This is a genomic window from Pseudomonas sp. ITEM 17296 (assembly GCF_028895205.1).
GTDB lineage: Bacteria > Pseudomonadota > Gammaproteobacteria > Pseudomonadales > Pseudomonadaceae > Aquipseudomonas > Aquipseudomonas kermanshahensis.
In genome coordinates this window covers 341,234-390,700 of sequence record NZ_WJRS01000002.1, presented here as the reverse complement: position 1 = coordinate 390,700, position 49,467 = coordinate 341,234, and the positions used below count along the sequence as shown (strand labels likewise).

50 protein-coding genes, 1 pseudogene and 1 riboswitch (1 of these 52 running past the window's edge) are annotated in these 49,467 nt (G+C 62.9%); of the genes and pseudogenes, 38 read left to right on the top strand and 13 right to left on the bottom strand.

The features are described 5' to 3' along the window. Window positions 1-250 precede the first annotated feature (250 nt). The 12 genes from GIB19_RS04460 to GIB19_RS04405 all read left to right on the top strand — a co-directional run bounded on the left by GIB19_RS04460 (window position 251) and on the right by GIB19_RS04405 (window position 13,520). Window positions 251-556, top strand: a complete 306-nt coding sequence (locus GIB19_RS04460) for a hypothetical protein (RefSeq protein WP_027594870.1) — start codon at window positions 251-253, stop codon at window positions 554-556. Window positions 557-604: 48 nt separating this feature from the next. Next, entirely contained in the window at window positions 605-1,156 is a 552-nt protein-coding gene (locus tag GIB19_RS04455) for a YbhB/YbcL family Raf kinase inhibitor-like protein (RefSeq protein WP_274883825.1), read from the top strand. A gap of 564 nt (window positions 1,157-1,720) precedes the next feature. Further along, complete coding sequence (locus GIB19_RS04450; protein WP_274883824.1) at window positions 1,721-2,782, top strand: 3-deoxy-7-phosphoheptulonate synthase; 1,062 nt, start codon at window positions 1,721-1,723, stop codon at window positions 2,780-2,782. Between the two features lie 79 nt (window positions 2,783-2,861). Further along, on the top strand, window positions 2,862-3,143 hold the full coding sequence (locus tag GIB19_RS04445) for a peptidylprolyl isomerase (RefSeq protein ID WP_027594867.1): 282 nt from the start codon (window positions 2,862-2,864) through the stop codon (window positions 3,141-3,143). Between the two features lie 127 nt (window positions 3,144-3,270). Then, window positions 3,271-5,106, top strand: coding sequence for an extracellular solute-binding protein (locus tag GIB19_RS04440; protein WP_274883845.1), 1,836 nt, complete (start codon window positions 3,271-3,273; stop codon window positions 5,104-5,106). After that, the gene (locus GIB19_RS04435; protein WP_027594865.1) at window positions 5,103-6,161 is read left to right on the top strand and encodes a microcin C ABC transporter permease YejB; all 1,059 of its coding nucleotides are present in this window, start codon (window positions 5,103-5,105) and stop codon (window positions 6,159-6,161) included. Before GIB19_RS04440 ends, GIB19_RS04435 begins: the two co-directional genes overlap by 4 nt. Next, the gene (locus GIB19_RS04430; protein ID WP_274883821.1) at window positions 6,161-7,177 is read left to right on the top strand and encodes an ABC transporter permease; all 1,017 of its coding nucleotides are present in this window, start codon (window positions 6,161-6,163) and stop codon (window positions 7,175-7,177) included. The genes GIB19_RS04435 and GIB19_RS04430 overlap by 1 nt, the downstream gene beginning before the upstream one ends. A 140-nt stretch (window positions 7,178-7,317) precedes the next feature. Further along, a complete protein-coding gene (gene hbdH, locus GIB19_RS04425) occupies window positions 7,318-8,088 on the top strand; it encodes a 3-hydroxybutyrate dehydrogenase (protein WP_274883819.1) in 771 nt (256 codons plus the stop codon). A 57-nt stretch (window positions 8,089-8,145) separates the two neighbouring features. Beyond that, window positions 8,146-8,625 carry a serine protease inhibitor ecotin gene (gene eco / locus GIB19_RS04420; protein ID WP_274883818.1) on the top strand — a complete coding sequence of 160 codons (480 nt, stop codon included), beginning with the start codon at window positions 8,146-8,148 and terminating at the stop codon, window positions 8,623-8,625. 144 nt (window positions 8,626-8,769) lie between these two features. Next, complete coding sequence (locus GIB19_RS04415) at window positions 8,770-10,728, top strand: acetoacetate--CoA ligase (protein ID WP_274883817.1); 1,959 nt, start codon at window positions 8,770-8,772, stop codon at window positions 10,726-10,728. Between the two features lie 36 nt (window positions 10,729-10,764). Continuing rightward, window positions 10,765-11,040 carry a peptidylprolyl isomerase gene (locus GIB19_RS04410; RefSeq protein WP_009686637.1) on the top strand — a complete coding sequence of 92 codons (276 nt, stop codon included), beginning with the start codon at window positions 10,765-10,767 and terminating at the stop codon, window positions 11,038-11,040. A 146-nt stretch (window positions 11,041-11,186) separates the two neighbouring features. After that, the gene (locus GIB19_RS04405) at window positions 11,187-13,520 is read left to right on the top strand and encodes an autotransporter family protein (protein WP_274883807.1); all 2,334 of its coding nucleotides are present in this window, start codon (window positions 11,187-11,189) and stop codon (window positions 13,518-13,520) included. On the opposite strand, the gene GIB19_RS04400 is transcribed toward GIB19_RS04405, so the two are convergent. After that, the gene (locus tag GIB19_RS04400) at window positions 13,517-14,140 is read right to left on the bottom strand and encodes a LysE family translocator (protein ID WP_027594859.1); all 624 of its coding nucleotides are present in this window, start codon (window positions 14,138-14,140) and stop codon (window positions 13,517-13,519) included. The genes GIB19_RS04405 and GIB19_RS04400 overlap by 4 nt on opposite strands. Window positions 14,141-14,271: 131 nt before the next feature. Here GIB19_RS04400 and GIB19_RS04395 point away from each other — a divergent pair, with 131 nt between their 5' ends. Together GIB19_RS04395 and GIB19_RS04390 are read left to right on the top strand one after the other, a co-directional pair. Further along, entirely contained in the window at window positions 14,272-15,081 is an 810-nt protein-coding gene (locus GIB19_RS04395) for an AraC family transcriptional regulator (RefSeq protein WP_274883804.1), read from the top strand. Window positions 15,082-15,160: 79 nt separating this feature from the next. Beyond that, complete coding sequence (locus GIB19_RS04390) at window positions 15,161-15,775, top strand: LysE family translocator (RefSeq protein ID WP_274883802.1); 615 nt, start codon at window positions 15,161-15,163, stop codon at window positions 15,773-15,775. On the opposite strand, the gene GIB19_RS04385 is transcribed toward GIB19_RS04390, so the two are convergent. Beyond that, window positions 15,723-16,448, bottom strand: a complete 726-nt coding sequence (locus tag GIB19_RS04385; RefSeq protein ID WP_099429480.1) for a metallophosphoesterase — start codon at window positions 16,446-16,448, stop codon at window positions 15,723-15,725. The genes GIB19_RS04390 and GIB19_RS04385 overlap by 53 nt on opposite strands. Window positions 16,449-16,523: 75 nt before the next feature. Here GIB19_RS04385 and GIB19_RS04380 point away from each other — a divergent pair, with 75 nt between their 5' ends. From GIB19_RS04380 to GIB19_RS04370, 3 genes are all read left to right on the top strand, one after another. Then, entirely contained in the window at window positions 16,524-17,039 is a 516-nt protein-coding gene (locus tag GIB19_RS04380) for a DUF3016 domain-containing protein (protein ID WP_274883800.1), read from the top strand. Window positions 17,040-17,115: 76 nt separating this feature from the next. Further along, window positions 17,116-17,859 (top strand): carbon-nitrogen hydrolase family protein, encoded by a 744-nt coding sequence (locus GIB19_RS04375; RefSeq protein ID WP_274883796.1) that lies wholly within the window; start codon window positions 17,116-17,118, stop codon window positions 17,857-17,859. Then, the gene (locus tag GIB19_RS04370) at window positions 17,856-18,098 is read left to right on the top strand and encodes a hypothetical protein (RefSeq protein ID WP_027594853.1); all 243 of its coding nucleotides are present in this window, start codon (window positions 17,856-17,858) and stop codon (window positions 18,096-18,098) included. Before GIB19_RS04375 ends, GIB19_RS04370 begins: the two co-directional genes overlap by 4 nt. Window positions 18,099-18,109: 11 nt before the next feature. Here the strand turns inward: GIB19_RS04370 and GIB19_RS04365 are convergent, their stop codons facing one another. Together GIB19_RS04365 and GIB19_RS04360 are read right to left on the bottom strand one after the other, a co-directional pair. Then, window positions 18,110-18,610, bottom strand: a complete 501-nt coding sequence (locus GIB19_RS04365; RefSeq protein WP_274883794.1) for a methylated-DNA--[protein]-cysteine S-methyltransferase — start codon at window positions 18,608-18,610, stop codon at window positions 18,110-18,112. 75 nt (window positions 18,611-18,685) lie between these two features. Further along, window positions 18,686-19,486, bottom strand: a complete 801-nt coding sequence (locus GIB19_RS04360; RefSeq protein ID WP_099429482.1) for a lipopolysaccharide biosynthesis protein — start codon at window positions 19,484-19,486, stop codon at window positions 18,686-18,688. 353 nt (window positions 19,487-19,839) lie between these two features. Here GIB19_RS04360 and GIB19_RS04355 point away from each other — a divergent pair, with 353 nt between their 5' ends. Continuing rightward, window positions 19,840-20,046 carry a hypothetical protein gene (locus GIB19_RS04355; RefSeq protein ID WP_027594850.1) on the top strand — a complete coding sequence of 69 codons (207 nt, stop codon included), beginning with the start codon at window positions 19,840-19,842 and terminating at the stop codon, window positions 20,044-20,046. A 209-nt stretch (window positions 20,047-20,255) separates the two neighbouring features. Here the strand turns inward: GIB19_RS04355 and GIB19_RS04350 are convergent, their stop codons facing one another. Continuing rightward, complete coding sequence (locus tag GIB19_RS04350; protein WP_099429483.1) at window positions 20,256-20,615, bottom strand: hypothetical protein; 360 nt, start codon at window positions 20,613-20,615, stop codon at window positions 20,256-20,258. Between the two features lie 189 nt (window positions 20,616-20,804). Here GIB19_RS04350 and GIB19_RS04345 point away from each other — a divergent pair, with 189 nt between their 5' ends. The 3 genes from GIB19_RS04345 to GIB19_RS04335 all read left to right on the top strand — a co-directional run bounded on the left by GIB19_RS04345 (window position 20,805) and on the right by GIB19_RS04335 (window position 21,826). Next, window positions 20,805-21,026: a hypothetical protein gene (locus GIB19_RS04345; RefSeq protein ID WP_099429484.1), complete on the top strand. Its 222-nt coding sequence runs from the start codon at window positions 20,805-20,807 to the stop codon at window positions 21,024-21,026. A gap of 78 nt (window positions 21,027-21,104) precedes the next feature. After that, complete coding sequence (locus GIB19_RS04340) at window positions 21,105-21,566, top strand: GNAT family N-acetyltransferase (protein ID WP_274883844.1); 462 nt, start codon at window positions 21,105-21,107, stop codon at window positions 21,564-21,566. A 50-nt stretch (window positions 21,567-21,616) separates the two neighbouring features. Beyond that, the gene (locus GIB19_RS04335; protein WP_027594847.1) at window positions 21,617-21,826 is read left to right on the top strand and encodes a hypothetical protein; all 210 of its coding nucleotides are present in this window, start codon (window positions 21,617-21,619) and stop codon (window positions 21,824-21,826) included. A gap of 34 nt (window positions 21,827-21,860) precedes the next feature. Here GIB19_RS04335 and GIB19_RS04330 read toward each other — a convergent pair whose 3' ends face one another. Next, on the bottom strand, window positions 21,861-22,160 hold the full coding sequence (locus tag GIB19_RS04330; RefSeq protein WP_027594846.1) for a hypothetical protein: 300 nt from the start codon (window positions 22,158-22,160) through the stop codon (window positions 21,861-21,863). Window positions 22,161-22,317: 157 nt separating this feature from the next. Here GIB19_RS04330 and GIB19_RS04325 point away from each other — a divergent pair, with 157 nt between their 5' ends. The 5 genes and pseudogenes from GIB19_RS04325 (at window position 22,318) to GIB19_RS04310 (ending at window position 26,989) form a co-directional block, all read left to right on the top strand. Then, window positions 22,318-23,148 carry a hypothetical protein gene (locus GIB19_RS04325; RefSeq protein ID WP_274883788.1) on the top strand — a complete coding sequence of 277 codons (831 nt, stop codon included), beginning with the start codon at window positions 22,318-22,320 and terminating at the stop codon, window positions 23,146-23,148. Between the two features lie 151 nt (window positions 23,149-23,299). After that, window positions 23,300-23,554: a hypothetical protein gene (locus tag GIB19_RS04320; RefSeq protein WP_027594844.1), complete on the top strand. Its 255-nt coding sequence runs from the start codon at window positions 23,300-23,302 to the stop codon at window positions 23,552-23,554. 107 nt (window positions 23,555-23,661) lie between these two features. Continuing rightward, window positions 23,662-24,026: pseudogene (locus GIB19_RS28250) on the top strand (integrase). 32 nt (window positions 24,027-24,058) lie between these two features. Continuing rightward, window positions 24,059-25,645 (top strand): ABC-F family ATPase, encoded by a 1,587-nt coding sequence (locus tag GIB19_RS04315; RefSeq protein ID WP_027594842.1) that lies wholly within the window; start codon window positions 24,059-24,061, stop codon window positions 25,643-25,645. A gap of 150 nt (window positions 25,646-25,795) precedes the next feature. After that, the gene (locus tag GIB19_RS04310; RefSeq protein ID WP_274883785.1) at window positions 25,796-26,989 is read left to right on the top strand and encodes an MFS transporter; all 1,194 of its coding nucleotides are present in this window, start codon (window positions 25,796-25,798) and stop codon (window positions 26,987-26,989) included. Here GIB19_RS04310 and GIB19_RS04305 read toward each other — a convergent pair. Then, window positions 26,951-27,997: an alpha/beta hydrolase family protein gene (locus GIB19_RS04305; protein ID WP_274883784.1), complete on the bottom strand. Its 1,047-nt coding sequence runs from the start codon at window positions 27,995-27,997 to the stop codon at window positions 26,951-26,953. The two genes, GIB19_RS04310 and GIB19_RS04305, sit on opposite strands and share 39 nt — an antisense overlap. Before the next feature lie 197 nt (window positions 27,998-28,194). Here GIB19_RS04305 and yghU point away from each other — a divergent pair, with 197 nt between their 5' ends. From yghU to GIB19_RS04285, 4 genes are all read left to right on the top strand, one after another. Then, complete coding sequence (yghU, locus tag GIB19_RS04300; protein ID WP_099429495.1) at window positions 28,195-29,034, top strand: glutathione-dependent disulfide-bond oxidoreductase; 840 nt, start codon at window positions 28,195-28,197, stop codon at window positions 29,032-29,034. A 137-nt stretch (window positions 29,035-29,171) separates the two neighbouring features. Continuing rightward, on the top strand, window positions 29,172-30,878 hold the full coding sequence (locus GIB19_RS04295) for an amidase (protein WP_274883783.1): 1,707 nt from the start codon (window positions 29,172-29,174) through the stop codon (window positions 30,876-30,878). A gap of 73 nt (window positions 30,879-30,951) precedes the next feature. Continuing rightward, window positions 30,952-31,644, top strand: a complete 693-nt coding sequence (locus GIB19_RS04290; protein ID WP_274883782.1) for a helix-turn-helix transcriptional regulator — start codon at window positions 30,952-30,954, stop codon at window positions 31,642-31,644. 15 nt (window positions 31,645-31,659) lie between these two features. After that, a complete protein-coding gene (locus tag GIB19_RS04285; RefSeq protein WP_099429498.1) occupies window positions 31,660-32,577 on the top strand; it encodes a pyridoxal-phosphate dependent enzyme in 918 nt (305 codons plus the stop codon). A gap of 95 nt (window positions 32,578-32,672) precedes the next feature. On the opposite strand, the gene GIB19_RS04280 is transcribed toward GIB19_RS04285, so the two are convergent. Beyond that, the gene (locus GIB19_RS04280; RefSeq protein WP_265969595.1) at window positions 32,673-33,131 is read right to left on the bottom strand and encodes a metallophosphoesterase family protein; all 459 of its coding nucleotides are present in this window, start codon (window positions 33,129-33,131) and stop codon (window positions 32,673-32,675) included. A gap of 201 nt (window positions 33,132-33,332) precedes the next feature. On the opposite strand from GIB19_RS04280, the gene GIB19_RS04275 reads away from it, so the two are divergent. From GIB19_RS04275 to GIB19_RS04260, 4 genes are all read left to right on the top strand, one after another. Beyond that, entirely contained in the window at window positions 33,333-34,430 is a 1,098-nt protein-coding gene (locus GIB19_RS04275) for a carboxynorspermidine decarboxylase (RefSeq protein ID WP_027594834.1), read from the top strand. 31 nt (window positions 34,431-34,461) lie between these two features. Further along, complete coding sequence (locus tag GIB19_RS04270) at window positions 34,462-35,706, top strand: saccharopine dehydrogenase family protein (protein ID WP_027594833.1); 1,245 nt, start codon at window positions 34,462-34,464, stop codon at window positions 35,704-35,706. Between the two features lie 145 nt (window positions 35,707-35,851). Beyond that, the gene (locus GIB19_RS04265) at window positions 35,852-36,232 is read left to right on the top strand and encodes a RidA family protein (RefSeq protein WP_265969594.1); all 381 of its coding nucleotides are present in this window, start codon (window positions 35,852-35,854) and stop codon (window positions 36,230-36,232) included. 240 nt (window positions 36,233-36,472) lie between these two features. After that, window positions 36,473-38,473, top strand: coding sequence for a peptidase U32 family protein (locus GIB19_RS04260; RefSeq protein WP_027594831.1), 2,001 nt, complete (start codon window positions 36,473-36,475; stop codon window positions 38,471-38,473). Window positions 38,474-38,736: 263 nt separating this feature from the next. On the opposite strand, the gene GIB19_RS04255 is transcribed toward GIB19_RS04260, so the two are convergent. Continuing rightward, window positions 38,737-40,059, bottom strand: a complete 1,323-nt coding sequence (locus tag GIB19_RS04255) for a sigma-54 dependent transcriptional regulator (protein ID WP_027594830.1) — start codon at window positions 40,057-40,059, stop codon at window positions 38,737-38,739. A gap of 342 nt (window positions 40,060-40,401) precedes the next feature. On the opposite strand from GIB19_RS04255, the gene GIB19_RS04250 reads away from it, so the two are divergent. Then, window positions 40,402-40,668, top strand: coding sequence for a hypothetical protein (locus tag GIB19_RS04250; protein WP_013972506.1), 267 nt, complete (start codon window positions 40,402-40,404; stop codon window positions 40,666-40,668). Between the two features lie 129 nt (window positions 40,669-40,797). Here GIB19_RS04250 and GIB19_RS04245 read toward each other — a convergent pair whose 3' ends face one another. From GIB19_RS04245 to cobW, 4 genes are read right to left on the bottom strand one after another with little or no spacing between them, the layout of a single operon-like run. Beyond that, a complete protein-coding gene (locus GIB19_RS04245; RefSeq protein WP_274883762.1) occupies window positions 40,798-41,412 on the bottom strand; it encodes a vWA domain-containing protein in 615 nt (204 codons plus the stop codon). Between the two features lie 53 nt (window positions 41,413-41,465). Then, the gene (locus GIB19_RS04240; RefSeq protein WP_186676546.1) at window positions 41,466-42,476 is read right to left on the bottom strand and encodes an ATP-binding protein; all 1,011 of its coding nucleotides are present in this window, start codon (window positions 42,474-42,476) and stop codon (window positions 41,466-41,468) included. A gap of 1 nt (window position 42,477) precedes the next feature. Then, a complete protein-coding gene (gene cobN / locus GIB19_RS04235; RefSeq protein ID WP_274883758.1) occupies window positions 42,478-46,239 on the bottom strand; it encodes a cobaltochelatase subunit CobN in 3,762 nt (1,253 codons plus the stop codon). A 3-nt stretch (window positions 46,240-46,242) separates the two neighbouring features. Next, the gene (gene cobW, locus GIB19_RS04230) at window positions 46,243-47,310 is read right to left on the bottom strand and encodes a cobalamin biosynthesis protein CobW (RefSeq protein ID WP_099429505.1); all 1,068 of its coding nucleotides are present in this window, start codon (window positions 47,308-47,310) and stop codon (window positions 46,243-46,245) included. 100 nt (window positions 47,311-47,410) lie between these two features. Then, window positions 47,411-47,624: riboswitch (cobalamin riboswitch) on the bottom strand. Between the two features lie 111 nt (window positions 47,625-47,735). Here cobW and GIB19_RS04225 point away from each other — a divergent pair. The 3 genes from GIB19_RS04225 to GIB19_RS04215 all read left to right on the top strand — a co-directional run. Continuing rightward, window positions 47,736-48,113 (top strand): glyoxalase superfamily protein, encoded by a 378-nt coding sequence (locus GIB19_RS04225; protein ID WP_027594825.1) that lies wholly within the window; start codon window positions 47,736-47,738, stop codon window positions 48,111-48,113. Beyond that, window positions 48,110-48,469 carry a hypothetical protein gene (locus GIB19_RS04220; RefSeq protein ID WP_274883753.1) on the top strand — a complete coding sequence of 120 codons (360 nt, stop codon included), beginning with the start codon at window positions 48,110-48,112 and terminating at the stop codon, window positions 48,467-48,469. The genes GIB19_RS04225 and GIB19_RS04220 overlap by 4 nt, the downstream gene beginning before the upstream one ends. A 375-nt stretch (window positions 48,470-48,844) precedes the next feature. Next, window positions 48,845-49,467, top strand: partial view of a branched-chain amino acid aminotransferase gene (locus tag GIB19_RS04215; RefSeq protein ID WP_274883752.1) — the 5' portion only. Its footprint extends 397 nt past the window's final position; 623 of the gene's 1,020 nt are visible here — the first part of the coding sequence; the start codon lies at window positions 48,845-48,847; its stop codon lies off the right edge, out of view.

Sequence of the window (49,467 nt, the reverse complement as noted above, 5' to 3'; positions counted from 1 at the left end):
TGCAAGGTACCGGCCAGCGCATGCCGAAACCCGATAACCCCACCCCGGTAGGAGCAGCCTTGTGCTGCGAAGAGGCCAGTGATAACAGCGAAGATCTGTTGTGTGGTCACCGGCCTCTTCGCAGCACAAGGCTGCTCCTACACAGAAAAGGCGTGCTCCTGGCCTCTGGTGACCACCCGTCGCCCAGAGGGCACCGCGCCGCCCTGCTCCAGCCAAACGAATGACAGATCATCCGCACTGGAGATTCATCATGATCCGCATTCGCCCCCTTTCGCTGTGCCTGGCCTTAGCCCTGGGCGCCATCACTGGCACCAGCTTCGCTGCCACCGAACCCACCAATACCGACAGCCGCCCACAAACCGACCAGTCTGGCGGCAAGACCGCAGGTGACGGAAGCAGCGTCAACAGCCCCGGCAGCGGCCAGGACAACGACAGCAGCAACACCGGCACCGATGCCGCAGACGGCGCCAGCGGCGGCTCCAACAGCACCGGCGAAGCCACAGGCTCCGGTGCCGGCTACGATGGCGGCACCGCTGAGGACCAGGACAGCCGTTGAGGCTCGGCTGGACTACACTGCGCTCCATTGCCCTGCCAAGGAGTTGCCATGAACGCCATACCCTGGCTGCTCGCTGCCCTGCTGCCTTTCAGCGTACTGGCCGCCGGGCCAGGCTCTGGCGCATTGTCGATCAGTTCTTCCTCCTTCACCGACGGTGGCGTGCTCGCCCTGCAACAGGTCGGGCCAGACCCGGCCTGCGGCGCAGGTGAAGAACGCACCCCGCAACTGAGCTGGGACAACCTGCCCGCCGGTACGCGCTCGCTGGCGCTGGTGATGTTCGACCCCGATGGCGGCAAAGGCCTCGGGGTGGTGCACTGGGTCGCCTACAACATCGACCCGGGCCTGGATGGCTTGAAAGAAGGCGTGGCCGGGCTGACCAGCCCTGCCGTGACGGTGGGGCGCAACTCCCGCGGTACCGCCAGCTACCGAGGCCCATGCCCGCCCGCCGGGGACAACCCGCACCACTACGCGCTGACGTTGATTGCAACCGACCTCGAACCCGGCATCCTGCCAGCAGACCTGGACCGCAACGGGCTGCTGCAGTTGCTCCAAGAGCATGCCTTGGGCGCACAAACCCTGGTGGGGCGTTACGGCGATTGAATGAGTCATTGCCACCCATTACCGACAATGATCAACGTCACAGCATTTACCTATTGAACGCCGCGCCTGATCTGAAGTAAGCTCGGGCTCATTCACTGGAGAGCAACATGCCGAAACGCACCTGCAATCACGCCAACCACACCGGTCGCACCCTGCGCTCTGTGCTGGCCGTTGCCGGTCGCAAGGCCCCTGCCAGCTTTTATTTTGGGTATTGGTTTAGCCACTAGGCGCCGCTGATACCCACACGGCGCCCACTTTCGAGGGGCCGCCGAACATGAGAATACTCAAACCCCCGGTCGGCTCCCCGACCGGGGGTTTTGCTTTTCAGGCCTTTGAACATTACCGATTTACCTTGAGGACAGATTCATGAACTACGCCACTTATTACTGCGCAAACACCTATGCCTGGCGATTTAGCCAATCCCGTTCGGGCCAGCCTGCCGCCTCCGTTCGGTCCTTCAAGGGTGGCAACGCTGCAGCCAACACACCTACAACGATCTGTCGAACACCTCGATAGGGCCGACGACGCGGGCCAGAACCCGCCGTCCGCCCAGGGAAAAACGCCATGCAAGCCTCGAACCTCGCCCTGCCCCTGAACCAACCGCAAGCTGCCAATACGACCGTCAGCCAGCGCCTGCCAAGCCCCCACCTGCTCAAGCAGCAAATGCCGCTGTCCGCTGAGCTCACCCAGCAAGTCCATGCCCACCGCCAGGCCATCCGCGCCATTCTCGAAGGCCGCGACGAACGCCTGTTGGTAGTGGTAGGCCCCTGCTCGATTCACGACCCTCGCTCGGCCCTGGAATACGCCGACCGCCTAGCCGCGCTGAGCCGCGAAGTGGATGACAAGCTGCTGCTGGTGATGCGCGCCTACGTCGAAAAACCCCGCACCACGGTGGGCTGGAAAGGCCTGGCCTACGACCCGCACCTCGATGGCAGCGATGACATGCACGCCGGTATCGCCCTGTCGCGCGGCCTGATGCTGAATATGATCGAGCGCGGCCTGCCCATTGCCACCGAGCTGCTGCAGCCGATGGCCGCGGGCTACTTCGACGACCTGCTGGGCTGGGCCGCGATCGGCGCACGCACCACCGAGTCGCAGGTGCACCGTGAAATGGTCAGTGGCCTGGAACTGCCTGTGGGCTTCAAGAATGGCACCGACGGCGGTATTGGCATCGCCTGCGACGCCATGCGCAGCGCCGCGCACCCGCACCGCCATTTCGGCATGGATGCGCAGGGCTACCCGGCCATCATCGAGACCCTGGGCAACCCCGACACCCACCTGGTGTTGCGCGGCGGCCATAAAGGCCCGAACTACGATGCCACGAGCATCGCCCAGGCCCGCCAGGGGTTGGCCCAGGTGGGGTTGCAGGCGCGGATCATGGTCGATTGCAGCCATGCCAACAGCGGCAAGGACCCAGCGCAGCAGCCCGCGGTATTCGAGGACGTGCTGGCACAGCGCGTGGCCGGTGACCGTTCGATTGTCGGCGTGATGATCGAAGGGCACCTGTTCGATGGCTGCCAGTCCCTAGGCAAAGGCGCACTGAAGTACGGCGTGTCGATCACCGATGGCTGCCTGGGTTGGGCGTCAACAGAAACCCTGTTGCGCGAGGCGGCACAAAAACTGTAGGAAGCCGCTAGCAAGCCTTGCGAGACATTTCCCGAACAAGTGCGCTAGGCTTGCGTTTTTACCCTAAGGAGCAGTACCCATGGCACGTGCCACCGCCCGCCACATCCTGGTCAGCAGCGAAGACAAATGCAACGAACTGAAAGCCCAGATCGAAGCTGGTGCCGATTTCGCCGAAGTCGCCAAGGCCAATTCCACCTGCCCATCCAGCCGCCAAGGCGGCGACCTGGGCTCGTTCGGCCCGGGCCAGATGGTGCGTGAGTTCGATACCGTGGTCTTCAGCGCGCCGCTGAACGTTGTCCAGGGCCCGGTGAAAACCCAGTTCGGTTATCACCTGCTGGAAGTGACCAGCCGTCAGGACTGATACCAGGTTGTTCCTCTGGAACGACTCAGCCTCTGTAGGAACAGCCTTGCGCTGTGAAGTGGCCCGGCCGGGCAATTTCGTTGACCGTGCTGACGCCTTCGCAGCACAAGGCTGCTCCTACAAGGGCTTGTATCGCCTGGGCTGGCTGGTTTTGTTTCTGTGCTTTTCCGTCAACACCCACGCTGCACCCACCCACGCGTTGACCGTCTACGGCGAAGCCCCCCGCTACAACCAAAACTTCCACCATTTCGACTACACCAACCCCAACGCCCCCAAGGGCGGCATATTGCGCCGCTCGGCCATGGAGATTGGCCAGTTCGACCATGTTCTGCCGTACATCGACAAAGGCATCGGCGTCAACGAAGTCGATGGTTGGCTGTACGCGCCATTGGCCGTGCGCTCATTCGATGAACCCTACACCGTCTACGGCCTGATTGCCCGGCGCATGGAACGTGGCCCGGACGATGCCTGGCTGCGCTTCGAGATCGACCCTCGCGCCACCTTCGCCGACGGCAAGCCGGTGCGCGCCGAAGACGTGCGCTTTACCTTCGAGCTGCTGATGAGCAAAGGCAGCCTCAAATACCGCACCCAGTTCGCCGAGGTCGCTGGGGTAACCGTCGAAGGCCCGCATCGCGTGCGCTTCGACTTCAGGCAACCCCATGGCCGCACCCTGCCCTTGGACTTGGCCAGCCTGCCGGTGCTGCCCGAGCATGACTGGCAACAACGCGATTTCGCCAACGGCGCCGGCTTCGGCAAACCGGTCGGCAGCGGCCCGTACCGCATCGGCCAGATCGACAATGGCCGCAGCATCAGCTTTGAACGTGACCCAACCTGGTGGGCCAAAGACCTCCCTGCCAGCCGTGGCCGCTACAATTTCGACACGTTGCGCATCGAATACTTCGGCGACACCGAAGTGGCGCGGCAGGTGCTAAAAGGGGGCGGCTACGATTACAACCGCGAGTTTTCCGCCACGGCCTACACCCTCGGCTACAACGGCGCGCAGCTGGACGACGGCCGCCTGCAGCGCGCGCACCTGGGCCCGGCCAAACCGCAGGTTGCCCAAGGTTATGTGTTCAACCTGGACAAGCCGCCGTTTCGCGACCGCCGCGTGCGCCAGGCGCTGGGCATGCTCTGGGACTACGAGTGGAGCAACCGGCAGATGATGCGCAACCTCTACATCCGCCAGCAGAGCGTGTTTTCCAACACCCCACTGGCCGCCCGCGCATTGCCCGACGCCAGCGAACTCGAACTGCTGGAGCCGTTGCGCGGCAAGGTGCCGGATGAGGTCTTCGACCGCGTGTTCACGGCCCCGGTCACCGATGGCACGGGCATCATCCGCACGCAACAGCTGCAAGCGTTAGCCTTGTTGCAGCAAGCCGGCTGGCACCCCGAGGGTGACCGCCTGGTGAACGCCCAAGGCGAGCCGCTGGAATTCACCTTCCTCAACGGCCAGGCCGGCCTGGAGCGCCTGCTGCTGCCGTGGAAGCGCAACCTGGCGCAGATCGGCGTCACCCTGAACATCCGCAATGTCGACTCGGCCCAATACGTCAACCGCCTGATGGCGCGTGACTACGACATGATCGTGACCGGCTACCCGGTCACGCTGTCGCCGGGGGCCGAGCTGTACAACTACTTCGGTTCGGCAGCGGCCCACGACCCCGGCTCGAACAACCTGATGGTGCTCCAGGACCCTGCAGTGGACAGCCTGATCGACGGCCTGGTACGCGCCAGCACGCAAGCCGACATGCTGCGCCATGCCCATGCCCTGGACCGCGTGCTGCAGTGGAACTACTACTGGATCCCCAACTACTACCCGCCCGGCAGCTCCACGGCCTGGTGGAACCGCTTTGGCTTGCCCAAGGTTCAGGCCACCTATGACGAAGGCCTCGACACCTGGTGGGAAGTCAGCCCTACCCCGCTGACCAACGCGCAGATGGCCGAACGCCTGAAGGCCTCACCATGACGGCCTATATTCTGCGGCGCCTGTTGCTCATCATCCCCACGCTGCTGGCGATCCTGCTGGTCAATTTCGCGATCGTCCAGGCGGCGCCTGGTGGCCCGGTGGAGCAAGCGGTGGCGCGGCTGCAGGGTATCGGCGGCGGCGCACCAGGCGCCCGGGCCGAGGTGGCGCATGGCGAGTCACGGGCCACCCGCGGCCTGGACCCCAAGCTGATCGAGGCGATCAAACACCAGTACGGTTTCGATAAATCAGCCCCCGAGCGCCTCTGGCTGATGCTGAGCCAGTACGCCCGGCTCGACTTCGGCCAGAGCTTCTTTCGTGGGGCCAAGGTCACCGACCTGATCCTCGACAAGCTGCCGGTCACCTTGTCGCTCGGCTTCTGGGCCACGCTCATCACCTACCTGGTTTCTATCCCCTTGGGCATCCGCAAGGCAGTGCGCCATGGCAGCCGCTTCGATGCCTGGAGCAGCGCACTGATCGTGATCGGCTACGCCCTGCCCTCGTTCCTGTTCGCCCTGTTGCTGATCGTGCTGTTCGCCGGCGGCACGTCGCTGAACTGGTTCCCGGTGCGCGGCCTGGTGTCGGAAAACTTCGACCAACTCAGCCTGCTGGGCAAGGTCGCCGACTATTTCTGGCACCTGGTGCTGCCGGTCGGCGCACTGGTGATCGGCGGCTTCGCCACCCTGACACTGCTGACCAAGAATGCATTCCTTGACGAGATCTCCCGCCAGTACGTGGTCACCGCCCGGGCCAAGGGGCTGAGCGAGCGGCGCGTGCTGTACGGCCACGTGTTGCGCAATGCCATGCTGCTGGTGGTGGCCGGGCTGCCCCAGGCACTGATCACGGTGTTTTTTGCAGGCTCGCTGCTCATCGAAGTGATCTTCTCCCTCGATGGCCTTGGCCGGATGAGTTACGAAGCCGCCGTGTCGCGTGACTACCCGGTGGTCTTCGGCACGCTGTTCATCTTTACCCTGGCGGGTTTGTTGATCCGTCTGATCGGCGATGTGTGCTACACCCTGCTAGACCCGCGCATCGACTTCGACACGAGGGCCAACTGATGCTCTCGCCCGTGTCGCGCCGCCGCCTGCAACGCTTTCGCCGCAACCGCCTCGGCTGGGTATCGCTGTGGCTGTTCGCAGCGCTATTGCTGCTGAGCTTGGGCGCAGAGTTGGTGGCCAACGACAAGCCCTTGCTGCTGGGTTACAAGGGCGAGCTGTACACCCCGGCGCTCAAGCGTTACACCGAACAGCAGTTCGGCGGCCAATTGCCGTTCCAGCCAGATTACCGCAGTGCCTACGTGCGCCAGTTGATCGAGGGCCAGGGCGGCTGGATGCTGTTCGCCCCCATCCCCTTCAGTGCCGACACCCCTAACTACGACCTACAAGTGCCCACCCCCAGCCCACCCAGTACCAGCAATTGGCTGGGCACCGACGACCAGGGGCGCGATGTGCTGGCCCGGGTGCTGTACGGCACCCGAGTGTCGCTGCTGTTCGCCTTTGCCCTGACCGTGGTCAGCGTGCTGATCGGCGTGACGGCCGGAGCTTTGCAGGGCTACCACGGCGGCTGGGTCGACCTGCTGGGGCAGCGCTTGCTGGAGGTCTGGTCGGGGTTGCCGGTGCTGTACCTGTTGATCATCCTCAGCGGCTTCGTCGAGCCTGATTTCTGGTGGTTGTTGGGGATCATGGCGCTGTTCTCGTGGCTGGCCCTGGTCGATGTGGTGCGCGCCGAGTTCTTGCGCGGGCGCAACCTGGAATACGTCAAAGCCGCGCGGGCGCTGGGCCTGCCAGACAGCCAGGTGATGTTGCGGCACATTCTGCCCAATGCCATGAACGCCACGCTGACCTATGTACCGTTCATGTTGACCGGGGCCATTACCACCCTGACTGCGCTGGACTTCCTGGGCTTCGGCATGCCGGCCGGCAGCGCCTCGCTGGGCGAACTGGTGACCCAGGGCAAGCAGCACCTGGAGGCGCCCTGGCTTGGCTTTACTGCGTTTTTCGCGTTGGCGGTGATTCTGTCGCTGCTGGTATTCATCGGCGATGCGCTGCGCGAAGCGTTCGATCCACGTGGTTAATGCACGACCCCTGTAGGAGCAGCCTTGCGCTGCGAAGAGGCCAGTGAAAACCCTGTAAATCTTAGCTGCTTTCACCGGCCTCTTCGCAGCACAAGGCTGCCCCTACAAAAATACCCACAACCTGCACTGGGAGCATTCGCATGACCCTCAAAGGCAAGACTGCACTCGTCACCGGTTCCACCAGCGGTATCGGCCTTGGCATCGCCCAGGTGCTGGCCCGTGCCGGGGCCAACATCCTGCTCAACGGCTTTGGCGACCCGGCGCCGGCCATCGCCAGCATTACCAGCCACGGCGTGAAGGCTATCCACCACCCCGCCGACCTGTCGGATGTAGCGCAAATAGAGGCCCTGTTCGCCGTGGCCGAGCATGAATTCGGCGGTGTCGACATTCTGGTCAACAACGCCGGTATCCAGCACGTGGCGCCGGTCGAGCAATTTCCCGTGGAGAGCTGGGACAAGATCATCGCCCTCAACCTGTCGGCGGTGTTCCATGGCAGCCGCCTGGCCCTGCCCGGCATGCGCGCGCGCAACTGGGGGCGGATCATCAACATCGCTTCGGTGCACGGGCTGGTCGGTTCGACCGGCAAGGCCGCCTACGTGGCGGCCAAGCATGGCGTGGTGGGCCTGACCAAGGTCGTGGGCCTGGAAACGGCCGCCAGCAATGTCACTTGCAACGCCATCTGCCCGGGCTGGGTGCTGACCCCGCTGGTGCAAAAGCAGATCGACGACCGCGCCGCCAAGGGTGTAGACCCGCAGCAGGCACAACACGACCTGTTGGCCGAGAAGCAGCCTTCGTTGGCCTTCGTCACCCCCGAGCACCTGGGCGAGCTGGTACTATTTCTGTGCAGCGAGGCCGCAAGCCAGGTCCGTGGTGCCGCCTGGAATGTCGACGGTGGCTGGCTGGCCCAGTGAGGGCCGGCCACGACCTGGCAATGGTCTTGCACCCTTTTCAACTGCAAGGAGGCCTACATGCGCCCACGCCCACTGTCCGCGATCCTGACCTTGACCCTGGCTGCCGCCGCCCCGGCGATGGCTGCCAGCTTGAAGGATGTCGCGCCCTATCCCGAGGCGGAAAAAGGCTTCACCCGGCAGGTCATCCACCTGCCAGCCCAGGCTGACGAGTCGGCCTATAAACTGGAAATTCTCGCGGGCAAGACGCTCAAGGTCGACTGCAACCGCCAACGCCTGGCGGGCAGCCTCGAAGAACGCACGCTCGAAGGCTGGGGCTACAGCTACTACCGCCTGGACAAGGTCGGCGGCCCTGCGAGCACCCTGATGGCCTGCCCGGATGGCAAGAAGACCGATGCGTTCGTGCCGGTGGTCGGCGAAGGCTTCATGCTGCGCTACAACAGCAAGTTGCCAGTGGTGGTGTATGTGCCCAAGGACGTCGAGGTGCGCTACCGCGTGTGGTCAGCCTCGCAAGACGTGCAGAAGGCTAAAGTGGAATAAGAAGCTCGCATCACGCTGACAGGTAGGAGCAGCCTCGCGCTGCGAAGAGGCCAGTAATAGCAGCGAAGATTTACTGTGTTTTCACTGGCCTCTTCGCAGCGCAAGGCTGCTCCTCCCCCCTCCCGCAACCACTGGAGGTTCGCCATGAACGACGTACTCTGGAGCCCCTCCACAGCGCAGATCGAGGCCAGCCGGATGGTTGCGTTTCGCCGCTGGGTCAACCTGCGCTACAACCTCGAGTTAAACGACTACCAGGCACTGCACCGCTGGAGCATCGAGCAGCGCTCAGCCTTCTGGCAGAGCCTTGCCGAGTACTTTCACGTTAACTGGCACCAACCACCGAGCCACGTGCTGCGCGAAGGCCCGCAAATGCCCGATGCCCAGTGGTTCAGCGGCGCCACCCTGAACTACGCCGAACACCTGCTGCGCCGGCGCGACGACCGCCCGGCATTGATCGCCGTACGCGAAGACGGCCTGCGCCGAGTGCTGAGCCATGCGCAGTTGGCCGCCGAGGTCGCGGGGCTGCAACGGGCGTTCGAGGCCTGCGGTGTGAAACCGGGCGACCGCATCGCTGCCATCATGCCCAACACCTGGGAAACCCTGGTCGCCATGCTGGCCTGCGCCAGCCTCGGCGCAATCTGGTCCAGCGCTTCACCTGAGTTCGGCGTGCACGGCATCATCGACCGATTCGGCCAGATCAGCCCCAAATTGCTGATCGTCTGCGCCGGTTACCACTATGCCGGCAAGGTCATCGATCAGGTCGACAAGGTCAACCAGGTCTGTGCCCAATTACCAGGCCTTGAGCAACTGATCGTGGTACCCCATACCCGCACCGGGACCCGCGCCGACGAATTCCACGCGTCCCGTGTCGACCTGTGGGAGGGCTTTTTCCAGCCCGGGGGCATGCCTCGATTCACCCCGCTGCCGTTCGATCATCCGCTGTGCATCCTCTACTCCAGCGGCACCACCGGCGTACCCAAGTGCATCGTCCACCGCGCCGGTGGGGTGCTGCTGCAGCACCTCAAGGAACACGGCCTGCACAATGACCTCAAGGCCGATGATGTGCTGTTCTACTACACCACCTGCGGCTGGATGATGTGGAACTGGCTGGCCAGCGGCCTGGCTGTAGGTGCCACACTGGTGCTGTATGACGGCTCGCCCTTCCACCCCGGGTCAGCGCGGCTGCTGGACTTGATCGATGCCGAGGGCATCCATGCCTTCGGCACCAGCGCCAAGTACCTGGCTGCACTCGAACAGGAAGGCCTTGAGCCTGCCGCCACGCACCGCCTGACCAGCTTGCGCCTGCTGCTGTCGACCGGCTCGCCACTGTCGCCGCACAGTTACGATTACGTTTACCGCAAGATCAAGGCCGATGTATGCCTGGCCTCCATGTCCGGTGGCACCGACATCGTCGCCTGCTTCGTGCTGGGCAACCCGACGCTGCCGGTGCATCGCGGCGAAATCCAGTGCAAGGGGCTGGGCATGGCGGTGGAGGTCTGGAACGCGCAACGCCAGAGCGTGTATGACGAAAAGGGTGAGTTGGTGTGCCTGCAGCCGTTTCCGTCCATGCCGCTGGGCTTCTGGCACGACCCCGATGGCAGCCGCTACCACGCGGCCTACTTCAGCCAGTTTCCGGGGGTCTGGGCGCAGGGCGACTATGCCGAGCAGCGCGCCAGCGGTGGCCTGATCATCCACGGCCGCTCCGATGCCGTGCTCAACCCTGGCGGGGTGCGCATTGGCACGGCAGAGATCTACCGCCAGGTGGAGAAGGTCGAAGAGGTGCTGGAAAGCGTCGCCATCGGCCAGGACTGGCAAGGCGATGTACGGGTGGTGCTGTTCGTGCGCCTGCGCGACGGCCTGCAGCTGGATGACGCCTTGCGCCAACGCATTCGCCAGGTGATACGCCAGTACACCACGCCGCGCCATGTGCCTGCGGTGATTGCCCAGGTCAACGACATACCGCGCACCATCAGCGGCAAGCTGGCGGAGCTGGCGGTACGTGATGTGGTTCATGGCCTGCCGGTGAAAAACACCGACGCCCTGGCCAACCCGGAGGCGCTGGAGCAGTTTCGCGACCACAACGCGCTGCACAATGAGGCATAATGGCGCCCTTTTTTTACCCCGAAGCACAGGTGTCCCATGAAAGCTCAAGCCCGCCACATCCTGGTCAAGACCGCTGACGAAGCCGAAAAGCTCAAGCAGCGCATCGCCAATGGCGAGGCCTTCGACGTGCTGGCGAAAAAGTTTTCCACCTGCCCGTCGGGCAAGCGCGGCGGTGATCTGGGTGAGGTACGGCCCGGCCAGATGGTCGGCGCCATCGACCAGGTCATCTTCAAAAAGCCGCTGCGTGTGGTGCATGGACCGATCAAGAGCAAGTTCGGCTACCACCTGGTGCAAACCTTCTACCGCGACTGACAGCGTCAGGGTGGCAACAGGCCACCTAGCATTATTGCCAGTTGTTCAACGTCAGGCCTTTCCCTACAACTCAGGCAGGACCGAGGTGGTGCACCTAAGCGCCGCGTCAGGTAGTGGTCCCCCTCTGAGGCCCCGGAGACCTGCCGATGCGTTATCACCGCCTGCTTGCCCCTGCCGCGTTGCCACTGCTCGTACTGCCGACGCTTGGCTACCCTGATTCACTGACCGTCTTGCCGGGCGACAGCCTGGGGGCGATCTCGCAAACCCAACAGGTCGATACCTTCACCATGCGCGGGGGCACGGTCCAGTCGCTGAACCAGGGCCAAGGGTTCGATAATTTCACAATGTCGGGCGGGCGCATTATCGGTGCGTTCGAGGATGGCGATCATGCAATCTTTTCGGGCGGCCAGATAGGCCGAGTCGACTTGAAGCTCGCTGACAACTACTTCGAAATGTCCCAGGACACCGTCGTTGCAACCAAGATTGACGGCAACCTGGTGAGCGGCTTTGGCAACGACACGATCCTGCTGCGCGGGGGCTCGATTGACGGCAATATCAGCACCAGTGGCGGCCAGGACCGCATTACCATCAGTGGTGGTTCGCTCAAGGGGAATGTGCTGGCCAGTGCCGGCAACGACACCTTCACGTGGTCCGGCGGCAGCATCGGCGGCCGGGTCGATATGGGTATTGGCGATGACTCCGCGACAATTGACAGCCTCGATGCCAAGGCCTTGGACATCAACATCGACGGCGGCGCTGGCAATGACACCCTGGTGTTCAACCGCAGCCAGGTGACGCGCGGGGCGTTGTACACCAACTGGGAATCCGTGGCGTTGACCAACGCCAGCCGATTCACCCTTGACGATACCCTCACCTTGGGCGACCTAGGCACCGACACCCTCCCCGCGACCGGTACAGGCAGCTTCACAATCGATGCGAGCAGCGCGCTGATCGCACGCCAAGGCAGCATCGTGAGTATCCAGAACGGGAACAAGGTGTCGGTCGAAAACGCCGGCACGATAGACCTGTCACGGGGCAACGATGCCCAGGGGCGCCTGAGCATTCAAGGCGATTACACCGGCAACAACGGCACCCTGCGCGTGAACAGCGTGCTGGCCGGGGATGGCGCGGCCTCCGACCGCCTGGTCGTCAGCCGCGGGGTTATCGCTGGCAGCACTGGCCTGCTGGTCAATAACCTGGGTGGCGCAGGCGCGCTGACCACACAAAACGGTATCCAAGTGGTCGAAGCCCGCGAAGGCGCTGTCAGCCGGAACGACGCTTTCGTACAGACCCAGACGCTTTCGGTCGGTGCCTACGACTATCGCCTGTTCAAGGGTGGTATCACGGCCGGCAGCGAAAACAGCTGGTACCTGCGCTCGACCTTAGTCGCCCCGCCCGCTCCGGCGCCGGCACCGCAGCCCGGCGAGCCACCCGTGATCGAACCGGCAGCGACCCCGCCTGTGGTTGCGGCGGCGCCCGGGCAAGCTGAACTGCCTGCGCCCGTGCAGGGCAAGCCCTTGGCGCTGTACCGCCCCGAGGTCCCGGTGTACGCCGCTACCCCCAGAGGCGCCGCAATCATCGCCCGCCAAGCGTTGGGTACCTTTCACCAGCGCCAGGGCGACCAGCAGTTGTTGGCCGGCCAAGGCGGGCTCCCCGCCAGCTGGGGCCAGGCCTACGGCGGCACGCTGCGCCAGCAATGGACCGGCACGGTCAGCCCCAGCCTGGACGGTGACCTATATGGCTTCAAGGTCGGCCAGGACGTGTATGCCAAGGTCAATGACAGCGGCTATCGCCAACAGGTCGGCGTGTATGTCAGCCACAGTCGCCTGGACGCCGACGTCAAAGGGTTTGCCCTGGCCGTACAAGACCGCAGCGTCGGTGACCTGAAGCTCGATGGCGACAGCGTCGGCGCTTACTGGACACTGGTCGGGCCGCAGCGCGGGTACCTCGATGCCGTGCTGCAGTACACCGACCTGGATGGCCGGGCGCGCTCGCACCGTGGTGACAAGCTGAACATCAGTGGCCATGCCTGGACAGCGTCACTGGAGTCCGGCTACCCCATCGTCCTGTCGCAACGCTGGGCCGTGGAGCCACAAGCCCAGTTGATCGCCCAGAAGGTCTCGCTGGACACCGCCCGAGACAGCGCCTCGCGCGTCAGCCATGACGCCGAGGTTGAACTGACCGCGCGCTTGGGTGCGCGCCTTGAAGGCACCTTCACGGGCACCCGTGGACGCCTGCTGCAACCCTATGCGCAGGTCAACCTGTGGCACGGCGACGGTGGCCGCGACACGCTGACGTTCGATGACCTCGACACGATCAAGACCGACTACCGCTACACCTCGGTGCAACTTGAAAGCGGTGTGGTCGCGCAAGTGAGTGAAGCGCTTAGCCTGCACGGCGGCGTGCAGTACAGCGTCAACCTGGACAGCCGCCAGCAGGAAGCCAGCGGCGTGAACCTGGGTGTGCGCTGGCAGTTCTAGCGGCGCGCTGCCAGCAGACCGAGGCCAGCGCAGCCCAGCAAGGAGGCGCTGACCCGGTTGAACATCCGACGCGGCCCAGGCTGGCTGAACCAGCGCTGCATATAGGCGCCAAGGCCCGCATAGATGGCGATGGCGGCCCACTCCAGCAGCAGGAACAGCACCCCCAACCACAAGAACTGCTCACTGACCGGGGTAGCACCACCGACCGAAACGAACTGCGGCAGGAAGGCCGTGAAGATCAGGATCGCCTTCGGGTTGCCCGCCGCCACCCAGAACTCTTGCCGCGCCAGGCGCCAGGTGCCGCGCGGGTGATCACCCGCCACCACGGCTTCACCAACAGGGGCCCGCCACAACTGCCAGGCAATGTAGAACAGGTAGGCGGCACCGATCACTTTGATGGCGAGGAACAGGTATTCACTGGTATGCAGCACCACCGCCAGGCCCATGGCCGCCAGCGCAATCATGCCGCTGAAAGCAACAATGCGCCCGCCACCGGCCACGCAGGCCGTGCGCAGGCCGTAGCGGCTGGCATTGTGCAACGACAGCAGGTTGTTGGGCCCGGGCGCCATGTTGAGGGCGAAGCACGCGGGGATGAACAGCAGCAAACTGGCAAGATCCATTATTATTGTCCTCTGACATCAAGCGCTTATTTCGACCGCAGACGCGCACAGGGTCAAGTTACAGCCAGCCGAAAAAACTGTACGGGTCCCCTGCTACTGGTAAGCTTTTGCTCCTGTCGAGGACCCTTTTCATGCCCCGCTCACAAGCCCGCGTCTGGCGCGATACTGCCCTGCCCTTCGTCGAAAGCCGCCGCGCCTGCCACAGCCGCGCCTGCTACAAGGCGCATAGCCATCCGACCTTTTCCATGGGCGCAGTGGATGCCGGCTTCAGCCTGTTTAGCGGCGCAAGCGGTGGTCAGCAACGCCTGACCCCCGGCACCTTGGTGATGGTCCCGGCAAAGCGTGTGCATGCATGCAATCCGGCGCCAGGCCAGGCCTGGAGCTACCAGATGCTGCACGTAGATGCCGATTGGCTGTCGCAACTGCGCCTGGAGTCTGGGCTGAGCGGTGCGCAGCCGGGTGAGCCTGCACGTATCAGCCATGTGCCCGCCTTGTACGGCCAGTTCTGCGCGCTGAATGCCTTGTTGTTCTCCAGTGCGAGCTACGGCGAGAAAGAGGCGGCGCTGATTGCCTTCATGGGGGACCAGGACTTCTGCGCGCACCCGACGCTGGAGGCGGCACCGGCGCTGGGCGCCTCCCTGCTCAGTGGCCTGGTCGAACGGATCGAGGCTGAGGACCCTGCGCAACTGAGCCTGACGTTGCTGGCCCAGGAAGCGGGATTGGGGCGTTATCAACTGATTCGGGCGTTTCGCGCAGCGACCGGACTGACGCCCCATGCCTACCTGCTCAACGCCAGGGTCAATCGCGGTCGGCTTCTGTTGAACCAGGGCCTGGCGCTGGCAGAGGTCGCCTACCAGCTTGGGTTTGCCGACCAAAGCCACTTTCAGCGGGTGTTCAAGGCGCACGTGGGCGTAACGCCCGGGCAATACCGAGGCCATTGAGGCCCCGCGCAATAATCTTCAATACGGGCTCCAGGCTCGACGCCAGACTGCGGCTTTCCCTGCCAGAGTCGTCTCGCCCATGGAGCAGTTCCTGATCGTCGCCCTCGCCCACTTCCTAGCCCTGCTGTCACCCGGCCCGGACTTTTTCCTGGTTGCTCGCACCTCCATCAGTGGCGGTTGGCGCACCGCCAGCGGCGCGTGCCTGGGTATCGCGTTGGCCAATGGCGCCTTCATCGCCATGGCCTTTACTGGCCTGTCGATTTTGCGTGAAGGCAGCACGTTGTTCATGGCTTTGCAGCTGGCCGGTGCGGCCTACCTCTTGTACATCGGCACACAATTCTTGCGCTACGCCGGGCATTCCAACCTGGCCGCAGTGGCCGGCAATGACGCTGTACCAGGTGGGTGGCGCAGCCTGGCGATGGGCTTTTTGTCGGGCATTCTCAACCCCAAGAACGCGCTGTTCTACGCCAGCCTCGCCAGCATGGTCGCCAGCAGCAGTGTCGGCTGGAAGGTGGTGTATGCGGGCTGGATGTTCTGCATCGTGCTGCTCTGGGACCTGCTGGTCGCCGTGGCCATCGGCAACCAGCGCGTGTTGCAGCGCTTCGCCCGCGCCTTGCCCTGGCTGGAGCGGGCTTCGGGGGTCATGCTGATGGTGTTGGCCGGGGCGTTGCTTGTGCACCTTGCGCGGGGCTGACCAGCTCAAGGGTCGCCAGGTCGAGCAGGCTGAAATGGCCGCTGGCCCAGCCGCCGGTGTCCAGGTGCCAGACATTGCCCAGCTGTTTGACCTGCAGCACCGGTGTATGCCCGACCAACAAGGCACGGATGCCGTGCACAGGCCGGGTGTCGCCCTCCTTCAGCCGGCGCCGCGACCATTGGCAGACTTCGCGTACCTCAGGGTCGTCATCCAGTTCCAACCAGCTACGTAACACGGGCCAATCGGCGAAGGGGCTGTCGGCATGCAACAGACCGATCAGGCCCGCTGCACTTTCAACTTCCATACCGATCGGCAATTGCTCGAAGCGTTCGACAAAGCGCCGCTGCTCAGCCTTGGGCAGCTCAAGAAACCAGCCACCACCGGCGGCGTGGTACATCTCCAGGTCGAGCCGGCCACCGCGCAGGTAGGTAACCGCCAGCGCCTCATGGTTACCCTGCACGGCATGAAACCAGGGCAGGTCCAGCCATGCCAGCGCCGCGTGGCTGAGCGGACCGCGGTCGACCAGGTCACCGACGCTGAACAGGCGGTCCACTGCGGGGTTGAACCCAACCGCTTGCAGGCACCGAACAAGGCGCCCGAAGTGCCCGTGGATATCACCCACCGCCAGGTCTCGACCCAGGGGGTTGGCGGCTACCCGCCGAAACCGACTCATTACAAACTTCCTCTGCGGGTGCTGTCATGGCAGGCGTAGAATAAAGGGACACGTCTTTCACCTTGGAGGTGCATCATGCGTACCGCCCTCGTGTGTGCCGTGCTCGTGGCGCTGTCATTGAACAGCATGGCACAAGGTGCTCCGACTGCGCAGGTCGAGGTGCGATTCGACCATCCCGAAAAATTTCGCGATGCCAGCCTCGACAGTGCCGGCTACGAACGGGGTGCCGATGCCTATGTCATGAAGGCCCTGACCGAGTACCTGCAGAAGCTCGGCCAGCGTTACTTGCAAGCTGACCAGCAGCTGGTTATCGACATCCGTGACATCGACCTGGCCGGGCGCTTCGAGCCTTGGCACAGCAATGCCTACGATGTGCGCTTCATGCGCGAAATCACCTGGCCGACCATCGACCTCAGCTACACCCTCAGCCAGCCCGGCAAACCTGCCCAGCAAGCGCAGGAACGGGTCAGCGACAAGATGTACCTCAGCCGCCCGGGGCGGGTGACCAGCAGCAGCGACCGCCTGTATGCCGAAAAGGCCATGCTGAACGACTGGTTCCGCCAGCGCTTCGCACCGCACTCGGCTTCCTGAAAATCCCTTCACTGGTACAGGTGTTGCGGCCAGGCGTATGCTCGGCCCTTGACTCGTACCAGGGAAGGAGCTGTTGATGAAGATCTGCGCCGTGCAACTGGCGTCGCTCAAAGGCGATATTCAGGGCAACCTTGCGCGTCACCTGTATTGCATCGAGCAGGCTGCGGCGCTGGGTGCTGAGCTGGTGGTGTTTCCTGAACTGTCACTGACCGGCTATGAGCCGACCTTGGCCCGCGAGCTCGCCCTGCCGTTATCCTCCCCACGGCTGGAGCCACTGCAGGCACTGTGCGACCAGCATGCTCTCACAGTCGCCGTGGGCCTGCCCTTGCCAACGCCTGACGGCATTCGCATCGGCATGCCGATCCTGAGCCCAGGCATGCCCCGCCAGGCGTATGCCAAACGGCGCCTGCACGGCGATGAACTGCCCTACTTCGCCGCCGGCGATCAACCGTTGGTACTCGAGGTGGCCAAACACCGGGTAGCGCCAGCCATCTGCTACGAGTCGATGTTCATCGAACATGCTGCAGAGGCGCGGGCACAGGGTGCGCAGGTGTACCTGGCCAGTGTGGCGAAAACGGCCAAGGGCATTGATGAGGGTTACCAACACTACCCGAAGGTCGCCCGCACCCTGGGCCTTACTGTCTTGCTGGCCAACTGCGTGGGGCCTGCCGATACGTTCATCGGCGCAGGTGGGTCTGCGGCCTGGGATAGCCAGGGTCGGCTGCTGGCCAGCCTGGATGACACCTGCGAAGGGCTGATTCTGCTGGATACCACCCACTCCAGGGCGACCGCTGTGCCACTGAGGGTGCTGACTGCGTGAAGTATCTGTTGTTGACGCTGGCGAGCTACGCATCCACGCATTACCTGGTCGGGCTGTTGATCCAGGGTCAATTGGCCGAAATCGCCGAAGGCCTGCGCCATCGACCGGGTGCGCCCACCCCTGGCGAATACTTGCGAGAGGTCCGGCCCCATGCACGGCGGGCCCACAGGCAGTACACCTTGATGGCCGGATCAGCGCTGGCGCTGGTGGCCTGCCTGGTCGCCAGCTGGATCCTTTAGGTTTGCCTGACTCAGAGCGCCAATGCCAGGCTTTCTCTGCCTTCCAGCGCCAGCAGGTATTGCTTCGCCTGAAGCCCTCCGGCAAAGCCGGTGAGGTTGCCTGAAGCACCAATTACCCGGTGGCACGGCGCAATGATGGAGATCGGGTTACGGCCATTGGCCGCGCCTACTGCACGGACTGCGCTGGGGTTGCCGATCTGCCGGGCAATGTCGCCGTAAATGCGGGTTTCACCGAAAGGGATGGTCAGCAATGCAGCCCACACCTCGCGCTGAAACGGCGTACCGACAAAATCCAACGCCAGGTCAAAGCGTCGCCGCGTGCCGGCAAAGTACTCGCCCAGCTGGCGGGCGGTGTCCAGCAGGACTGGGCACCGGTCATCTCGGTGGAGCTCACCGAGCCGCACGCGGTTTTCCCGCTCCTCTTCCCAGAGCACGGCTGCCAGCCGTTCGCCGCGGGCGACCAGCGTCAGCGTGCCAACGGGGGATTGCATGAAGGTGAAGGCGCTGGACATTGGGGGCTCCTGCAGGGTGCGAGATGGTCAGCGCACTCTACGCAGGCGCAAGGCCACACGCACCCGCTTTCTTGCTCAACCAATCCCACAGCCGGCAATCCGCCTGGCTTCTGACAGGTTGACCTTGGGGATCAGTTCGGCCGGGATGCGCGACGCCGCCGACAGGTTGTAGACGTGAAAATGCTCATTGACCACTTGCCGCGCCATCAATGTCAGTGACGGCAGGATGCGGCTGTCCCAATGCTGGTCCAGGCCGCACGGTGAATGTTGCCCTTCTTCGGTCTCGTAGAAGCGCCCCACCGTCTGGTCAAGGTCGACCCCCACCAGCAGCACCTCTTCGAACCCCAGGTGATAAGCCAGTTGCAGCGCCACGTAGGCGACTGTGCGGGCATCGAAAAAACCCTGCGACAAGTCTTTGCTGAAGGCGATCGACCGCGCCCGTTTGCTCCACAGTGCGCGGCTGCAGACGCAACTGTCACCGTGCCCGCGCACACCGTCGAGCAGGCCGGGTGTGTGCGCCTTGTGCAAGGCATAGCATTCGCTGGCAGCTGGTATGTCGGCACCCTCGAATTGCTCTGGCCACAGCGCGAGCCGTTGGCTGTCACGCAGGGCGGTGGCAAACAGATCAGGTTGCTGCAGGCCGAAGCTTTTGTCGGTGCACACGTAGAAAAACGGTTTCACGCCATGCTCTGCTGTCATGGCGACTGAACCGTTCATGGCGATGATGGGCAGGTGGGCAAAATCAGCCAGTGGGAAATGCCGGGCTGAGGCACCCGACGCCAGAATCACCACGGGGCCTTGCTGGGTATTGCGACACGCCTCGAAACTGGAGAACGCCCCGCGTTCAGCACTGGGCTGCGACGGAAGTGTGTTCATCGTTTGCTACTTTGGACTGGACAGTACAAAACACGATACCGGTCCTTGTATGCACAACGGACGCTTTTACAAAAACCTTACACAAAGCGACTGCTGGGTCTAAATCTGTCCAAAAGTGGAAGTAATGACAGCGCCCTTCTCCACATAAGCGCAGTGTTTCTACAGACCCGTACTCCCGGTCGTTGTTCACCCGCCTGCAGGTCTGGCAGGCGCTTTGCCCCCATTGCACCGACGAACGGGCGTACTGGAAGCGGTGTCACGCACCGGGCTATTCGTCGCTTGCCCATGAGCCTGCTTGATGGTTACCAACTGCCCGACTAATACTTAGGTCTCTGCCTGGGGAGGCACGAAACATGCAACCAAGATTCGTTATCGTTCCGGCGGTACCCATCGAAAAGGAGTCATTCCGCGTCGGTAGCCGTTATTACGCAGCGACCGTATGCGGGGGGTTCGACATTTATGACAACCTGGCGAAGGAACGGCTCAAACCCAGTTACCCGAACAGGACCGATGCAGAAGTGCAATGCCAGCGGATGAACACAAAACTCGAAGCACGCTGAGGGGAAGTCGCCGAAGCGGATGCGCTCAAATGACGTGTGAAGTACTTGCGGCCTCACCTCATGACCCTGCCCCGATTAATGCCAGTCAGTTACGGCCAAGGGGGCCGCTGCGATGGGCTGCACAGCAGCCCCATTCACCGCCGATGACGCTTAACTGACTGGCAGCCAGCTACCAACATGGGCGGTATGGGCGGCTCAGGTTACTGAGCTCATTCCAGGCACTCTCTTGCTGCCTGGCGTAGTTTGTCGCCCGAAAGGAAGCTGCCTTTGTAGAACGTGGCGCGGCTGCCGTCGCGCGACTCAACCACCTCGAGAACATCGTCGGAGGCCACTGCGCTTGGCGCGGTCAATCGATAACCGTGAGCGATCGATTTCTGGTTGGCGAGGGGCGCCAGTGCTTGCCACTTGGGCATTACACAGGCGGCATATTGTGCAGGGGTTTTGGAGGTCAGCTTACTGGCTGTGGGGTTACCCGGAGTTGCGCAACCGGCAAGGCTGGCAGTCAACAAGGTGCAAACAAAGATACGAAATGTAGGCATTTGCAATTGACCATTAGGGATACGGGGCATTCTACCCGGCGTTGCAATTTGGTTCCAATAAACCAAGGTCGTGGTGCATTTTGCTTATGAGTGAACATTCTATTGAAGCTTCACTAAAGCGGGCACCTGTTAATTCTGCTAGTAGCCAAAGCCGTGAAGCGGGTAGAGAGTGGCCGTGCGGATACACATTATCTTGAAGCACCACAAGGAGCGCTCCACATGCCACCCACTCGCACGTTTTTTTTCTACCAGAGCGATAACCTGAGCACAGTGAAAACAGGTGAAGAAAGCCGCGGTATCTTTCGGGGTGTAGCAAACATCGCGTATGCAGAACTGCACACTGACAATGCACAAAGTGCCTTGTTGGCAACGGACGATAAAGGCTCAGTCTTGCAGGTGCAAAGTAACGAAGGCGGCAAGTCGGACACTGACCAGCCTTAGCATGAAAAGCTTCACTTGCGTGTCCACTTGCTGGTTGTGTCATGATGCGCTGAACAGGTACTACCGCGCAGGATGCCCATGCCTCAGTTTGATTGGCTCGCGAACCACATGAACCATTGCAACGCCTTTGCTCAGTGGATTCATCAGCAATTCACGTATGAGTTCGACGGCATCGAGCTTTCGCGATGGCAGCATGAGTTCGCAGAAGGCCAGGGTGATGGCCAGTGGCAATGCCTGATTGCCCTGGAGCAAGGCCAGTTGTTGGGCGGAGCCGCTCTAGCAGCCCAAGACCTGCCTTCCCGTCCGGACCTCGGCCCTTGGCTTGCCTGCGTGTTCGTTGACCCGACAGCCAGAGGAGCCGGTATCGCCGAGGACCTGATTGAGCGCCTATGTGCCCATGCGCGCACTGCCGGCCTCGAAACCTTGTACCTGCACACCCATGATAAACAGGCTTACTATGCCAAGCGTGGCTGGACGGTGATTGAGCAGTTCGAAGCGTGGGGCAACCTGCAGTGGCTGATGTCACGCACGCTTCGCTGAACAGCCGGACAGGGTTGTAGACGCACACTTCAAGGAACGCACTCACGCTCATGGAACCGCTTCATACCATCAAAGCCGATCTCGTCAAAACCGCCGACCACCTGAATGAACTCAGCAAAGCCATGACCGGGCACGCCAAGTTCATGGAAGCGCGGGCGACCTCAGACAGCGAGATCGATGTACGCGCTCATATCAAGTCCATCGATGGGGTTGCCAGTGAGTTGAGGTCCGTCGCAGCAAAGATCAAGGATGAGACCTGACCCACGCCCAACCCACGGCAACCTTCAGAGCTCGCTACTTAGCGCAGGCGAACTGTTCGGTCACGGGAATCGCATCGCTTGCTATCCGCCGCGCCCTGCCCACGCCCCACGCCAAGGCACGGGTCATTGATTCGCCTGGGCGCGAATCGAAAGCTTCTTCGTGAATGGCCATGCCACTGGGGGCATAAACCCCGATGAACATCTGCGTATTGCCTGTTCGCGACAGTCGCACCTGGACATCGATGTAGCTGCCGTCACTTAACGTTTCGTCGTGAGTCCGATGGTGAAGCGTTGGGTCAGCCCAGCCCCAGAAAACGTCGCCGCGAATCCGCATGTCGCCCCTCCTACGACTTTAGTTGTATACCTAAAGCCACCATAGCCAAAGGCAAACGGCGCGCAACTGTACTCAGTCGAAATGTGAGCTGAATCGGACAACTGGCAATCACCTGTAAACAAAGCGTTATTCGTTTGCCCACGCAGGCCATCACGTCATGCCAAATCAAGCACCGACAGTCGACGCCAGAGGTCGCTTGCACGGTGAATTTATGGCAATCTGCCGCGAAATCAAAAACGCAGAATCATGGAAACTAAATTTCAAGAGCACGCTAATGCCAGAAATTTCAGCAGATAACGCCAGCCTTATTCACAGCATTGCTACAACAACCGCCATCATTGCCGCCTTAGTCTCGGCCTGCGCGGTCATCCTGGCGCACCTGACCTCCGAGGTGCAAAGCAGCGAGTCAGACAGGTCCATGGCCGAGGCCAGCCAACTGATCGCCACAGCCAACCAGTCCGCCGCCCAGTCCCAGTTGAAAATTGAAGAGCTCCTGCAACAGAACGCGGCGTTGACGGCACAACTGGACGCCGCGAAAAAAGAGCGCCAGGCCATTGAACATCGCCTGCGGCCCAGAAAGCTGACAGCGCAGGCACAGGCCGCGTTCCAAGCATTGGCGGCAGCGCTCGCCAAAGACAAAGTAGCCCCAACCGTACTGCTCAATATCGTCAGAAACGACGACGAAGCGTTGGCGTTCTCCAAGCAGATCGCCGTTGCCCTGACCAAAGCGGGCGTGCGGGTACAAATAAAGCAGTTGATGCTCACCAAAGAGGCCACGGGCGTTCAGGCAGTGCTGTATGACAGCCCGGGAAGCCAGCAAATCGAACGTGCGCTGAGGGCCGCTAATTTTGCAACGGACATCAGTCGATCGTCGCAAACACCGAAGATCAATATCGATGATGACGACAAGCCTACTATTAGTGCGTTTATCAACGTGTTTCCAAAAGAGATGTCGTTAACGGACACTGCAGCGCCGCAAGCAGACTAAAACTAACGATCATGACTGGCCACCCATCCAGCATGGACGCAAAGCCAGTAACTAACACGCCCGGCTCCGTAGTAGCGTTGCGCATTCTACGAACTTCCAGGTCCGTTAACCGCAAGCCCACGGACCTGGGCGATTCAGACCAGGAGGTCAAATGCGAGTTGAGGTGATAGACCAAGCGGCGATAGATTCGGCGCTGATTGCGTTTGCCCGCTATAAAATCGGAGAAACAAAAATCTTCGACCTAGAGCGTGCAATGAGCTTTGAAGTGGGTGAGGCTTTGTCCAAGAGCGGACTGGTGAGGTTCACCATTACACAGTCAGTGTCCGGTCGCTACCGCATCAGCGATGAAGGCGAAAACGCCATCACGGACGCTGGGCGGGCGCGCCTTAAGGTGATCCGAGGGTAAGCCCGCTTTTATGATCCGGTACAAACAGCTTCACCTCGGGCACTAAGGGCAACGCACGTTCCACTTACCCTAGAGGTGAAGCTGTGCTTCGGCGTGCGTCAAGAGGCATTGCACAACGCACACGGTCCTTTGGTGATATCGCCCGCCCGAGGCCCTTCGTGGTCCAACCAAGCAAAGGTGGGCTGTGGAGCTGCGATGCAAGTGTTACAATCCCCCCATTCAAATCAGCGCTCAAGCGCTGGACTTCCGTGATCGCCGTCAGTACGACACCCGCCACACCTACGCAACCCTGTGCCTGATGCCTGGGATGAACCCTGCGTTCATCGCGAATCAGCTCGGCCATAGCGTTGAGATGTTGCTCTCTACCTACGCGAAATGGATCAGCTCCTCCTCGGACTGGAGGGAGCTGGAGAAGCTGCCGCCCCGCGTCGAATTGGCCCAAAATTGGCCCAAAACTGACACGAGGGCCTAAATACACCTCTGGAACCCCCGCAGGACAAGCACTTGATTTCTACCGCCAACATCACCATGCAGTTCGGCTCCAAGCCGCTGTTTGAAAACGTTTCCGTCAAATTCAACAACGGCAACCGCTACGGCCTCATCGGCGCCAACGGTTGCGGTAAGTCGACCTTCATGAAGATCCTCGGTGGCGACCTTGAGCCGTCCGGTGGCCAGGTCATGCTCGAGCCGAACACCCGCCTCGGCAAGCTGCGCCAGGACCAGTTCGCCTACGAGGAATTCACCGTGATCGATACGGTGATCATGGGCCACGGCCAGCTGTGGAAGGTCAAAGCCGAGCGCGATCGTATCTACTCGCTGCCAGAAATGACCGAGGAAGACGGCATGGCCGTCGCAGAGCTGGAAACCGAATTCGCCGAGATGGACGGTTATACCGCCGAATCGCGCGCCGGTGAACTGCTGCTGGGCCTGGGTATTCCGCTGGACCAGCACTTCGGCCCGATGAGCGAAGTGGCGCCGGGCTGGAAGCTGCGTGTGCTGCTGGCCCAGGCATTGTTCTCGGACCCGGACGTGCTGCTGCTCGACGAACCGACCAACCACCTGGACATCAACACCATCCGCTGGCTGGAAACGATCCTCACGGCGCGCAACAGCACCATGATCATCATTTCCCACGACCGGCACTTCCTCAACAGCGTCTGCACTCACATGGCCGACCTGGACTACGGTGAGCTGCGCCTGTTCCCAGGCAACTACGACGAGTACATGACCGCCGCGACCCAGTCGCGCGAGCAGTTGCTGTCGGACAACGCCAAGAAGAAAGCCCAGATCGCCGAGCTGCAGACCTTCGTCAGCCGCTTCTCGGCCAACGCCTCCAAGGCCAAGCAGGCCACCTCGCGCGCCAAGCAGATCGACAAGATCCAGCTGGCCGAGGTCAAGCCCTCGAGCCGGGTCAGCCCATTCATCCGCTTCGAGCAGACCAAAAAGCTGCACCGTCAGGCCGTCGTGGTCGAGAAAATGGCCAAGGCCTTCGACGACAAGGTTCTGTTCAAGAACTTCGACATCACTGTCGAAGCTGGCGAGCGCGTCGCGATCATCGGCCCCAACGGTATCGGCAAGACCACCTTGCTGCGCACCCTGGTTGGCGAAATGACGCCGGATGCGGGCTCGGTGAAGTGGACCGACAGCGCCGAAGTGGGCTACTACGCCCAGGACCACGCCCACGACTTCGAGGACGACCTGAGCCTGTTCGACTGGATGGGCCAGTGGACCTCCGGTGAGCAGGTGATTCGCGGCACCCTTGGGCGCATGCTGTTCTCCAACGACGAGATCCTCAAGTCGGTGAAGGTGATTTCCGGTGGTGAGCAAGGCCGCATGCTGTTCGGCAAGCTGATCCTGCAAAAACCGAACGTGCTGGTGATGGACGAACCGACCAACCACCTGGACATGGAATCGATCGAAGCACTGAACCTGGCGCTGGAAAACTACCCAGGCACGCTGCTGTTCGTCAGCCATGACCGCGAGTTCGTGTCCTCGCTGGCCACCCGCATCATCGAGCTGTCGCCGGACGGTGTCGTGGACTTCAGCGGCACCTATGACGACTACCTGCGTAGCCAGGGCGTCGTGGTCTGATGTAGTGCGCTCCGCCTGGTCGCGTTGAGTTGACCAGGCGGATCCCATGGAGGGGTCATTCACCCGGAATAATTCGTTAGCCTGCTTTCATTTCCTTCGCGCAACGGCCATGATGAAACAACGCCCAACCGCCCGCCCGCGAAAGAGCCCATGACCGCGCAACAGCCCGCCCCCGCCAGCAATACCTCCAACATCACCCTGCAGATCCTGTCGATCGTCTTCTACACGTTCATTGCCTTCCTCTGCATCGGCCTGCCGATTGCGGTGTTGCCCAGCTATGTGCATGACCAGTTGGGCTTCGGCGCGGTTGTCGCCGGGGTGACGATTGGCTTGCAGTACCTGGCCACCCTGCTGAGCCGCCCCTTTGCCGGGCGGGTGGCGGACACGCTGGGCGGCAAGCAAGCGATTCGTTTCGGCTTGCTCGGCATTGCCAGCTGCGGGGTGCTGACGCTGTTGTCGGCCTGGACCCTGAGCGTGCCGTTACTGAGCCTGGCGCTATTGCTGAGCGGGCGCCTGCTGCTGGGCATCGCCCAAGGGCTGATCGGCGTGGCCACCTTGAGCTGGGGCATCAGCCAGGTTGGGCCGGAGCACACCGCCCGGGTGATCTCGTGGAACGGTATCGCGTCTTACGGCGCCATCGCCATTGGTGCACCGGTCGGTGTGCTGGCGGTGGATGGCCTGGACTTCAGCGTGCTGGGGCCAACCTTGCTGGTGCTGGCGCTGCTGGCCATGCTGGTGCTGCGCAAACGCCCGGACGTGGTGGTGGTACGGGGCGAACGGCTGCCCTTCTGGTCTGCCTTCGGCCGCGTTGCGCCCTGTGGCCTGGGGCTGACACTGGCGTCGATCGGCTATGGCACGCTGACCACGTTCGTCACCCTCTATTACCTGGAACGTGGCTGGGCCGGTGCAGCCTGGTGCCTGAGCGCCTTCGGCGTGTGCTTTATCATTTCGCGGCTGTTGTTCGTCAATGCGGTCAACCGGTTTGGCGGCTACAACGTGGCAGTGGTGTGCATGGCCACCGAGGTGATTGGCCTGGGGCTGCTGTGGCTGGCACCCTCGCCGCCTTGGGCGTTGGCAGGCGCCGGGCTCACAGGGTTCGGCTTGTCGCTGGTGTACCCGGCACTGGGTGTAGAGGCCATCAAGCAGGTGCCTAGCAGCAGCCGCGGCGCTGGGTTGGGGGCTTACGCGGTGTTTTTCGACATGGCCTTGGCCATCGCCGGCCCGGTGATGGGCGCGGTGGCAGTGCACCTGGGCTATGCCTCTATCTTCTGCGTTGCCGCCCTGCTCGCCCTGGCAGGCGTCGGCTTAACGCTGCTTCTGGCGCGGCGCAGCCGACGAAGCTGAGCGCTGATCCGGTAGCGGTGCGCTGAGGGCCTGGCTGAAGAAGGCTGCAGTGTCGCGTTGCAGCGAATGATGAATATGGCGGCGGTCAACGCCTTCGGCATCCTTGCACAGCGCCGGCATGCGGGCGTGTTGTTCTTCGTCGCAGCGCGCCATGAACACGAAATGCCCTGCGCCGGCCAGCAGACGGTAATCCGGCGTAACAGGCAGCTTGCGTGCTAACGCTTCGGCATTGCGGTCCACGGCCACCAGTTGGTCGCTGTCGCCGCTGTAGATCAGCACCGGGATGTGCACACTTGCCAGCGCATGGCGACCAAACAGCAGGCTCAGCGGCGCCATCAGCATCGCCGCGCCCACCCGTGAATCGGCCTTCGGTGCCAGCTCGCTGCGGTCGGCAATCAGCACGCCATGGGTCTTGCAGGCGTCGGCATCGCTGGGGCGCTCGAGGCAGTACTGACGCAGGCGGTCCAGGTCGGGTTGCGCACCCGAGACGATCAGCGCCGTTTCGCCCCCGGCCGAATAGCCGATGACACCTACCTTGCCATCATTCAGGTTGGGACCAAGCAGCGCGTCGTCACGGGCAGCCGTGATCGCGGCGCTGACTTGCAGCGGCCGGCCATAGAGGTTGCTCAAGGTACCCAGGCGACTGTGATCGCGGGCGTTGTCCCCCGGGTGCACCACCGCCACGACCACAAAACCCTGCCGTGCCAGCGCGGTGGCCAGGTAATGCAAGGCCAGCGGGCTGCCGGTATTGCCGTGGGAGAGCACCAGTAAAGGGAACTGCCCCAGGGCCACCGGCGCCTCTTCGGCGACGTCGAGCGGGTAGCCGTCGATGCGCATGTTATGGGGCACACCTGTCGCCGGGTAAAACGCCAACGCTTGCATCGGGCGATCATCGACAGGGTCGGCCAGGGTCATGTGGTGCAGGCCGGCGACCCAAGGCGCGGCCTGGGCGTGGGCCAACAGGCCGCCGAGCAGGACCAGCGCCAACACGCTGCGAGGGATGTTCATCGCCAGCCGTTCCGTGCAGGGTCAGAGATAGCGCCAGCATAGAGCCGCCGACGCCAAGGGCAGATGAAAACTGGATGAAACCCTGCATGCACGCAACGCCCGCGCCCAATGCAATTGCGCTTTTCCGAGAACCCATGGCATAGATGCAGGTCAATCGCTTTACCTGACCCTTTCGCGACCTTGAAGGAGCACCCTGCATGAGCAAGCACCCTTACGCCCCACCCAAGGTCTGGCGCAATGACGCAGCCTCCGGTGGCCAGTTCGCCAGCATCAACCGCCCGGTAGCCGGCCCGACCCATGACAAGGCGCTGCCAGTGGGCAAGCACCCCTTGCAGTTGTATTCGCTGGCCACGCCCAATGGCGTGAAGGTCAACATAGCCCTTGAAGAGTTGCTCGCCCTGGGCCACAGCGGCGCTGAATACGACGCCTGGTTGATCCGCATCGGCGAGGGTGACCAGTTTTCCAGCGGCTTCGTGCAGGTTAACCCCAACTCGAAGATCCCTGCCCTGCTCGACCGCAGTGTCGAGCCACCGGTACGGGTATTCGAGTCGGGCTCGATCCTGTTGTACCTGGCGGAAAAGTTCGGTGCGCTATTGCCCACGTCTGCCGCTGCACGTACCGAAAGCCTGAACTGGCTGTTCTGGCAGATGGGCGCGGCGCCTTACCTGGGCGGCGGCTTTGGCCACTTCTACGTGTACGCCCCGGAAAAGTTCGAATACGCCATCAACCGCTTCACCATGGAAGCCAAGCGCCAACTGGATGTGCTCGACCGCCGCCTGGCCGAAAGCCGTTATTTGGGCGGCGATGAATACAGCATCGCCGATATCGCCGTGTGGCCTTGGTATGGCGAGCTGGTGCGCGGCAATCTTTATGGCGCAGCAACGTTTCTGGCGGTGCACGAATACACCCACGTGCAGCGTTGGGCCGAAGAGATCGCCCAGCGGCCCGCCGTGCAACGTGGGTCACGGGTCAATCGCACCTGGGGCGATGAAGCCAGCCAAGTACCAGAACGGCACTCGGCGGCCGACTTGGATTGACCGTTCGGGGCCGCCTCGCGGCCCCGACAATGCTCGCCTGCATAAAACCATTTGCCCCTGCGCAAACCTGCGTCCGGCAATGCCTTCTTGTACACTCCTCGCACTAGCCCCCACCTGCAAAACTTTTTGGTGAACGCATGATCGAGGTAACCGAGGTTTCCATTGCCGAGCTGCGCGACGCACTCGAGTCGGGCCGCACGACGGCGGTCGAGCTGGTCAAGGCCTACCAGGCGCGCATCGACGCCTACGATGGCGCCGACACCGCTACCGCACTGAACGCCGTGGTGGTACGCAACCCCGACGCACTGAAGGAGGCTGAAGCCTCCGACGCCCGCCGCGCCAAGGGCCAGCCCCTGAGCCCGCTGGACGGCATCCCCTACACAGCCAAGGACAGCTACCTGGTCAAGGGCCTGACTGCGGCTTCTGGCAGCCCGGCCTTCAAAGACCTGGTCGCCCAGCGCGACGCCTTCACCATCGAGCGCCTACGCGCCGCCGGTGCCGTGTGCCTGGGCAAGACCAACATGCCGCCCATGGCCAACGGTGGCATGCAGCGGGGCGTCTATGGCCGTGCCGAAAGCCCGTACAACGCCGCCTACCTGACTGCGCCCTTCGCCTCTGGCTCGTCCAACGGTGCCGGCACCGCGACGGCCGCCAGCTTCAGTGCCTTTGGCCTGGCCGAGGAAACCTGGTCCAGTGGCCGTGGCCCTGCATCGAACAACGGCCTGTGCGCCTACACCCCTTCGCGTGGGGTGATCTCGGTGCGTGGCAACTGGCCGCTGACCCCGACCATGGACGTGGTGGTACCTTATGCCCGCACCATGGCCGACCTGCTGGAAATCCTCGACGTGGTGGTTGCCGACGACGCCGACACACGCGGTGACCTGTGGCGCTTGCAGCCGTGGGTAACTATCCCGGCCGCCTCTTCGGTGCGCCCAGCGTCGTACCTGGACCTGGCTGTGGATGCCAGCGCGCTCAAGGGCAAACGCTTTGGCGTGCCGCGCATGTACATCAATGCCGACCCAGAAGCTGGCACCTCCGAGAAACCGGGTATCGGTGGCCCAACCGGCCAGCGCATCAACACCCGCGCCAGCGTCATCGACCTGTGGCAACAAGCGCGCCAGGCGTTGGAAGCTGCAGGTGCCGAAGTGCTCGAAGTGGACTTCCCGCTGGTCTCCAACTGCGAAGGCGACCGCCCTGGCGCCCCGACCGTGTACAACCGCGGCATCGTCAGCAAGGCATTCCTCCATGACGAACTGTGGGAGCTGTCGGGCTGGGCCTTTGACGACTTCCTGCGGGCCAACGACGACCCCAAGCTCAACCGCCTGGCCGATGTCGATGGGCCGAAGATCTTCCCGCACGACCCCGGCACCCTGCCCAACCGTGAGGACGACCTGGCCGCAGGCATGGACGAATACGTCAACATGGCCAAACGCGGCCTGAAGACATGGGACCAGATCGAAACGCTGCCCGACGGGCTGCGCGGCCTGGAGAAAACCCGCAAGCTGGACCTGGAAGACTGGATGGACACCCTGGGCCTGGACGCGGTGCTGTTCCCCACCGTGGCCGACGTAGGGCCAGCGGATGCTGACGTCAACCCGGCTTCGGCCGACATTGCCTGGAGCAACGGCATTTGGGTGGCCAACGGCAACCTTGCGATCCGCCACCTGGGCGTACCGACCGTCACCGTGCCCATGGGTGTAATGGCTGACATCGGCATGCCGGTAGGGCTGACCTTCGCCGGCCGCGCCTATACCGACAACCACCTGTTGAGCTTCGCAGCGGCCTTCGAGGCCACTGGCTCGCGCCGCATGATTCCACCGCGTACGCCAGCACTGGGCAAGTAAACGCGCCCGTCACATCGCCATTTTCAACGTATTGTGTAAAAATGCACAAACCGTTGAATTTGGCGATGCATTCATGCCGCTCTCTCCCCCTGAAGAACGTCAGCTCACCCTCACCGTTCTCAAGGCCGCTATCCAGGCTTTGGGCAGCGTTGCCGCGCGCAACATGGAAATCCTCCTGCACGACCTCGACCACCCGGAACACTCCGTGGTGGCGATCGTCAACGGCCACCTCTCCGGCCGTGTCGTCGGCAGCCCAATCCTCGCCGCGCCGGAACAGGACCTAGGCTTCAAGGCCTTGATGCGGGCCACCATGGAACAGCGCGGCTGTGCGCCTGTGGTCTTGCCGGATTACCCGACCACGCTCAAGGGCCGCACCCTGCGCAGCGCCACGGCCATTTTCCGCGACAGCACCGGCCACCCGTTCGCCAGCCTGTGCATCAATACCGACGTTACGGGGCTGGACGCTGCGATGAATTTTCTGCAGCAGTTGCAGCCCCTGAGCGACTCGCCAGCGGTCAGCGAACCCGCCGACATGGCGCTGTTGATGAGCGAAATCATCCAGGGCGCGCTGCAACGCAGCGGCCAAGGCCGGATGACCAAGCAGGCCAAGGTCGACGCCGTGCGGGTGATGCAGGAGCGCGGCTTGTTCATCGTCAAGGGCGGCGTGGAAAAGGCTGCCAGCGCCCTTGGGGTGACACGCTACACCGTTTACAACTACCTGGAGCAGTTGCGTGGCGAACAGCCGGCAGCGGCTCGTGAAGACTGAAGCTTGGAGCTAACGATGACTTTGCATATACAGACGCCGCTGATTGAATCCCGCCCGCTTTCGCTGGCGTCAGGCTGTACCGTCTGGCTCAAGCTCGAGGCAGTGCAGCCTTGTGGCTCGTTCAAGCTGCGTGGCGTGGGCCATGCCTGCGAAGTCCACCATGCCAGGGGCGCGCGCCATTTTGTGTCGTCGTCCGGGGGCAATGCCGGGCTGGCGGTGGCGTATGCCGGCCGCAAACTGGGGGTGCCGGTGACCGTGGTGGTACCCGAGACCACCACCGAGCGCGCCAAGCAACTGCTGCGCCTTGAAGGCGCCAAGGTGGTGGTGCATGGCAGCTCCTGGCAGGAGGCCAACGAGCTGGCCCAGACCCTGCTCGGCAGCGGCGACGCGTTCATTCACCCCTTCGACGACCCACTGCTGTGGGCCGGACATGCCAGCCTGATCGACGAAGTTGCCGCCACCGGGCTTAAACCTGATGCGGTGGTGCTGTCGGTCGGCGGAGGCGGATTGCTCAGTGGCGTAGTCGAAGGGCTGAAACGCAATGGCTGGGATGATGTACCTGTGCTGGCGGTGGAAACTACCGGTGCCGCCTCGCTGCACGCAGCGGTGCAGGCTGGCCACCCGGTTGAACTTGAGCGCCTCGCCTCGGTGGCCACCTCCCTGGGTGCGAAGCGCGTTGCTGATCAGGCATTGGAATGCGCGCGTAACCATCCGCTGCACAACCATCTGGTCAGCGACCGTGCCGCACTGGAAGCCTGCGAGCGCTTCTTGCTCGATCATCGGGTATTGGTGGAGCCCGCGTGTGGGGCTGCATTGGCAGTAGCTTACGAAGCCGAGAAATTGGCCGAGTACAACAATGTGCTGATAGTGGTTTGCGGGGGCGCCACGGCGACACTGGCGCAGATTCAGGATTGGTTGAAGCAGGTCGATTGAGGTTGCCTGTTCCGGCCCTTTCGCGGGCAAGCCCGCTCCCACAGGAATAACTTTGCCCTGTAGGAGCGGGCTTGCCCGCGAAGCGGCCGGGGCAGTCAATCGAGCAAGGGAATGATGTTGGCGACTAACGCTTCTCCCTCTATTTCAATCACCGCCACCGTCACGGGCAATTTGAACCGTCGCGGCCCGGCGCTTCCGGGATTCAGGTACAGCAGCCCGTCCCGCCAGTCGATCAGCGGCTTGTGCGAATGCCCAGTGATCACCACCCGCACAGCCTCATCGAGCTTGGCCGGCACATCGGCGATGTCATGCACCAGGAGTGCCTGCCAGCCCCCCATGTCGAAGCGCAGTTGATCGGGTAAGTCCGCCGCCCATGGCCATTTCAGGTCATTGTTGCCGCGCACTACCCGCACCGGCGCCAGGGCCTCCAGCACCTCCAGTACGTCCGGTTTGCCGATATCGCCGGCATGCACGATCAGCGCACAACCGACCAGCGCATCCACCGCCTCTGGGCGCAATAAACCGTGGGTGTCGGCGATCACGCCAATTTTCATGCTTGCGTTCCTGGTCCAATGGAGTGGAGAGAAAAACGCCCGTGAGATCAGGATAGTCACACAGGCCTGTTCTAATGAGCCTCACGCACCTGGGAAAATTCCAGCGAGCCTGACGAAAAGCGCATCTCGCCCTTTCGATCTGTAGCGAGTGAAGGCACAATGCGTGTCCTTTTTTTGGCCGGCCTTGCCGGGGGCCTTTAAATGATCAAGACGCCGTACTACCTCATCGATAAAACCAAGCTGCTGGGCAACATGGAGAAGATCGCGTATGTGCGCGAGAAGTCCGGTGCCAAGGCGCTGCTCGCCCTCAAATGTTTCGCGACCTGGTCGGTGTTCGACCTGATGCAGCAATACATGGACGGCACCACCTCTTCGTCGCTGTTCGAGCTCAAGCTCGGCCGCCAGAAATTCGCAGGCGAAACCCACGCCTACAGCGTTGCCTGGGCCGACGACGAAGTCGAGGAAATGCTCGAGAACTGCGACAAGATCATCTTCAACTCGATCGGCCAGCTGCAACGCTTCGCCGAACAGTCCGAAGGCAAGGTTCGCGGCCTGCGCGTCAACCCGCAAGTCAGCAGCTCCGACTACCTGCTCGCCGACCCGGCACGCCCGTTCAGCCGCCTCGGTGAGTGGGACCCGGAGAAGATCGAGAAGGTCATCGAGCAGATCTCCGGCTTCATGTTCCACAACAACTGTGAGAACGGTGACTTCAGCCTGTTCGACAAGATGCTCACGCACATCGAAGAGCGCTTCGGCCACCTGCTGCACAAGGTCGAGTGGGTCAGCCTCGGTGGTGGCATCCACTTCACCGGTGAAGACTATGCAGTCGATGCGTTTTGCGCGCGCCTTAAAGCCTTCTCGGAAACCTACGGCGTGCAGGTGTACCTGGAGCCGGGCGAAGCCGCCATCACCAACAGCGCCTCGCTGGAAGTGACCGTGCTCGACACCCTGTACAACGGCAAGCACCTGGCCGTGGTCGACAGCTCGATCGAAGCGCACCTGCTCGACCTGCTGATCTACCGCCTCAACGCCAAGATGGCCCCCAACGATGGCGAGCACACCTACATGGTCTGCGGCAAATCGTGCCTGGCCGGTGACATCTTCGGCGAGTACCAATTCGATCGTCCGTTGGCCATTGGCGACCGCCTGTCGTTCATCGACACGGCCGGCTACACCATGGTCAAGAAAAACTGGTTCAACGGTCTGAAAATGCCATCCATCGTGGTCAAGCAGCTCGACGGCAGTGTCGAGGTGGTGCGCGAGTTCGGTTTCGAAGACTACGTTTCCAGCCTGTCGTAAGACCGGCTTTCAGTAAGGAGCAAGGGATAAATTGAAGAAGAACGTTCTTATCATTGGTGCAGGAGGTGTCGCCAAGGTGGTGGCCCACAAGTGCGCGCAGCATAACGACGAACTCGGTCGTATTGCCATTGCGTCGCGGAACATCTCCAAATGCCAGGCCATCATCGACAGCGTCAAGGCCAAGGGTAGCCTGAAGGTACCCGCCGACATCCAGGCCTTCTCGCTCAATGCCCTCGATGTCGAGGCGACCAAAGCACTGATCCGCGAGACCGAATCGCAGATCGTGATCAACGTGGGCTCTGCCTTCCTCAATATGTCGGTGCTGCGTGCCTGCATCGATACCGGTGTCGCCTACCTGGACACCGCGATTCACGAAGAACCGGGCAAAATCTGCGAGACGCCGCCCTGGTACGGCAACTACGAGTGGAAACACCTCGAAGAGTGCCAAGAAAAGAACATTACCGCCATTCTCGGCGTCGGTTTCGACCCGGGTGTGGTGAACAGCTACGCAAAACTTGCGCAGCAGCAATACTTCGACAGCATTGATTCGATCGACATCCTCGACGTCAATGCCGGTTCGCATGGCAAGTACTTCGCCACCAACTTCGACCCGGAAATCAACTTCCGCGAGTTCACCGGGCAAGTGTGGAGCTGGCAGAACAGCCAGTGGACCAGCAACACCATGTTCGAGGTCAAGCGTACCGACGACCTGCCCGTAGTAGGTTCGCAAAACCTGTACCTGACCGGCCACGATGAAGTTCACTCGATTTCGAAGAACCTCAACGTGCCGAACGTGCGCTTCTGGATGAGCTTCGGCGAGCACTACATCAATGTGTTCACCGTGCTGAAAAACCTCGGCCTGCTCTCCGAGCAACCGGTCAAGACCGCCGAAGGCCTGGAAGTGGTGCCGTTGAAAGTGGTCAAGGCCGTGCTGCCAGACCCAGCCTCCCTGGCCCCGGGCTACACCGGCAAGACCTGCATCGGTGACCTGGTCAAGGGCACCAAGGACGGCCAGCCGCGCGAAGTGTTCATCTACAACGTGGCGGATCACGAAGAAGCCTTCGCCGAGACTGACAGCCAAGGTATTTCCTACACCGCCGGTGTACCGCCAGTGGCTGCCGCCCTGCTGGTCGCCCGTGGCGAGTGGGATGCCAAGCGCATGGTCAACGTCGAAGAACTGCCAGCCGAGCCGTTCCTCAAGGCGCTGGACGTGATGGGCCTGCCGACCCGCGTCAAAGATGAGAAAGGCGATCGTCCTTGGGACGCTGAAGCCTAAGCAACACAAAACAGGGCGCCTATCAGGCGCCCTGTTTTTTTGGGGATGTGCCGGTGGTACCTGCGGCAGCGCCCGAACGACTCGACCCCTGCCGCCTGCTCGCGTACGCTTGCCGCTTTCCTTCCGTAGCAAGGCAAACGCGCCCATGGCAAACACAGACATCATCTACACCCCCGATCCGGACGCCGATTCCATTTCATCCGACGTCGCCGAATACAACGGTGTGTTGGTCTCCACCCAGATCCCCACCCGCGCCGATGGCAGCCTCGAGCTGGGCGACATCGTTGCGCAGAGCGAATGCACCCTGCAGGCGCTGAAAGTAGCCCTGGAAAAAGCCGGCAGCAGCATGGACCGCGTGCTGCACCTGACCATCTACCTCACCGACATGGCTGAACGTGCAGCGTTCAACGAGGTGTACCAGCGCTTCTTCAGCAAGCCATGGCCCGTGCGCGCCGCCGTTGGCGTGGCCTCGCTGGCGGTCGAAGGCATGCGCGTGGAAGTCACCGCGATGGCTGCCAAACGCTAATCCCGCCAGCTCACGCATGCCCTATTGTAGGAGCGGCCTTGCGTCGCGAAAGGGCTGCGAAGCGGCCCCAAATTCGGTGCAGTCACAAAGACAGCTGGGGCCGCTCCGCGACCCTTTCGCGACGCAAGGCCGCTCCTACATCTCCAGGTCGCGCCGCCTCTGGGCAGCGTAGGGATGCCACCAGCCCGTTTCACCGCTACAATGCCCGCCTAAACCGTGACCGCCCGAAACTATAACGACATGTCCCTTCCAAAGAATCACCTGGAACTGCTCAGCCCTGCCCGTGACGTGGCCATCGCTCGCGAAGCGATCCTGCACGGCGCTGATGCCATCTATATCGGCGGCCCGAGCTTCGGCGCGCGCCATAACGCCTGCAACGAAGTCAGCGAAATCGCCGAACTGGTCGAGTTCGCCCGTCGCTACCATGCACGCGTGTTCACCACCATCAACACCATCCTCCACGACAACGAGCTGGAGCCGGCGCGCAAGCTGATCCATCAGCTCTACGACGCGGGCGTCGACGCCTTGATCGTGCAGGACCTGGGGGTGATGGAACTGGACATCCCACCGATCGAGCTGCACGCCAGCACCCAGACCGACATCCGTACCCTGGAGCGCGCCAAGTTCCTCGATCAGGCGGGCTTCTCGCAGCTGGTACTGGCCCGTGAGCTGAACCTGCAGCAGATCCGCGCCATTGCTGCCGAAACCGACGCCGCCATCGAGTTCTTCATCCACGGCGCGCTGTGCGTAGCGTTCTCCGGCCAGTGCAACATCTCCCACGCCCAGACCGGGCGCAGCGCCAACCGTGGCGACTGCTCGCAAGCCTGCCGCCTGCCCTACACCCTGAAGGATGACCAGGGCCGCGTGGTGGCCTTCGAGAAGCACCTGTTGTCGATGAAGGACAACAACCAGACCGCCAACCTGCGCGACCTGGTCGACGCTGGCGTGCGCTCGTTCAAGATCGAGGGCCGCTACAAGGACATGGGCTATGTGAAGAACATCACGGCCCACTACCGCAAAGAGCTCGACGCCATCCTCGAAGACCGCCCGGACCTGGCCCGCGCGTCAAGCGGCCGCACCGAGCACTTCTTCGTCCCCGACCCGGACAAGACCTTCCACCGCGGCAGCACCGACTACTTCGTCAGCGACCGCAAGATCGACATCGGCGCGTTCGACTCGCCAACGTTCACCGGCTTGCCGGTGGGCGTAGTGGAAAAGGTCAACAAACGCGACATGCTGGTCACCACTGACGTGCCGCTGACCAACGGCGACGGCCTGAACGTGCTGGTCAAGCGCGAGGTGGTGGGGTTCCGCGCCAACATTGCCGAACCCCGTGGCGAGTTCGAGGAAGACGGCCAGAAGCGCTATCGCTACCGCGTCGAACCCAACGAAATGCCTGACGGCCTGTACAAACTGCGGCCAAATCACCCGCTGTCACGCAACCTCGACCACAACTGGCAACAGGCCTTGCAGCGCACGTCGGCCGAACGCCGAGTGGGTGTGGAATGGCACGCGGTGCTGCGCGAGCAGCGGCTGATGCTCACCGTCAGCAGCGAGGAAGGCGTCAGCGTGCAAGTGGCCCTGGACGGCCCGTTCGGCGCGGCCAACAAGCCGCAACAGGCGCTGGACCAACTGCACGACCTGTTGGGCCAACTGGGTACCACCCAGTACCACGCCAACGCCATCGAACTGGATGCCCCGCAGGCGTATTTCATCCCTAACTCGCAGCTCAAAGCCCTGCGCCGTGAAGCCATCGAGGCGCTGACCGCTGCTCGGGTCAAGGCGCATCCGCGCGGCGGCCGTAAAGCTGAAACCACGCCGCCTCCGGTGTACCCGGAGTCGCACCTGTCGTTCCTGGCCAACGTTTACAACCAGAAGGCGCGCGATTTCTACCACCGTCACGGCGTGCAGCTGATCGACGCGGCCTACGAGGCCCATGAAGAGCACGGCGAAGTGCCGGTGATGATCACCAAGCACTGCCTGCGCTTCTCGTTCAACCTGTGCCCCAAGCAGGCCAAGGGCGTGACCGGCGTGCGCACCAAGGTGGCGCCGATGCAGCTGATTCAGGGCGACGAAGTGTTGACCCTGAAATTCGACTGCAAACCGTGTGAAATGCATGTGGTCGGCAAGATGAAAAGCCACATCATCGACCTGCCGACCCCCGGCAGCGCGGTGGCCCAGGTGGTTGGCCATATCAGCCCGGAAGACCTGCTCAAGACCATCCCGCGCGCACCGCATTGATCGCGCCCTTGTAGGAGCAGCCTTGTGCTGCGAAGAGGCCGGCGGCAGCATCCAAGATCTTAAGTGCTGCCACCGCCCTCCCTTGTAGGAGCAGCCTTGTGCTGCGAAGAGGCCGGCAGCAGCATCCGAGATCTTAAGTGCTGCCACCGCCCTCCCTTGTAGGAGCAGCCTTGTGCTGCGAAGAGGCCGGCAGCAGCATCCGAGATCTTAAGTGCTGCCACCGGCCTCTTCGCAGCTCAAGGCTGCTCCTACACAGGCAGGCGTCAACGAATCTGGTGCTTGTGCAGCAGCCGATAGAACGTCGGCCGCGAAATACCGAGTACTTTCGCAGCGATGCTCAAGTTGTCGCTGTGCCGGTTAAGCACATCACACAAAGCCTGGCGCTCTGCCCGGTGCTTGTACTCCTCCAGCGTACCCAGCGGCTGCTGCTCTTGCTCGATCTGCAAGCCCAGGTCCTGCGCCTCGATCTGCCGCCCCTCGGCCAATACCAGCCCGCGCCGCACTCGGTTGGCCAGCTCACGCACATTGCCCGGCCAGTCATGCCGGCCCATGGCCGCCAACGCATGGTCACTGAACGAGCGCGGCCTGCGCCCGGTCTCCAGGCTGTAGAAATGGGCAAAATGGCTGGCCAGCATCGACAGGTCACCATGCCTGTCTCGCAGTGGCGCCGTCACCACCTGCAACACATTCAGCCGGTAATACAGGTCCTCGCGAAAGCGGCCCTGTTCGATGGCTTTTTCAAGGTCCACGTGGGTGGCCGCCAACACCCGCACATCCACGGGGATAGGCTGGCTGCCACCGACCCGTTCAATGTGTTTTTCCTGCAGAAACCGCAGCAGGTTGGCTTGCAGTTCCAACGGCAAGTCACCCACCTCGTCCAGGAACAAGGTACCGCCATGCGCCGCCTCTATTCGCCCGGCCTTGCGCTGATGCGCACCGGTAAAGGCACCCTTCTCGTGCCCAAATAGCTCGGACTGGATCAGGTGCTCGGGTATCGCCCCGCAGTTGATCGCGATGAACGGCTGATCGTGCCGCTGCGACTGCCGATGCAGGGTGCGCGCCACCAGCTCCTTGCCTGTGCCACTCTCGCCACGGATCAAAACCGGCGACTCGGTGGGCGCCAGTTTCCCCAACAGTTTGCGCAACTCGCGGATCGGCCGGCTCTCACCCAGCAACTCGTGAACCGAGTCATCCACCCGCACCGCACCCTTGCCACGCAGCCGCGCCATGCCGAAGGCACGCCCGAGGGTAACCTGAACGCGGGAAACGTCGAACGGCAAGGTATGGAAGTCGAAAAACCACTCGCAGACGAAATCACCGACGTTCTGCATGCGCAGTTGCTCGGCGCTGAGCACGGCGATCCACTCGGTATTGCTGCGCTTGATCATGTCCTTGACCGCGTCGGGATGGCGCAGGTGCGACGCTTGCAGCCGCAGCAGGCCAACATCGCAGGCGTGGTCCAGGGCAGCGCCGAGCATACAACTGTCCACATCCCAGCCGGCACTGCGCAGGCCTGGCAATAAACGGTGGCAGTCGTCGCAGGGGTCGACGATGAGCAAACGGCGTTGGGAAGCGGGTTGCTGCATGACCGTTCCTTGGCGCCAGAGTTTGGTTTTGTGAAGTAAAACAGCAAGTTGTGGCGCCCAATTAACAGTAGCAACGAACTTGACGGTGCCCAGTACCGTCTGTCTGCCGAATCATTTTTTTACAAACCCTGACGGGAATTTTCGCACTTTATCGACATCCCATGGCGGCGCAGGCAAGAACGGATTCAACCTTGAAACAAATTTTTACACCCAATGTGTGACTTGCCCCCGGACAACGAGCATCAGTACACATAACCCCGCGCTGCATATCGCGATGATTGAGGCGAATTTAAAGCAACGCGGACTTCACTTCGATGTTTGGGACCATAGAGAGACCGAACCATGAATGCCCCGCTCCGTGTCAACGAAGCACTGCTGATTGCCGACCACGCCTTCGAACCTTTCCAGTGCGTAGCCTGGGATGCGCCCAATGGTACTGGTGAATTGAGCCTGGCAGTGATCGACCGGACCAGCACCCGCATCGGCAGCAAGCAAGTGTCCTCGCGCATTTATTCCGACCCTGCGCAATGGGCCAGCCTGATCGAGGAAGTGCGCGCCGAGCTGTGCGAAAAAGGTTATGACCTGCAACCGTGGTCGATGCCGAAGTAATTGCGATTGCCCCTCCAAGTGCGTGCCCTGCCACGCACTTGTGCAACTTCTCAGTTGCTGCCGCTGCAACTTTTCTTATTGCGACACCTTATTGCGACATTGTGTCGCAGTATCACGCCGCACTGTTATTCAATCCACGACCTTGAAGTGTTCCAGGTGCTGATAATCGGCCTGCAGTTGCACAGCCAATTGTTGCGCACGGCCAAGACGAACGGGCGCCAGCTCCATGTCGACCAGTAGCGTGGCACAGCCCATCGGTTGCACGTTATCCGAGTGCTGCAGCCGACCGTCGGTAAATACCAGGCAGCGCACAGCTTCATGAGGGTGGGCCTGCTGCCGCGCCTGCAGCCACTGCCGCGCTTGCTCCAACGCGGCGATCAACGGTGTACCGCCCCCTGCCCCCAGTGCTTGCAACCAGGGCTGCAAGGCCGCCGAGGCCTTGAGGCCGTGTCGCTGCCACTGCGGCGTCTGCCCGCTCGCTGTCAGCAGGGCCAACCGCGCCCGCTGACGGTATGCCTGGTCGAACAACGCTGCCAGCAAACCTTTGGTCTGCGCCAGCGCCTGGTGGCGGCGGGTTGAGGCCGAGGCGTCGACGATCACCAGCCACAGTTCGCCAGGCTGAGCCCTGCGCTGTTGCCAGCAGAGGTCTTCACGCAGCCGTGGCCGCCCCTTGAGCAAAGTCGGCAGCCAGGCTACTCGGCCCGAAGTGGTGCTGTGTACACGGCCACGGCTGGCACCTTTCAACTGCCCTGCACGTGGCCTGGCATCCGTCCCTTGGGCTTTTCGCTGGCGGATGCTCAGGGCTTTTTTGCCCAGTTCGGCACCTCACGACGCGCACCACTGGTCACTGGCTGTGGTGGCAGCGCGCCCCAGTCACCCTGCCCGCCTTGGCTGCCCTGGCTGCTTGCGCTCTGCTGGCCCGTCTCAGGCGGTGTCGAAGGCGGCGGCTGCTGGGGCGATACACGGCGACGATGGCGCAAAGCGAACTCGGCCACCGCCTCGACATCGGCTTCATCAATGGCCTCGCCGCCGCGCCAGGCACAGTGCGCGCGTGCTGCGCGCAGCCAGACCAGGTCCGCCCGCAGGCCATCGACCCCGGCGGCGTAGCAGCGCTCGGTGATCCAGGCCAGGGCCTGGTCGTCCAGGGCAATCTGGGCGAGGTCGTGGCGCGCCTGCTGGCAGCGCTCGCGCAGTTGCGCCTGGGCAGTTGCCCATTGCGCGCAGAAGGCCTGGGGGTCGCTGTCGAACGCCAGGCGGCGGCGGATGATCTGCTGGCGCGCCTGGGGCTCCGGCAAGCCTTCGAGGGCCACATTCAAGCCAAAACGGTCAAGCAGCTGCGGTCGCAACTCGCCCTCTTCCGGGTTCATGGTGCCAATCAGCACAAAACGCGCGCTGTGCCGGTGCGAGATGCCATCACGTTCGATGCGGTTGGTGCCGCTGGCGGCTACGTCGAGCAACAGGTCGACGAGGGTATCGGGCAACAGGTTGACCTCGTCCACGTACAGCACGCCGCCATCGGCCTGGGCCAGCACACCGGGTGAAAACTGGGCCTTGCCCTGCCCCAACGCAGCGTCCAGGTCGAGGGTGCCGACCAGGCGCTCTTCACTGGCGCCCAATGGCAGCGTGACGAACGGCCCCTCGCCGAGCAGGTCGGCGAGGCCACGGGCCAAGGTACTCTTGGCCATGCCGCGCGGGCCTTCAATCAGCACGCCACCGATCTTCGGGTCGATGGCGGTCAGGCACAGGGCCAGTTTCAGCGCGTCGGCACCGACCACGGCGGCGAGCGGAAATTGTACGGGTTCACTCATTTCAAGCCTGTTCCTCGCCGTCAAGCAGTTGCGCCTCAAGGGCTTCGCGGTAATCGCCGGGCGCCTCCCACAGGCCGCGTTGCTGGGCCTCCAGCAGGCGTTCGGTGAGGTCGCGCAGCGCCTCGGGGTTGTGCTCGCGCATGAAATCGCGGGTCGCCGGGTCGAGCACGTAGGCATCGGCCAGCGACTGATAATGATGGTCGTCGATCAGGTGCGTGGTGGCATCGAAGGCGAACAGGTTGTCGACCGTTGCTGCCATTTCGAAGGCACCCTTATAGCCATGGCGCTTTACCCCGTCGATCCACTTGGGGTTGAGCGCACGGGCACGAATGACCCGGTTGAGCTCCTCCTTGAGGGTACGGATGCGCGGCCGATCGACCTGGCTGTGGTCGCCGTGGTAGCTGGCCACCGACACGCCAGACAAAGTTTCCGAGGCGGCCAGCATGCCACCCTGGAACTGGTAGTAGTCGTTGGAATCGAGCAGGTCATGCTCGTGGTTATCCTGGTTCTGCAGGACCGCCTGGACCTGCCCCAGGCGGCGGGCGAACTGCTCACGGGCCGGGGTGCCTTCATCACTGCCACCATAGGCGTAGCCGCCATGGTTGAGGTAGACCTCAGCCAAGTCGTCACGGCTGTGCCACAAGCGGCCGTCGATCGCATTCTGCACCCCGGCACCGTAGGCACCGGGCTTGGCCCCGAATACCCGCCAGCCCGCCTGGCGCGCCGCTTGCTCGGCTTCCACGCCCTGCGCCTGCAGTGCCTCACGCTCGCTGCGCACGCGCGCTGCCAGCGGGTTGAGGTCATCAGGCTCATCCAGCGCCGCCACCGCCTGAACTGCAGCATCGAACAGGCGGATCAAGTTGCCGAACGCGTCGCGGAAGAACCCAGACACCCGCAAGGTTACGTCCACCCGCGGGCGGTCGAGCAGGCTCAGCGGCAAGATTTCGAAATCGTCGACCCGCTGGCTACCGGTGGCCCACACCGGGCGTACCCCCATCAGGGCCATGGCCTGGGCGATATCGTCGCCGCCGGTGCGCATGGTCGCGGTGCCCCATACCGACAGGCCCAACTGGCGCAGGTGGTCGCCGTGGTCCTGCAAATGGCGCTCGAGAATCAGGCTCGCTGAGGCAAAACCCAGGCGCCAGGCCGTGGTGGTAGGCAGGTTGCGTACATCCACGGTATAGAAGTTGCGCCCGGTCGGCAGTACATCCAGGCGACCGCGGCTTGGCGCGCCACTCGGGCCGGCCGGCACGAAACGGCCGGCCAAGGCCGCCAGCAGGCCGTTGACCTCGGCCGCACCACAAGCATCCAGGCTCGGCGCCACCGCGTCACACAATGCCTGCACCACATCACGTACCGGTTGCCATTCGCTCAGGGCCGGCAGTACCAGCGTGCCGCCAAGCGCCTGCTCTATCACCTGCAAGGCCAGCAGCTCTAGGCGCTCGCGGGTATCGCCACAGGTGCGCCATGGCGCTTCGCTGATCGCCTGCAAAGGCCAAGGCTGCAGCCCCTGCCACGGCTGCCCAAGGTCGCAATCGAGCGGGTCGAAGCCCGGTACCAGCGCCTTGGCCAGTGCTCGCAACAGGCTGGCATTGCCTCCCCGGCCGTCACCGCGCTCCACACGCAGCAAGGCCAACAGGGTGTCCAAACGCAGCCGGCCCTCGGGCGACTGGCCAAACACGTGCAAGCCATCGCGAATCTGCGATTCCTTGAGGTCACACAGGTAGGTGTCCAGACGCGGCAGCCACACAGCGGCATCGTCCAGCTGCCCTTCCAGTTGCAGCTCCCGGTCGATGTGGTTGGCCTTGACCAGCTCAAGAATGTCGCGTTGCAGCTCGCGGGCACGCCGCGGGTCGAGCAGCTGCGCCTCGTAGAATTCGTCCGCCAGTTGTTCCAGGTGACGCAGCGGGCCATAGGTTTCGGCGCGGGTCAGCGGCGGCATCAGGTGGTCGATGATCACCGCCTGGGTTCGGCGCTTGGCCTGGGCGCCTTCACCTGGGTCGTTGACGATGAACGGGTAGATGTTCGGCAGCGGGCCCAGCAGCGCGTCTGGCCAGCATTGCGCAGACAACCCTACCCCCTTGCCAGGCAGCCACTCCAGGTTGCCGTGCTTGCCGACGTGGATTACCGCGTCGGCGGCAAAGGCATGGCGCAGCCAGAAGTGAAACGCCAGGTACGCGTGTGGCGGCACCAGGTCAGGGTCGTGATACACCGCGCTCTGATCGACCTGATAGCCCCGCGCCGGCTGGATGCCGACGAAGGTCAGGCCGTAGCGCAAGCCCGCAACCATCAAGCGGCCACTGCGGTACATCGGGTCTTGCTCCGGCGGCCCCCAACGCTCTAGCACTGCCTGGCGGTTGGCTTCAGGCAGGCGGGAAAACGCAGCCTGGTAGTCATCCAGGCTCAGGCTCTGCGCGCACGGGCGTTGGTCCAGGTGATCGAGGTCATTGGTCACGCCGCCCAGCAACTGCTGGATCAACTGCGTGCCAGTGCCTGGCAGGCCCGCCAACGGATACCCTTCGGCCTGCAGTGCCTTGAGGATATTCAAGGCCGCTGCCGGCGTATCCAGCCCTACCCCGTTGCCGATCCGGCCGTCACGGGTCGGGTAGTTGGCCAGCACCAGCGCTACGCGCTTCTGGCCATTGGCTAACCGGGCCAGCTCTACCCAGCGCCGAGCGAGCTCGGCGACAAAATCCATGCGCTCGGGGTGGGCGCGGTAACAAACTACGTCGGACTGGCTGCGCTCACTGCGCCAGGCCATGTCCTTGAAACTGACCGGGCGGGTGATGATCCGCCCGTCCAGCTCCGGCAAAACGATGTGCATGGCCAGGTCACGCGCGCCCAGGCCCTGCTCGCTGGCTTCCCATGCGGGTTGGTTGTCCTGCGCGCAAATGGCCTGCAACACCGGGATGTCGCGGCGGAACGGGCGCAGGTTGGGGCGTTCGGGGCTGGACAAGGCAAACCCCGTGGTGTTGATCAAGACCTCGGCGCCGACTTCGTCCAGCCAGGCTTCGACCTGTTCGAAGCAGGCGCTTTCCTTGAGGCTGGCCACGGCAATCGGCAAGGGGTTGAGCCTCGCCGCCAGCAAACGCTCGCAAAAGACGTCGATGAACGCGGTGTTGGCCGCTTGCAGGTGTGACCGGTAGAACAGCAACGGTGCCACCGGATGCTCCGGGTGCCACTGCGCGTACCAGTCCTCAAGCAGTGCACTGCCTTTGGCCGGGTGATACACCGAGGTGCGTGGCAGTGGCTGCGGCTCGTCCCAGCCATAGTCACGGCCCAGCCATTGGTTGGCCAGGCAGTTGAACAGGTTGAGGGCGTTGGCCTTGCCACCCTGGCGCAGGTAGTGCCAGAGGCGTTCGGCCTGATCGCCGGTCACGGTGCCCAGGCCGGTCAGCTCAGGGTCCGGGCGGTCATCGCCCGGCACCAGGATCAACTGCACGCCGCGGGCCGCCAGGGCGACCAGTTGCTGGACGCCATAGCGCCAGTAGCCTACGCCCCCGTGCAGCGACACCAAAATGACCTTGGCATGGCGCAGCACCTCGTCGACATACAGGTCGACCGAGGCGTGGTTCTGCACCTGCATCGGGTTGGCAAGGCGCAGGCTGGGGTAGTCCTCGGGCAATTGCTCGGCGGTGTCGGCGAGCAATGCCAGGTGTGAATCGCCGCTGCAGAGGATCACCAGTTCGGCGGGTGTCTGGCCGAGGTCGGCAATGCTGTCATCCGGCACGAAGCCGCCGGGCTGGGTCCGCAGCAGGTGCATGGGTCAGGCGCCCAAGGCCTGGCGCAAACGCGCTTCGAGCTGCACGGCATCCAGGTCCTGACCGATCAGCACCAGGCGTGTGATACGCGGTTCGTCGGCACGCCAGGCGCGGTCGAAGTGCTTGTCGAAGCGGGTACCCACGCCTTGCACCAGCAGGCGCATCGGCTTGCCCGGGATGGCGGCGAAGCCTTTGGCGCGCAGGATGCCGAACTCGACCACCAACTGGGTCAGGGCATCGAGCAACAGGCTTTCGTCGGCTTCTGGCAGGTCGATGGAGATCGAATCGAAGGCGTCGTGGTCATGATCGTCGTGATCATCGCCATCGTGGTGCGAATCGTGGTGGGTACGGCGGCCATCGATGTGCACCTCGGACTCGGCGCCCACGCCCAGCAGTACGTCCAGTGGCAGACGGCCACTGCTGGCCTCGATCACCTTGACCGCGGGCGGCAGCTCTTCGGCCACCTCGGCGCGGACCTTGGCCAGGCCTTCCGCGTCGATCAGGTCGGCCTTGTTCAGCACCACCAGGTCGGCACTGGCCAACTGGTCAGCGAACAGTTCGTGCAGCGGCGACTCGTGGTCCAGGTTCGGGTCCAGCTTGCGCTGTGCGTCCACCTGGTCTGGGTAGGCGGCAAAGGTGCCGGCCGCCACAGCCGGGCTGTCGACCACGGTAATGACCGCATCGACGGTGCAGGCGTTACGGATTTCTGGCCACTGGAAGGCCTGTACCAACGGCTTTGGCAGCGCCAGGCCACTGGTTTCGATGAGGATGTGGTCAAGGTCGCCACGGCGTGCGACCAACTCGCGCATGACTGGGAAGAACTCTTCCTGCACGGTGCAGCACAGGCAGCCATTGGCCAGCTCGTACACGCGGCCGCTGGCCTCTTCTTCGGTGCAACCGATGCTGCACTGTTTTAGGATCTCGCCATCGATGCCCAGTTCGCCAAATTCATTGACGATCACCGCAATACGGCGGCCTTGGGCGTTGTCGAGCATGTGGCGAAGCAAGGTGGTCTTGCCCGAACCGAGGAAGCCGGTAACGATGGTGACGGGGAGTTTGGCCAGTGTTTTCATGTCGCGATGCCCTTGGCAAGATGGCGCGGGCATGCAGGACGAAAGCCACGGGCCAGGTCGGCCGGGCTTGTTCGCCACCGGATCACCCCGCCCGGTTGAAAGTCGAAATCGCCTCGAGGCAGGTCTCCTGGCTCGCACCGTACCTGCCATGCTTTGAATAGCAGGGCTGGAGGGCGCGACGCCTTCCCGCGCGGTTACGCAGTGGCTGTGTCGACCCGTTGTCGGTGCTTACAGTTGCGGGGGCAGCCGCGGCTTGTACCGCGTTCCCGTCTTAGCTTCGGCCTGGCCGAAGAACCTCGAAGTGGCAAGGCTACGCAGTGGCTGGCAGGTGGTCAACCATTGCCGTCGGCCATTGCGCGACAGACACACAGGCATTGGCGCATCTGCGCTACAGTTGCACCTTTATCAACGGCCAAGGACGCCCTATGCCGCTCGCCCCCGCCATCCCGGTACTGCGTATTTTCTCGGTCGAAAAAGCCAAAGAGTTCTACCTCGACTTCCTCGGCTTCAGCCTGGACTGGGAACACCGCTTCAGCCCTGACCTGCCCCTGTACGCGCAAATCCACCGCGACGGGTTGATCCTGCACCTAAGCGAACACCACGGCGATGCCACCCCGGGTTCGACCGTGTTCGCCCGCCTCGACGACCTGCGCGCCCTCGAGCGCGAACTGCAGGCCAAACGCTACGGCTACGCCCGGCCCGAAGCCGAACGCCTGGACTGGGGCCTGCAGATGCAGGTCCATGACCCGTTTGGCAACCGCCTGCGCTTCTGCCAGCAAATCGATGATGAGGCCGCGCAATGAAGGCCATGGGCAAGCGCGAAATGGCCCGTGTGGAGCGTGAGCTGGTGGCTTGCCTGACGGACGCCTGCGAAACGGCCAAGGCAGAGATTGTCGGGTTCACCTGGCTTACCCATCACCTTGACCCCGACAGTTTTCCTGCCAGCCTGCGCATTACCTGGGTATTCGAGCGCGAGGCAGACAAGGCTGCAGCGCTGGCTGGGGTGGCCAAAGCGCGGATGCTGGCGTTGACCTGTCAGGCGCTTGATGAAGTGGGGATACGGCTGGATCACCCGGCCTGGCATGTGCGGTTTGACAGTGAAGAGGCTTGTAGTCGGAGCCACGGCGGGGATTGGGGTAAGCGGTTGCGGGGGCGCTGAGATAGAAGTAGTGGCCCGGGTGTATGGCGGAAGGTCTTCGGCGCTCTCGAGATCGAGCCCCGCCTGCGCGGGGCTTCGCAGCACAAGGCTGCTCCTACAGTCTGTTTCGGGCCAGTATCGAGGCGGGCGTCAATGCCTCAGGAATAATTGGCCCGAAACTGACTGTAGGAGCAGCCTTGTGCTGCGAAGCGCCGCGCGGGCGGCGCTCGGCCTCATAGCCGCCGCAAAACCCCAGACATACGCCCTCCCCCTACCCAATCGCACGCTGTTTCGTGACTGGCCGTTCCCGATCCGCGACGGATGTATTATCGTGGCGTGGTGCGCATATAACAGCAGCCCGAGCGATCGGGCATCTGCAAGACAATCGAGGGTGTCATGAGTAACGAGAGCATTAACTGGGACAAGCTGGGTTTCGACTACATCAAGACCGATAAACGCTACCTGTCCGTATGGCGCAATGGCGAGTGGGACAAGGGCACCCTGACCGACGACAACGTACTGCACATCAGTGAAGGCTCCACTGCCCTGCACTACGGCCAACAGTGCTTCGAGGGCCTGAAGGCCTACCGTTGCAAGGACGGCTCGATCAACCTGTTCCGCCCGGACCAGAACGCCGCACGCATGCAGCGCAGCTGCGCCCGCCTGCTGATGCCACACGTGCCGACCGATGTGTTCATCGAGGCGTGCAAGCAAGTGGTCAAGGCCAACGAGCGTTTCGTGCCGCCCCATGGCAAAGGCGCCCTGTACCTGCGCCCGTTCGTGATCGGCACCGGTGACAACATCGGCGTGCGCACCGCCCCCGAGTTCATCTTCTCGGTCTTCGCTATCCCGGTTGGCTCGTACTTCAAAGGCGGCATGAAGCCGCACAACTTCCAGATCTCCAGCTTCGACCGTGCCGCCCCACAAGGTACCGGCGCGGCCAAGGTCGGTGGCAACTATGCCGCCAGCCTGCAGCCGGGCGCTGAAGCCAAGAAAAACAACTTCGCCGACGCCATCTA

Bases quoted from the DNA above. Each gene is read 5' to 3' on its own strand.
- GIB19_RS04410 (WP_009686637.1), top strand. From the start codon at position 10,765: ATGAAAGCTCAAGCCCGCCACATCCTGGTCAAGACCGCTGACGAAGCC.
- yghU (WP_099429495.1), top strand. From the start codon at position 28,195: ATGAGCAAGCACCCTTACGCCCCACCCAAGGTCTGGCGCAATGACGCA.
- GIB19_RS04295 (WP_274883783.1), top strand. From the start codon at position 29,172: ATGATCGAGGTAACCGAGGTTTCCATTGCCGAGCTGCGCGACGCACTC.
- GIB19_RS04335 (WP_027594847.1), top strand. From the start codon at position 21,617: ATGGAACCGCTTCATACCATCAAAGCCGATCTCGTCAAAACCGCCGAC.
- GIB19_RS04340 (WP_274883844.1), top strand. From the start codon at position 21,105: ATGCCTCAGTTTGATTGGCTCGCGAACCACATGAACCATTGCAACGCC.
- GIB19_RS04435 (WP_027594865.1), top strand. From the start codon at position 5,103: ATGACGGCCTATATTCTGCGGCGCCTGTTGCTCATCATCCCCACGCTG.
- GIB19_RS04325 (WP_274883788.1), top strand. From the start codon at position 22,318: ATGCCAAATCAAGCACCGACAGTCGACGCCAGAGGTCGCTTGCACGGT.
- GIB19_RS04455 (WP_274883825.1), top strand. From the start codon at position 605: ATGAACGCCATACCCTGGCTGCTCGCTGCCCTGCTGCCTTTCAGCGTA.
- GIB19_RS04280 (WP_265969595.1), bottom strand. From the start codon at position 33,131: ATGAAAATTGGCGTGATCGCCGACACCCACGGTTTATTGCGCCCAGAG.
- GIB19_RS04415 (WP_274883817.1), top strand. From the start codon at position 8,770: ATGAACGACGTACTCTGGAGCCCCTCCACAGCGCAGATCGAGGCCAGC.
- GIB19_RS04250 (WP_013972506.1), top strand. From the start codon at position 40,402: ATGAATGCCCCGCTCCGTGTCAACGAAGCACTGCTGATTGCCGACCAC.
- GIB19_RS04400 (WP_027594859.1), bottom strand. From the start codon at position 14,140: ATGGATCTTGCCAGTTTGCTGCTGTTCATCCCCGCGTGCTTCGCCCTC.
- GIB19_RS04275 (WP_027594834.1), top strand. From the start codon at position 33,333: ATGATCAAGACGCCGTACTACCTCATCGATAAAACCAAGCTGCTGGGC.
- GIB19_RS04305 (WP_274883784.1), bottom strand. From the start codon at position 27,997: ATGAACATCCCTCGCAGCGTGTTGGCGCTGGTCCTGCTCGGCGGCCTG.
- GIB19_RS04405 (WP_274883807.1), top strand. From the start codon at position 11,187: ATGCGTTATCACCGCCTGCTTGCCCCTGCCGCGTTGCCACTGCTCGTA.
- GIB19_RS04355 (WP_027594850.1), top strand. From the start codon at position 19,840: ATGCAACCAAGATTCGTTATCGTTCCGGCGGTACCCATCGAAAAGGAG.
- GIB19_RS04350 (WP_099429483.1), bottom strand. From the start codon at position 20,615: ATGCCCCGTATCCCTAATGGTCAATTGCAAATGCCTACATTTCGTATC.
- GIB19_RS04255 (WP_027594830.1), bottom strand. From the start codon at position 40,059: ATGCAGCAACCCGCTTCCCAACGCCGTTTGCTCATCGTCGACCCCTGC.
- GIB19_RS04460 (WP_027594870.1), top strand. From the start codon at position 251: ATGATCCGCATTCGCCCCCTTTCGCTGTGCCTGGCCTTAGCCCTGGGC.
- GIB19_RS04375 (WP_274883796.1), top strand. From the start codon at position 17,116: ATGAAGATCTGCGCCGTGCAACTGGCGTCGCTCAAAGGCGATATTCAG.
- GIB19_RS04310 (WP_274883785.1), top strand. From the start codon at position 25,796: ATGACCGCGCAACAGCCCGCCCCCGCCAGCAATACCTCCAACATCACC.
- GIB19_RS04320 (WP_027594844.1), top strand. From the start codon at position 23,300: ATGCGAGTTGAGGTGATAGACCAAGCGGCGATAGATTCGGCGCTGATT.
- cobN (WP_274883758.1), bottom strand. From the start codon at position 46,239: ATGCACCTGCTGCGGACCCAGCCCGGCGGCTTCGTGCCGGATGACAGC.
- hbdH (WP_274883819.1), top strand. From the start codon at position 7,318: ATGACCCTCAAAGGCAAGACTGCACTCGTCACCGGTTCCACCAGCGGT.
- GIB19_RS04285 (WP_099429498.1), top strand. From the start codon at position 31,660: ATGACTTTGCATATACAGACGCCGCTGATTGAATCCCGCCCGCTTTCG.
- GIB19_RS04225 (WP_027594825.1), top strand. From the start codon at position 47,736: ATGCCGCTCGCCCCCGCCATCCCGGTACTGCGTATTTTCTCGGTCGAA.
- GIB19_RS04390 (WP_274883802.1), top strand. From the start codon at position 15,161: ATGGAGCAGTTCCTGATCGTCGCCCTCGCCCACTTCCTAGCCCTGCTG.
- GIB19_RS04365 (WP_274883794.1), bottom strand. From the start codon at position 18,610: ATGTCCAGCGCCTTCACCTTCATGCAATCCCCCGTTGGCACGCTGACG.
- GIB19_RS04445 (WP_027594867.1), top strand. From the start codon at position 2,862: ATGGCACGTGCCACCGCCCGCCACATCCTGGTCAGCAGCGAAGACAAA.
- GIB19_RS04240 (WP_186676546.1), bottom strand. From the start codon at position 42,476: ATGAGTGAACCCGTACAATTTCCGCTCGCCGCCGTGGTCGGTGCCGAC.
- GIB19_RS04430 (WP_274883821.1), top strand. From the start codon at position 6,161: ATGCTCTCGCCCGTGTCGCGCCGCCGCCTGCAACGCTTTCGCCGCAAC.
- GIB19_RS04330 (WP_027594846.1), bottom strand. From the start codon at position 22,160: ATGCGGATTCGCGGCGACGTTTTCTGGGGCTGGGCTGACCCAACGCTT.
- GIB19_RS04385 (WP_099429480.1), bottom strand. From the start codon at position 16,448: ATGAGTCGGTTTCGGCGGGTAGCCGCCAACCCCCTGGGTCGAGACCTG.
- GIB19_RS04265 (WP_265969594.1), top strand. From the start codon at position 35,852: ATGGCAAACACAGACATCATCTACACCCCCGATCCGGACGCCGATTCC.
- GIB19_RS04450 (WP_274883824.1), top strand. From the start codon at position 1,721: ATGCAAGCCTCGAACCTCGCCCTGCCCCTGAACCAACCGCAAGCTGCC.
- GIB19_RS04345 (WP_099429484.1), top strand. From the start codon at position 20,805: ATGCCACCCACTCGCACGTTTTTTTTCTACCAGAGCGATAACCTGAGC.
- GIB19_RS04220 (WP_274883753.1), top strand. From the start codon at position 48,110: ATGAAGGCCATGGGCAAGCGCGAAATGGCCCGTGTGGAGCGTGAGCTG.
- GIB19_RS04290 (WP_274883782.1), top strand. From the start codon at position 30,952: ATGCCGCTCTCTCCCCCTGAAGAACGTCAGCTCACCCTCACCGTTCTC.
- GIB19_RS04360 (WP_099429482.1), bottom strand. From the start codon at position 19,486: ATGAACACACTTCCGTCGCAGCCCAGTGCTGAACGCGGGGCGTTCTCC.
- GIB19_RS04260 (WP_027594831.1), top strand. From the start codon at position 36,473: ATGTCCCTTCCAAAGAATCACCTGGAACTGCTCAGCCCTGCCCGTGAC.
- GIB19_RS04380 (WP_274883800.1), top strand. From the start codon at position 16,524: ATGCGTACCGCCCTCGTGTGTGCCGTGCTCGTGGCGCTGTCATTGAAC.
- eco (WP_274883818.1), top strand. From the start codon at position 8,146: ATGCGCCCACGCCCACTGTCCGCGATCCTGACCTTGACCCTGGCTGCC.
- cobW (WP_099429505.1), bottom strand. From the start codon at position 47,310: ATGAAAACACTGGCCAAACTCCCCGTCACCATCGTTACCGGCTTCCTC.
- GIB19_RS04395 (WP_274883804.1), top strand. From the start codon at position 14,272: ATGCCCCGCTCACAAGCCCGCGTCTGGCGCGATACTGCCCTGCCCTTC.